The organism is Klebsiella sp. BIGb0138 (genome assembly GCF_004342285.1).
Taxonomy (GTDB): domain Bacteria; phylum Pseudomonadota; class Gammaproteobacteria; order Enterobacterales; family Enterobacteriaceae; genus Klebsiella.
Genome location: NZ_SMCV01000011.1, coordinates 111,520 through 169,190, shown reverse-complemented (window position 1 = coordinate 169,190; position 57,671 = coordinate 111,520). Strand labels below are relative to the sequence as shown.

General features: G+C 53.5%; 53 protein-coding genes and 1 pseudogene (2 of these 54 only partly in view). 29 read left to right on the top strand and 25 right to left on the bottom strand.

Going from position 1 to position 57,671, the window contains the following annotated elements; genetic code table 11:
* Together speG and EDF73_RS21950 are read right to left on the bottom strand one after the other, a co-directional pair.
* Positions 1–360: the 5' portion of a spermidine N1-acetyltransferase gene (gene speG, locus EDF73_RS21955; protein WP_132731155.1), read on the bottom strand. The gene continues 201 nt to the left of window position 1, outside the view; 360 of the gene's 561 nt are visible here — the first part of the coding sequence; it begins with the start codon at positions 358–360; the stop codon falls past the left edge of the window.
* A 61-nt stretch (positions 361–421) separates the two neighbouring features.
* On the bottom strand, positions 422–763 hold the full coding sequence (locus tag EDF73_RS21950) for a DUF1283 family protein (RefSeq protein WP_132731154.1): 342 nt from the start codon (positions 761–763) through the stop codon (positions 422–424).
* Positions 764–919: 156 nt separating this feature from the next.
* Here EDF73_RS21950 and EDF73_RS21945 point away from each other — a divergent pair, with 156 nt between their 5' ends.
* The 10 genes and pseudogenes from EDF73_RS21945 (at position 920) to EDF73_RS21900 (ending at position 13,857) form a co-directional block, all read left to right on the top strand.
* Positions 920–1,246 (top strand): YnfA family protein, encoded by a 327-nt coding sequence (locus EDF73_RS21945; protein WP_132731153.1) that lies wholly within the window; start codon positions 920–922, stop codon positions 1,244–1,246.
* A gap of 110 nt (positions 1,247–1,356) precedes the next feature.
* On the top strand, positions 1,357–2,640 hold the full coding sequence (locus EDF73_RS21940) for an MFS transporter (RefSeq protein ID WP_132731152.1): 1,284 nt from the start codon (positions 1,357–1,359) through the stop codon (positions 2,638–2,640).
* A gap of 142 nt (positions 2,641–2,782) precedes the next feature.
* Positions 2,783–3,997, top strand: a complete 1,215-nt coding sequence (gene rspA, locus EDF73_RS21935; RefSeq protein WP_132731151.1) for a starvation-sensing protein RspA — start codon at positions 2,783–2,785, stop codon at positions 3,995–3,997.
* A 10-nt stretch (positions 3,998–4,007) separates the two neighbouring features.
* A complete protein-coding gene (locus EDF73_RS21930; RefSeq protein ID WP_132731150.1) occupies positions 4,008–5,021 on the top strand; it encodes a Zn-dependent oxidoreductase in 1,014 nt (337 codons plus the stop codon).
* Positions 5,022–5,068: 47 nt separating this feature from the next.
* A pseudogene (locus tag EDF73_RS21925) lies at positions 5,069–6,384 on the top strand (MFS transporter).
* 190 nt (positions 6,385–6,574) lie between these two features.
* Entirely contained in the window at positions 6,575–7,981 is a 1,407-nt protein-coding gene (gene uxaC, locus EDF73_RS21920; protein ID WP_132731149.1) for a glucuronate isomerase, read from the top strand.
* A gap of 26 nt (positions 7,982–8,007) precedes the next feature.
* The gene (locus EDF73_RS21915; protein ID WP_132731148.1) at positions 8,008–9,552 is read left to right on the top strand and encodes an MFS transporter; all 1,545 of its coding nucleotides are present in this window, start codon (positions 8,008–8,010) and stop codon (positions 9,550–9,552) included.
* Between the two features lie 181 nt (positions 9,553–9,733).
* Positions 9,734–11,197 carry a mannitol dehydrogenase family protein gene (locus tag EDF73_RS21910; protein WP_132731147.1) on the top strand — a complete coding sequence of 488 codons (1,464 nt, stop codon included), beginning with the start codon at positions 9,734–9,736 and terminating at the stop codon, positions 11,195–11,197.
* 590 nt (positions 11,198–11,787) lie between these two features.
* Entirely contained in the window at positions 11,788–13,122 is a 1,335-nt protein-coding gene (locus tag EDF73_RS21905) for an MFS transporter (protein WP_132731146.1), read from the top strand.
* Positions 13,123–13,425: 303 nt separating this feature from the next.
* Positions 13,426–13,857 (top strand): universal stress protein, encoded by a 432-nt coding sequence (locus tag EDF73_RS21900; protein WP_132731197.1) that lies wholly within the window; start codon positions 13,426–13,428, stop codon positions 13,855–13,857.
* A 62-nt stretch (positions 13,858–13,919) separates the two neighbouring features.
* Here the strand turns inward: EDF73_RS21900 and EDF73_RS21895 are convergent, their stop codons facing one another.
* On the bottom strand, positions 13,920–14,606 hold the full coding sequence (locus tag EDF73_RS21895; RefSeq protein WP_132731145.1) for a GntR family transcriptional regulator: 687 nt from the start codon (positions 14,604–14,606) through the stop codon (positions 13,920–13,922).
* Between the two features lie 92 nt (positions 14,607–14,698).
* Positions 14,699–15,448: a bifunctional NADP-dependent 3-hydroxy acid dehydrogenase/3-hydroxypropionate dehydrogenase YdfG gene (ydfG, locus tag EDF73_RS21890; protein WP_132731196.1), complete on the bottom strand. Its 750-nt coding sequence runs from the start codon at positions 15,446–15,448 to the stop codon at positions 14,699–14,701.
* 498 nt (positions 15,449–15,946) lie between these two features.
* Between ydfG and dcp the strand changes: the two genes are divergently transcribed.
* Entirely contained in the window at positions 15,947–17,992 is a 2,046-nt protein-coding gene (gene dcp, locus EDF73_RS21885; protein ID WP_132731195.1) for a peptidyl-dipeptidase Dcp, read from the top strand.
* A gap of 282 nt (positions 17,993–18,274) precedes the next feature.
* A complete protein-coding gene (mdcG, locus tag EDF73_RS21880; protein WP_132731144.1) occupies positions 18,275–18,928 on the top strand; it encodes a malonate decarboxylase holo-[acyl-carrier-protein] synthase in 654 nt (217 codons plus the stop codon).
* 22 nt (positions 18,929–18,950) lie between these two features.
* On the opposite strand, the gene EDF73_RS21875 is transcribed toward mdcG, so the two are convergent.
* The 3 genes from EDF73_RS21875 to EDF73_RS21865 form a co-directional block, all read right to left on the bottom strand.
* Positions 18,951–20,051: a porin gene (locus EDF73_RS21875; protein WP_132731143.1), complete on the bottom strand. Its 1,101-nt coding sequence runs from the start codon at positions 20,049–20,051 to the stop codon at positions 18,951–18,953.
* A 127-nt stretch (positions 20,052–20,178) separates the two neighbouring features.
* Positions 20,179–20,847, bottom strand: a complete 669-nt coding sequence (locus tag EDF73_RS21870; protein ID WP_132731142.1) for a hypothetical protein — start codon at positions 20,845–20,847, stop codon at positions 20,179–20,181.
* Between the two features lie 15 nt (positions 20,848–20,862).
* The gene (locus EDF73_RS21865; RefSeq protein WP_132731141.1) at positions 20,863–21,570 is read right to left on the bottom strand and encodes a DUF5058 family protein; all 708 of its coding nucleotides are present in this window, start codon (positions 21,568–21,570) and stop codon (positions 20,863–20,865) included.
* Between the two features lie 496 nt (positions 21,571–22,066).
* Between EDF73_RS21865 and EDF73_RS21860 the strand changes: the two genes are divergently transcribed.
* Positions 22,067–23,404 (top strand): amidase, encoded by a 1,338-nt coding sequence (locus EDF73_RS21860; protein WP_207896669.1) that lies wholly within the window; start codon positions 22,067–22,069, stop codon positions 23,402–23,404.
* Positions 23,405–23,588: 184 nt separating this feature from the next.
* Here EDF73_RS21860 and EDF73_RS21855 read toward each other — a convergent pair whose 3' ends face one another.
* From EDF73_RS21855 to EDF73_RS21820, 9 genes are all read right to left on the bottom strand, one after another.
* The gene (locus tag EDF73_RS21855; protein WP_132731140.1) at positions 23,589–23,804 is read right to left on the bottom strand and encodes an acetyl-CoA carboxylase biotin carboxyl carrier protein subunit; all 216 of its coding nucleotides are present in this window, start codon (positions 23,802–23,804) and stop codon (positions 23,589–23,591) included.
* A gap of 219 nt (positions 23,805–24,023) precedes the next feature.
* Positions 24,024–25,127 carry an acyl carrier protein gene (locus EDF73_RS21850; RefSeq protein WP_132731139.1) on the bottom strand — a complete coding sequence of 368 codons (1,104 nt, stop codon included), beginning with the start codon at positions 25,125–25,127 and terminating at the stop codon, positions 24,024–24,026.
* Positions 25,128–25,247: 120 nt separating this feature from the next.
* Positions 25,248–26,117: a biotin-independent malonate decarboxylase subunit gamma gene (gene mdcE, locus EDF73_RS21845; RefSeq protein ID WP_243655248.1), complete on the bottom strand. Its 870-nt coding sequence runs from the start codon at positions 26,115–26,117 to the stop codon at positions 25,248–25,250.
* Positions 26,118–26,139: 22 nt separating this feature from the next.
* Entirely contained in the window at positions 26,140–27,417 is a 1,278-nt protein-coding gene (locus EDF73_RS21840) for a biotin-independent malonate decarboxylase subunit beta (protein WP_132731137.1), read from the bottom strand.
* Between the two features lie 16 nt (positions 27,418–27,433).
* On the bottom strand, positions 27,434–29,101 hold the full coding sequence (gene mdcA, locus EDF73_RS21835; protein WP_132731136.1) for a malonate decarboxylase subunit alpha: 1,668 nt from the start codon (positions 29,099–29,101) through the stop codon (positions 27,434–27,436).
* A gap of 65 nt (positions 29,102–29,166) precedes the next feature.
* A complete protein-coding gene (gene madB / locus EDF73_RS21830) occupies positions 29,167–30,393 on the bottom strand; it encodes a Na+-transporting malonate decarboxylase, carboxybiotin decarboxylase subunit (protein ID WP_132731135.1) in 1,227 nt (408 codons plus the stop codon).
* A 21-nt stretch (positions 30,394–30,414) separates the two neighbouring features.
* Complete coding sequence (locus tag EDF73_RS27965; RefSeq protein ID WP_258441289.1) at positions 30,415–30,540, bottom strand: hypothetical protein; 126 nt, start codon at positions 30,538–30,540, stop codon at positions 30,415–30,417.
* Positions 30,537–31,508, bottom strand: coding sequence for a triphosphoribosyl-dephospho-CoA synthase (locus EDF73_RS21825; protein WP_243655247.1), 972 nt, complete (start codon positions 31,506–31,508; stop codon positions 30,537–30,539). The genes EDF73_RS27965 and EDF73_RS21825 overlap by 4 nt, the downstream gene beginning before the upstream one ends.
* Before the next feature lie 270 nt (positions 31,509–31,778).
* Complete coding sequence (locus EDF73_RS21820) at positions 31,779–32,696, bottom strand: LysR family transcriptional regulator (protein ID WP_132731134.1); 918 nt, start codon at positions 32,694–32,696, stop codon at positions 31,779–31,781.
* Positions 32,697–33,413: 717 nt separating this feature from the next.
* On the opposite strand from EDF73_RS21820, the gene EDF73_RS21815 reads away from it, so the two are divergent.
* The 3 genes from EDF73_RS21815 to EDF73_RS21805 all read left to right on the top strand — a co-directional run bounded on the left by EDF73_RS21815 (position 33,414) and on the right by EDF73_RS21805 (position 34,770).
* The gene (locus tag EDF73_RS21815) at positions 33,414–33,644 is read left to right on the top strand and encodes a hypothetical protein (protein WP_132731133.1); all 231 of its coding nucleotides are present in this window, start codon (positions 33,414–33,416) and stop codon (positions 33,642–33,644) included.
* 261 nt (positions 33,645–33,905) lie between these two features.
* Positions 33,906–34,208: a cupin domain-containing protein gene (locus EDF73_RS21810; RefSeq protein ID WP_243655246.1), complete on the top strand. Its 303-nt coding sequence runs from the start codon at positions 33,906–33,908 to the stop codon at positions 34,206–34,208.
* A gap of 151 nt (positions 34,209–34,359) precedes the next feature.
* On the top strand, positions 34,360–34,770 hold the full coding sequence (locus tag EDF73_RS21805) for a DUF4354 family protein (protein ID WP_132731132.1): 411 nt from the start codon (positions 34,360–34,362) through the stop codon (positions 34,768–34,770).
* A gap of 398 nt (positions 34,771–35,168) precedes the next feature.
* On the opposite strand, the gene bla is transcribed toward EDF73_RS21805, so the two are convergent.
* Complete coding sequence (gene bla, locus EDF73_RS21800; RefSeq protein WP_132731131.1) at positions 35,169–36,023, bottom strand: PLA/ORN/TER family class A beta-lactamase; 855 nt, start codon at positions 36,021–36,023, stop codon at positions 35,169–35,171.
* A 288-nt stretch (positions 36,024–36,311) separates the two neighbouring features.
* Here bla and EDF73_RS21795 point away from each other — a divergent pair, with 288 nt between their 5' ends.
* Complete coding sequence (locus EDF73_RS21795) at positions 36,312–36,572, top strand: hypothetical protein (protein WP_165905772.1); 261 nt, start codon at positions 36,312–36,314, stop codon at positions 36,570–36,572.
* 82 nt (positions 36,573–36,654) lie between these two features.
* Positions 36,655–37,755, top strand: a complete 1,101-nt coding sequence (locus EDF73_RS21790) for an AAA family ATPase (RefSeq protein ID WP_132731129.1) — start codon at positions 36,655–36,657, stop codon at positions 37,753–37,755.
* Between the two features lie 41 nt (positions 37,756–37,796).
* On the opposite strand, the gene EDF73_RS21785 is transcribed toward EDF73_RS21790, so the two are convergent.
* Together EDF73_RS21785 and EDF73_RS21780 are read right to left on the bottom strand one after the other, a co-directional pair.
* Positions 37,797–39,062, bottom strand: coding sequence for an MFS transporter (locus EDF73_RS21785; protein WP_132731128.1), 1,266 nt, complete (start codon positions 39,060–39,062; stop codon positions 37,797–37,799).
* Between the two features lie 183 nt (positions 39,063–39,245).
* Positions 39,246–42,353 (bottom strand): beta-galactosidase, encoded by a 3,108-nt coding sequence (locus EDF73_RS21780; RefSeq protein ID WP_132731127.1) that lies wholly within the window; start codon positions 42,351–42,353, stop codon positions 39,246–39,248.
* A gap of 220 nt (positions 42,354–42,573) precedes the next feature.
* Here EDF73_RS21780 and EDF73_RS21775 point away from each other — a divergent pair, with 220 nt between their 5' ends.
* The 3 genes from EDF73_RS21775 (at position 42,574) to EDF73_RS21765 (ending at position 45,299) form a co-directional block, all read left to right on the top strand.
* On the top strand, positions 42,574–43,638 hold the full coding sequence (locus EDF73_RS21775) for a LacI family DNA-binding transcriptional regulator (protein ID WP_132731126.1): 1,065 nt from the start codon (positions 42,574–42,576) through the stop codon (positions 43,636–43,638).
* Positions 43,639–44,007: 369 nt separating this feature from the next.
* The gene (locus EDF73_RS21770; protein ID WP_132731192.1) at positions 44,008–44,442 is read left to right on the top strand and encodes a GNAT family N-acetyltransferase; all 435 of its coding nucleotides are present in this window, start codon (positions 44,008–44,010) and stop codon (positions 44,440–44,442) included.
* A gap of 293 nt (positions 44,443–44,735) precedes the next feature.
* On the top strand, positions 44,736–45,299 hold the full coding sequence (locus tag EDF73_RS21765; protein WP_132731125.1) for a DUF1440 domain-containing protein: 564 nt from the start codon (positions 44,736–44,738) through the stop codon (positions 45,297–45,299).
* Positions 45,300–45,415: 116 nt separating this feature from the next.
* Here the strand turns inward: EDF73_RS21765 and EDF73_RS21760 are convergent, their stop codons facing one another.
* From EDF73_RS21760 to EDF73_RS21750, 3 genes are all read right to left on the bottom strand, one after another.
* Positions 45,416–45,607, bottom strand: coding sequence for a hypothetical protein (locus tag EDF73_RS21760; RefSeq protein ID WP_132731191.1), 192 nt, complete (start codon positions 45,605–45,607; stop codon positions 45,416–45,418).
* Positions 45,608–45,842: 235 nt separating this feature from the next.
* Entirely contained in the window at positions 45,843–46,802 is a 960-nt protein-coding gene (locus tag EDF73_RS21755) for a DUF523 and DUF1722 domain-containing protein (RefSeq protein WP_132731124.1), read from the bottom strand.
* A gap of 259 nt (positions 46,803–47,061) precedes the next feature.
* Positions 47,062–47,790 carry a MerR family transcriptional regulator gene (locus EDF73_RS21750; RefSeq protein ID WP_132731123.1) on the bottom strand — a complete coding sequence of 243 codons (729 nt, stop codon included), beginning with the start codon at positions 47,788–47,790 and terminating at the stop codon, positions 47,062–47,064.
* A 118-nt stretch (positions 47,791–47,908) separates the two neighbouring features.
* Here EDF73_RS21750 and blc point away from each other — a divergent pair, with 118 nt between their 5' ends.
* On the top strand, positions 47,909–48,433 hold the full coding sequence (blc, locus tag EDF73_RS21745; protein WP_132731122.1) for an outer membrane lipoprotein Blc: 525 nt from the start codon (positions 47,909–47,911) through the stop codon (positions 48,431–48,433).
* A 236-nt stretch (positions 48,434–48,669) separates the two neighbouring features.
* Here blc and EDF73_RS21740 read toward each other — a convergent pair whose 3' ends face one another.
* On the bottom strand, positions 48,670–48,912 hold the full coding sequence (locus EDF73_RS21740; RefSeq protein ID WP_132731121.1) for a DinI family protein: 243 nt from the start codon (positions 48,910–48,912) through the stop codon (positions 48,670–48,672).
* A gap of 339 nt (positions 48,913–49,251) precedes the next feature.
* Between EDF73_RS21740 and EDF73_RS21735 the strand changes: the two genes are divergently transcribed.
* Both EDF73_RS21735 and EDF73_RS21730 read left to right on the top strand, forming a co-directional pair.
* Positions 49,252–50,190, top strand: coding sequence for an omptin family outer membrane protease (locus EDF73_RS21735; protein WP_132731190.1), 939 nt, complete (start codon positions 49,252–49,254; stop codon positions 50,188–50,190).
* A 399-nt stretch (positions 50,191–50,589) separates the two neighbouring features.
* Positions 50,590–51,057, top strand: coding sequence for an Hsp20 family protein (locus EDF73_RS21730; protein ID WP_132731120.1), 468 nt, complete (start codon positions 50,590–50,592; stop codon positions 51,055–51,057).
* A gap of 318 nt (positions 51,058–51,375) precedes the next feature.
* Here EDF73_RS21730 and mgtS read toward each other — a convergent pair whose 3' ends face one another.
* Together mgtS and ftrA are read right to left on the bottom strand one after the other, a co-directional pair.
* Positions 51,376–51,471: a protein MgtS gene (mgtS, locus tag EDF73_RS21725; protein WP_004102377.1), complete on the bottom strand. Its 96-nt coding sequence runs from the start codon at positions 51,469–51,471 to the stop codon at positions 51,376–51,378.
* A 219-nt stretch (positions 51,472–51,690) separates the two neighbouring features.
* On the bottom strand, positions 51,691–52,725 hold the full coding sequence (gene ftrA / locus EDF73_RS21720; protein ID WP_132731189.1) for a transcriptional regulator FtrA: 1,035 nt from the start codon (positions 52,723–52,725) through the stop codon (positions 51,691–51,693).
* Between the two features lie 68 nt (positions 52,726–52,793).
* Here ftrA and EDF73_RS21715 point away from each other — a divergent pair, with 68 nt between their 5' ends.
* The 5 genes from EDF73_RS21715 to urtC all read left to right on the top strand — a co-directional run.
* Positions 52,794–53,186 (top strand): rhodanese-like domain-containing protein, encoded by a 393-nt coding sequence (locus EDF73_RS21715; protein ID WP_132731119.1) that lies wholly within the window; start codon positions 52,794–52,796, stop codon positions 53,184–53,186.
* 195 nt (positions 53,187–53,381) lie between these two features.
* A complete protein-coding gene (locus EDF73_RS21710; protein ID WP_132731118.1) occupies positions 53,382–54,485 on the top strand; it encodes a cobalamin-independent methionine synthase II family protein in 1,104 nt (367 codons plus the stop codon).
* 175 nt (positions 54,486–54,660) lie between these two features.
* The gene (gene urtA, locus EDF73_RS21705; protein ID WP_132731117.1) at positions 54,661–55,932 is read left to right on the top strand and encodes an urea ABC transporter substrate-binding protein; all 1,272 of its coding nucleotides are present in this window, start codon (positions 54,661–54,663) and stop codon (positions 55,930–55,932) included.
* 142 nt (positions 55,933–56,074) lie between these two features.
* The gene (gene urtB, locus EDF73_RS21700) at positions 56,075–57,640 is read left to right on the top strand and encodes an urea ABC transporter permease subunit UrtB (RefSeq protein WP_132731116.1); all 1,566 of its coding nucleotides are present in this window, start codon (positions 56,075–56,077) and stop codon (positions 57,638–57,640) included.
* Positions 57,640–57,671, top strand: the beginning of a protein-coding gene (urtC, locus tag EDF73_RS21695; RefSeq protein WP_132731115.1) for an urea ABC transporter permease subunit UrtC. 1,042 nt of this gene lie beyond the right edge of the window; only the first 32 of its 1,074 coding nucleotides appear in the window; the start codon lies at positions 57,640–57,642; its stop codon lies off the right edge, out of view. The genes urtB and urtC overlap by 1 nt, the downstream gene beginning before the upstream one ends.

The window sequence follows — 57,671 nt, the reverse complement described above, 5'->3', positions numbered from 1 at the left end:
CAGCTTGTACAGGTTGAGTACGGTAAACCCGTAGTCCATCGCCAGCTTAGCGGCGCGCGTCGCCAGGCCTTTGCCCTGGTAATCGGGTGAGATGATGATCTGAAACTCGGCGCGGCGATGAACGTGGTTAATTTCAACCAGTTCGACCAGCCCGGCTTTTTCACCATTGCATTCAACAACAAAGCGGCGTTCGCTCTGATCGTGAATGTGTTTATCGTAGAGGTCGGAAAGCTCGACGAAGGCTTCATAGGGCTCTTCAAACCAGTAGCGCATGACGCTGGCATTGTTATCGAGCTGGTGGACAAAGCGTAGGTCTTCGCGCTCCAGAGGGCGGAGTTTGATGGTATAGGCGTCAGTCATGGATATTCCTGTGGATCAAAGCGCAATGCGGCGCCCGTGGGCGCCGTAGGTGAACGACGGATTAGGGCGTAATCGCCCGGCCGGTGCGACGGTCGAGGCAGCGCAGGGTGTTGGGTTCCCAGTAAGCGTTAACGTTGGCGCTTTTCTGGCAGTTATCCCGGGCATCAAAAGCGACGTCGGCTTTGTCCCATTCCTTCTCGGTACGCGTGTTCACCTTATGGCGTAAAGAACGGGTGTCATTCCACTGTTCTTTTTCCATTGCCGCCTGCTGGCGGCTCTGCGCGCTATCGCCGGATTCAATCACCAGCGTGTCGGTTTTGGCGAAAGACGACGCGGTAAAGACCGCGGCGCTCAGCGCCAGCATGGCGGTCAGGCACCAGCGTGTGTTCAGTGTCATTTTCATCACGATTTCCTTTAAGTGATAAAAAGGGGTTAGCCCTTTGAGTCTGGTATAAGTTTACTCTATCTCTGGGGGATGGCATACCCGACAAAAGAGTATGAGAGTGGAGTGATTATCGCGTAAAATGGGCCAATAACCCGATCTCTTTACCTGTCTTTAATGTTTAAAACAACGCTGCTTTTCTTCGCGACCGCCATTTGTGAAATCCTCGGCTGCTATTTACCCTGGCTGTGGCTTAAACGCGGCGCCACGCCGCTGCTGCTGATTCCTGCCGGCCTGGCGCTGGCGATGTTCGTCTGGCTGCTGACACTGCATCCGGCGGCAAGCGGGCGCGTTTACGCCGCTTACGGCGGGGTATATGTCTGCACCGCGCTGCTGTGGTTACGCATCGTCGATGGCGTCAAACTCAGCCATTACGACTGGGCAGGGGCGCTGATTGCTCTGTGCGGGATGCTGATTATTGTTGCCGGCTGGGGACGCGCGTAAGGCGCGTTCTTCTGTGATCGTCCACGCTAATTTTAACCCTGATTCTTGTATGGTAGTCGGCTTATTGCCTTACTGTTTAACGCATATCGCCATTTACAGTAAGGAGCAATATGGCTATCCAGACTCTCGCCAGCCAGACTGGCGCCAAACCCACCCGCATCCGTCGGGTGCAAAATGTGACGCTGGCGCTGCTGTTTATCGCCGGTATTGTCAACTTCCTCGACCGTTCCTCGTTAAGCGTGGCAGGAGAGGCCATTCGCGGTGATTTGGGACTGAACGCGACCGAGTTCGGCGTGCTGCTGTCGGCCTTCTCACTCTCGTACGGCTTTGCGCAGCTACCTTCCGGTATGCTGCTGGACCGCTTTGGTCCTCGTATCGTCCTTGGCGGCGGGCTGATCTTCTGGTCGTTGATGCAGGCGCTGACCGGGATGGTGAACTCGTTCAGCCATTTTATTCTGTTGCGGATTGGTCTCGGGATCGGCGAAGCGCCGTTTATGCCCGCCGGCGTCAAATCGATCAATGACTGGTACGTACAAAAAGAGCGCGGCACCGCGGTGGGAATTTTTAACTCATCGACGGTATTAGGTCAGGCCATTGCGCCACCGGCGCTGGTGCTGATGCAGATCGCCTGGGGCTGGCGGACGATGTTCGTGGTCATTGGTCTGGCGGGTATTGTGGTGGGGCTGTGCTGGTACGTCTGGTATCGCAATCGCGCACAGTTCGATCTGCAGCAGGATGAACGCCTCTATCTCGCCGCGCCGGAGAAGGCGCGGCCGACGCTGAATTTTAGTCAGTGGCTGGGGCTGTTTAAACGGCGCACGACCTGGGGCATGATTCTGGGATTTTCCGGTGTCAACTACACCGGCTGGCTATATATTGCCTGGCTGCCGGGGTATCTGCAGGCGCAGCAGGGGCTAAGCCTTGGCAAAACCGGCTGGGTGGCGGCGATTCCGTTTCTGGCGGCGGCCGTTGGCATGTGGGCGAATGGGCTGGTCGTCGACGCGTTGGCCCGCCGGGGTTATGACCTCGCGAAGACGCGTAAAACGGCGATTGTCGTAGGGCTGGTGCTTTCCGCGCTGGGTACTCTGCTGGTGGTGCAGTCCTCATCGCCTGCACAGGCTGTCGCTTATATCTCGATGGCGCTGTTCTGCGTCCATTTTGCCGGCACGTCGGCATGGGGGCTGGTACAGGTGATGGTCAGCGAGAATAAAGTCGCTTCCGTCGCGGCTATCCAGAACTTCGGCAGTTTCGTATTCGCCTCTTTTGCCCCGGTGGTGACCGGCTGGGTGGTCGACACCACTCACTCATTTAATCTTGCGCTGGTCATTGCTGCCTGCGTCACTTTTACCGGGGCGCTTTGCTATTTCTTCATCGTAAAAGATCGCATTGACTAAGCGAAAAGGTGGCGTGCTGCGTCACCTCCCCTGGTGGGGATAATGTGATCGGCGGCATCTTTTTCAAAACTCATACTTGTATGGTAGTAGGGTTGATGTTTTAATTTTGCTCACTAACCGCAGAGATGTAAGGAAAAAAAAGATGAAGATCGTTGCCGCTGAAGTTTTCGTCACCTGCCCTGGACGTAACTTTGTCACGCTTAAAATCACCACCGACGAGGGGATTGTCGGGTTAGGGGATGCGACGCTTAACGGGCGTGAGCTCTCCGTGGCGTCATACCTGCAGGACCACCTCTGCCCGCAGCTGGTCGGCCGCGATGCGCATCGCATCGAAGATATCTGGCAGTTTTTCTACAAAGGGGCTTACTGGCGCCGCGGCCCGGTGACCATGTCAGCGATTTCCGCCGTCGATATGGCGCTGTGGGATATCAAAGCCAGGGCGGCGGGGATGCCGTTGTACCAGCTGTTGGGTGGCGCATCGCGCGAAGGCGTTATGGTCTACTGCCACACCACCGGCCACTCTATTGATGAAGTGCTGGATGATTACGCTCGTCACCAGGAGATGGGCTTCAAGGCGATTCGCGTTCAGTGCGGTATTCCGGGGATGAAGACCACTTACGGCATGGCGAAAGGCAAGGGGCAGGCCTATGAACCGGCAACCAAAGGGCTGTGGCCGGAAGAGCAATTGTGGTCGACGGAGAAGTACCTTGATTTCACCCCGCAGCTGTTTGCCGCCGTGCGCGAACGCTTTGGTTTTAACGAACATCTTTTACACGACATGCATCACCGTCTGACGCCAATTGAAGCGGCGCGTTTTGGTAAAAGCATCGAAGACTATCGTCTGTTCTGGATGGAAGATCCGACTCCCGCAGAGAACCAGGCGTGCTTCCGCCTGATTCGCCAGCATACCGTGACGCCGATTGCCGTTGGTGAAGTGTTTAACAGCATCTGGGATTGCAAGCAGTTGATTGAAGAACAGCTGATTGACTACATCCGTACCACCATTACCCATGCTGGCGGTATTACCGGCATGCGCCGCATTGCCGATTTTGCGTCGCTTTACCAGGTGCGTACCGGTTCTCATGGCCCGTCCGATCTGTCGCCGGTGTGCATGGCTGCGGCGCTGCACTTTGACCTGTGGGTACCAAACTTCGGCGTGCAGGAGTACATGGGGTATTCCGAACAGATGCTGGAAGTCTTCCCGCACAGCTGGACTTTTGATAACGGCTATATGCACCCGGGAGAAAAACCGGGACTGGGCATCGAGTTTGATGAAAAACTAGCGGCGAAATACCCCTACGAACCTGCCTGTCTGCCGGTGGCCCGTCTGGAAGACGGCACGTTGTGGAACTGGTGAGGAGGACAAAATGAAGAGTATCGTCATTCGTCAGCCCAATGAGCTGGTCGTCGAAGAGAGGGCGCTTCCCACGCCTGGGGCGGGAGAAGTCCGGGTTAAAGTGAAACTTGCGGGAATATGTGGTTCCGATAGCCATATCTATCGGGGGCATAATCCGTTTGCGAAGTATCCCCGCGTTATCGGCCATGAATTCTTCGGCGTGATCGACGCCGTCGGGGCCGGAGTGACGGACCGGGCGGTGGGCCAGAGGGTTAGCGTCGATCCGGTTATTAGCTGTGGTCACTGTTACCCTTGCTCTGTGGGCAAACCAAACGTCTGCACCTCGCTGGTGGTGCTCGGCGTCCATCGGGACGGCGGTTTTAGCGAGTACGCCGTGGTCCCCGCCAAAAATGCCTGGCAGGTTCCGGACAGCATCCCGGACCGGCATGCCGTGATGGTGGAGCCTTTTACCATCGCCGCCAACGTGACCGGGCAGGTAACGCCGACGCCTGAGGATATTGCTCTGGTGTATGGCGCCGGGCCGATGGGGTTAACCACCATCCAGGTGCTGAAAAGAGTCTATAACGTTCGCCAGGTGATCGTTGTCGATCGGATTGATGAACGTCTGCGGATGGCGGAAAGAAATGGCGCCGACTGGGTTATCAACAATGGCGAGTCCTCATTATCCGACGCCTTGCTGGATAAGGGCATCAGGCCCACGCTGATTATTGATGCCGCTTGCCACCCCGCTATTTTACAGGAGGCCATTACACTCGCTTCGCCGGCGGCCAGGATCGTCCTGATGGGATTCTCAACCGAGCCGTCACAGGTTGCTCAGCAGGGAATCACCGGTAAAGAGCTGGCAATATTTTCATCGCGGCTTAATGCTAATAAATTTCCTGTTGTGCTGACATGGCTGGAACAGAAATTAATTGACCCGGAAACATTAATTACCCACGAATTTGCGTATCAGAATGTTGTCGATGCCATCGAGTTATTTGAAAGCGACAGAAAGAGTTGTTGTAAGGTGTTATTAACCTTCTGACAATAAAGCATGAGCGACTCTATATCCTACAATTAGAGATAATAACGATGACTACAGTGAAAAATGAGAGAACAACTTCCGATCTCATACGCGCGGCCGTATCCGGTTGGTTAGGCACCGCGCTGGAGTTTATGGACTTTCAGCTTTATTCATTAGGTGCAGCGCTGGTCTTCCATGAAATATTTTTCCCCGAGCAGTCAGCGGCGATGGCGCTCATTTTAGCAATGGGTACCTATGGCGCGGGATATATTGCGCGCATAGTCGGAGCCTTTATTTTTGGGCGTATGGGCGACAGGATTGGGCGTAAAAAAGTGCTGTTTATTACCATTACGATGATGGGGATCTGTACCACGCTTATTGGGGTGTTGCCAACCTATGCGCAGGTCGGTATTTTTGCGCCGGTACTGCTGGTCACTCTGCGTATTATTCAGGGGTTAGGCGCTGGCGCTGAAATTTCAGGCGCGGGTACCATGCTGGCGGAGTATGCGCCAAAGGGACAGCGCGGCATTATCTCATCGCTGGTGGCGATGGGCACTAACTGCGGGACGTTGAGCGCAACGGCTATCTGGGCAGTGATGTTTTTCCTTCTCGATCGTGAACAGCTGGTGGCATGGGGATGGCGCGTTCCGTTCCTGGCCAGCGTAGTGGTGATGGTCTTCGCCATCTGGCTGCGTCTGAATCTGAAAGAGAGTCCGGTGTTTGAAAAAGTCAGTGAAGGCAGCGCGGTTCAACAGAAAATAGCTGCCGGGGAAAATACTTTCGGCGCGATGTTGAAAAGTAAATCTTCCTGGCCGGTTATCTGGTGCAAACGTTATTATTTGATAAAGCAATTCCCACCGATGCGTTAATGATTAGCTCTGTTATTGGGTTTATCACCATTCCTTTCCTGGGATGGCTATCAGACAAAGTGGGGCGGCGTTTGCCTTATATTATCGTCAATATCTCGGCGATTATCCTCGCTTATCCGATGATGGCGATTATTGTTGATAAGAGCTACAGCGCGAGCACGATTATGGCGTCATTGATTGTTATTCATAATGTGGCCGTTCTCGGACTGTTCGCACTTGAAAACATCACCATGGCGGAACTTTTCGGCTCGCGTAACCGTTTTACCCGTATGGCGATTTCAAAAGAGGCGGGTGGCTTAGTTGCCGTAGGCTTTGGTCCGGTACTGGCAGGGATCTTCTGTAATATCACCGGTTCATGGTGGCCAATTGTTGCCATGCTGGTTTGTTATTCCGTTATTGGCTTAGTTTCCGCTGTGCTTATGCCGGAAGTTCGGGACCGTGACCTGAGCCTGCTTAACGATGCCGCGGATTTAGAGACGCGCCAGAAGGAAATTAAATCCGGCCAGTATATCTGATTTATATTTATTACATTCGTCCCGGCCTCGCTCCCTGTATAAGAGATGCCAGTACAAGTTATGTTTTCTGTCAGGCACTATATTTATAGCCGTGCCGGGACTCTGATGCGCTATTTTTTATTTTCATGTGGGTGCACGACGCTTTTTTACTGGGGTTGTTGAGTGGTTGTTTTTTACTTAGAGGGTTATCATGACATTAATAAATAAGAACTTTATGATTAACAACGAATATGGCGTCAGACTGTATAACGACATAGCAAAAGATTTACCGATTATTGACTATCACTGCCATCTGGATGCAAAGGAAATTTATGAAAATCGTTCTTTTGCTAATATGAGTGAGCTTTGGTTAGCCGGGGACCATTACAAATGGCGAGCCATGCGGGCTAATGGTATCGATGAGCGTTGTATTACCGGCGAGGCGACGGCAGAAGAAAAATTTCAGGCCTGGGCTGAAACGGTGGAAGCCTGTTTCGGTAATCCGCTGTATCACTGGACTCATCTGGAACTGCAGGCCTATTTTGACTGCGAAGAGGCGTTGAATAGTCGCAACTGGCGCGAGATTATGCAGCACTGCAACGCGCAGCTGCAGAAACAGGCGTTTACGCCGCGTCAGCTAATTCTCCGGTCAAATGTTGAAGTGATCTGTACCACCGATTCTCCCCTTGATGATCTGCATTATCACCAGCTGTTAAATGAGGATGAGACTTTTCCGGTTAAGGTTTTACCGACGTTCCGTCCCGATGGCTTTTTCGAAGAGGAACCCCGCGCGTTTTCTCTCTTTATGGACCGCTTAGCCGCGACGACCCATCTCTCTATCGAAACCCTGGATGACTTCGACAAGGCGCTGGCGGCGCGCATTGCCTATTTTCACGACGCCGGGTGCCGGATTTCCGATCACGGGCTGTTGGCTATTCTCTGGCACGACGTTGCGCAAGAGGAGGCGGAACGACTGTTCAGGCTTAAGCGCCGCGGCGCAGCGTTAACCGCGGGCGAGCAGAACGCGTTGAACAGCACTCTCTTTAAAATGCTGGCACGCCATTACAAACAGCATGAGTGGGCGATGCAGATCCATTTTGGCGCCATTCGTAATAATAACAGCCGGATGTTCGCGCAGCTTGGCATCAATACCGGTTTTGATTCCATCGCCGACCAGCCCGAACTGGCGGCAAACCTGAATCAGTTTCTTGACGGTCTGGCCCGCGATAATGCTTTACCTAAAACCATTATTTACAACCTCAATGCCAGTTATAACGATGTGGTCGCATCCACCATCGCGAACTTTCAGAGTGCGGCGCTGGGGGTGAAATCACCGATCCAGTTTGGTTCCGGATGGTGGTTTAACGATACCCGTCGGGGAATGGAAAATCAGCTAAATGCGTTGGCCGATCAGGGATTATTGATGAATTTCGTCGGCATGCTTACCGATTCTCGCAGCCTGGTTTCATATCCTCGCCATGATTATTTTCGACGGATTGTTTGTAATTTAATTGGCGGGTGGGTGAGCCGTGGAGAAGTTCCTGACGATCAAATCATCCTGAGCCGAATGGTAAAAAATATATGTCACGATAATGCACAAGCATATTTCAAATTTTAATATTCGCCATTGTGTGAGGATTAACCATGGCTCGGACTAATAAGAAAATTACCATTCCGGTAAGTATTGGATATGGTATGACAGATATCATGGGCGGCGGCGCGTTTACCGTTATTGGCGCATGGCTACTCTTTTTTTACACCACTTTTGTTGGTCTCTCTCCGGTTGAAGCAGCATCGATTGTGGCGATTGCCCGAATTGTCGATGCGGTGGTCAGTTTATTCATGGGGAGCTTCACCGATCATTTTTATAAGAACTATTTAGGTAAAAAATTTGGCCGTCGCCGTTTCTTTCTGTTGATTGGCGCACCGTTGATGCTGGTGTACATGCTGCTGTGGCTCGACGGGATGAGCTACGCTTTCTATCTGGCGGTCTACCTGGCATTTGAGGTGATTGCCGCGATGGTGCTGATCCCCTGGGAAACGCTGCCTTCGGAAATGACAAAGGATTTTAACTCGCGGACCAAACTCTCCACCTGCCGCATGTTCCTGTCCGCGTCCGGGACCTTCCTCGCGACCTTTATTCCCGGACTGCTGATTAATCATTTTGGCGAGCACGATGCGAACGCCTATTTTATTAACGGCGTTGTCTTTGCGGTGCTGTTTATGGTCTGCGTATTTATCTCCTGGAAAGTGACCTGGGAGCGCGAACTGACGCCGGAGATGCTGGCGGAATTAGAAAACAAGGCGGTCAGGAAAAGCTTTACCGAGAAACTGGCGGCGTTTGGTAATTTATTCAAGGAGTATGCCTCAACCCTCAAGGTCCGGGCGTTTCGTAAGCATCTGGCGATTTATTTATTCTCGTTCACCGCTAAGGATGTCTATAACACCGTCTTCGTCTTTTTCTGCGTCTATTGCCTGAATGTTTCCTCATCGCTGGCGGGAACCCTGCTGTCGATGAGCATCGTCGGGCTACCGGTGACTCTGGCCGCTGGGGTGGCGATCATCAAATATGGCCCCTCACGACTCTACGTCTTTGCCTATTGCCTGATGATGCTGTGCCTGGGCGGACTCTTCCTGGTGTATCAGTTCCCGACGGACAATAAAGTATTGTTGCTGGTGGTGCTGGCAGGCGTGTATCAGGTAGGGCGCTGCGTGCTGGAATTCACGCCGTGGAACGTGTTCCCGTTTATTCCCGATATTGATGAAATGATCACCCGCCAGCGCCGCGAAGGCCTGTTTGCCGCCGTGATGACCTTTTCCCGTAAAACGACGGTGGCGATTGCGACCTTTGTCGTTGGCCTGTTGCTGCAAAGCGGTGGCTTTGTGAAAGGCAGCGCCGTCCAACCGCAAGAGGCGATTAATACCATTGCGCTGTTGCTATTTGTCGGCACGGCGGGGCTGCTGCTGATTGCGCTATGGCAGGCGCTGACTTTCCGTCTCAATAAACAGACGCATAAGGTTTTTGTCGATGAAGTCGATCGTCTGAAAGCCAACGGCCTGAAGCAGAACGTCACGCCAGAGGCGCGCCGGATCGTGGAAGATCTGACTGGCTACAGCTACGACAAGCTATGGTGCGATTCATCTGCGCAAAGCCGGGGGGCGGCCACGCCTTCCTCAACGCTAAGTTAAGCCAACGTGTGTGATAGCTTTGCGCTATTTAGCAGTAGAAGTGCGACAGCTATCACACAACATTTTATTCTTGTCGTACCAATTAACCGTTAATTAATGCAAATCAAAACTTAAGCGGAAAGTAACGGTAATCTGGTATGGCAGTTAACTTTCATACCGTTTCTACACAGCGAGTCAAAAGATGCAAAACACGCTTTTAACAGCCAGGGCAACACTTCCTTCTTACGATCGCAGCACGCTGGTTTCACGGATTGTGCACCTGGGCTTTGGCGCATTTCATCGTGCGCACCAGGCGGTCTATGCCGATATTCTGGCGGCAGAACAGGGCAGTGACTGGGGCTACACCGAAGTTAACCTGATCGGCGGCGAACAGCAGATTGCCGATCTGCAAAACCAGGATCTGCTGTACACCGTCGCCGAAATGTCGGCGGATGCCTGGACCGCGCGGGTGGTTGGCGTGGTGAAGCAGGCGATGCACGCGGAAGTCGATGGTCTGGAGAGCGTGCTGGCAAAAATGTGTGAGCCGCAGGTGGCGATTGTGTCGTTGACCATCACCGAGAAGGGCTATTGCCACTCACCGGCAACCGGCCAACTGCAGCTGGAACATCCGCTGATCGTCGCCGATATCAGCAATCCCCAGCGGCCGAAATCGGCGCCCGGTGTCATCGTGGAAGCGTTAGCACGGCGCAAAGCCGCGGGTTTGCCGGCATTCAGCGTCATGTCCTGCGATAACATGCCGGAGAATGGCCATGTTATGCGTAATGTGGTTTGTGCGCTTGCCCGGGCTATTGACGGCGAACTCGCGGACTGGATTGAGCAAAACGTCACCTTCCCGTCAACGATGGTCGATCGCATCGTGCCGGCGGTGACGGCGGACACGCTGGATAAAATTGAACAGCTGACCGGCGTGCGCGATCCGGCAGGCGTCGCCTGCGAACCGTTCCGCCAGTGGGTAATTGAAGATAACTTTGTTGCCGGCCGCCCGGAGTGGCAAAACGCGGGCGCTGAGCTGGTCGCTGACGTCATTCCTTTTGAAGAGATGAAGCTGCGTATGCTGAATGGCAGCCACTCTTTCCTGGCCTATCTGGGCTATCTGGCGGGCTATCAGCATATTAATGACTGTATGCAGGACGCAAACTATCGTCTGGCGGCACGGACCTTGATGCTGGAAGAGCAGGCCCCAACGTTGAAAGTACAGGGCGTTGATCTGCAACGCTATGCCGGGCTTCTGATTGACCGCTACAGCAACCCGGCGCTTAAGCATCGTACCTGGCAGATCGCGATGGATGGCAGCCAGAAACTTCCGCAGCGGATGCTCGACTCGGTTCGCTGGCACCTGGCGCAGCACAGTGATTTCAGCCTGCTGGCGCTGGGCGTAGCGGGCTGGATGCGTTACGTCAGCGGTGTGGATGACCAGGGGCAGGCGATTGAGGTCAGCGACCCGTTATTCCCGGTGATCCAGCAGGCGGTACAGAGCAGCGTCGACGGTGAAGCGCGGGTGCAGGCGCTGCTGAGTATCGAGGCTATCTTTGGCCACGCGCTGCCGCAGGAAGCGCGATTTGTCGATGCGCTGACCCAGGCCTATCTGTCGTTACAAAGCCGGGGCGCGAAAGCGACCGTCGCAGCCTGGGCAGAGGGACGCTAGCTGTCGCCATCGGTACTGACACTACGCGTTTCTGCCACTCTTTAAGGCACCCTTTCAGGGTGTCTTATCTTTTGTATTCTGTGCTACTGCGTTATTAATTAATTTAGCTCATTCATTTTAACTGGATGAAAAGGTTTCATTTATATACCGCGGCGCAATGTGTTTACCGCCGCAGGTTGCGCTGAGTCAACGCAAGGCCTGACCCTTATCCCCCTCATTCATGGCTATACGGTAACGCCATTTGTGCTCCTTTTCCTTTTTGCTTCTTGTTTACCAGTAAGGCGAGAGGGCCTGGTGGCGGGAGGTGCGCGCCTGATTATCCCCGCCGTGCGCTCGTTTTGATTATGTGATCGATGACACCCTTTCGTTTTAATATACTTGTATGGCAGTTGCACAAATGTTTTAATTTCGAACGTGTTAAACAGGAGTAAAAAAATAAGAGGTGATGTTAGTTGGTGCTGATACCTTTGCGGCGGGTTGCGAACGGAAATGGCATTCCCCGTTTGAGAAACGGCCTATTGTGGAGCAGTTGAGAGCTATTTAAATCCCCAAAATTTAATTTTCACTATATCTTACAAAGGTACAAGCCTATGGTTGGTTCAGTTGATGTTAAAAAAGATGTAGATAACAAACCTATTATTCGTCGAGTGGCTTCAGCCTCGGCAATCGGAACGGCCGCTGAATATTATGATTTCTTTGCATATGGCACAGCGGCAGTTTTATTTTTTGGGCATCTTTTTTTCCCCAGTGATGATCCGTTAGTGAGTACACTTGCCGCATTCGCGACGTATGCCGTTGGTTTCTTAGCAAGACCGCTAGGGGGCATTGTATTTGGCCATATTGGCGACAAAGTCGGGCGTAAAAAAGCGCTGGTCATTACAATATTAATTGTCGGCCTGGGGACATTCTGCATCGGGCTTTTACCTACGTATGAGAAGATCGGCATCTGGGCACCGGTATTACTTATTTTTATTCGTGTACTGCAAGGGTTTGGCGTCGGTGGCGAGCAGGCCGGTGCGGTGCTGATGACCGCGGAATATTCCGAACCAAAACATCGCGGCTTCTTTGCCAGCTGGGTGCAGATTGGCGCACCGGTCGGTTTTCTTTTGCCATTAGCGCTCTTTGCTTTATTAAATGCAAGCCTGACTCCGGAAGCGATGATGGATTACGGGTGGCGTATTCCGTTCTTATTAAGTTTGCTATTGGTCATTGTTGGCTTATTTATTCGCCTTAAAATTGACGAGTCGCCGGTATTCGCTCAAATCCGTGAAACCAAGGCTGAGGAGTCGCGTCCGTTAGTTGAAGTCATTCGCGACTTCCCGGGGATCGTGTTTAAAGGCGTGTGCGCAAAGTTAATTGAAGCATGTACCTTTGCGATGTTTACGGTCATTATACTGGCGTACGGTAAGGCCAATAATCTTGACGCGAATATCCTGATGGAAACGATGATCGTGGCGGTGATACTGGAGATTATTGCGATACCGCTGATGGGCTCGCTTTGCGACAGGATTGGGCGCAAACCGGTCTATATCATGGGGGCGCTGCTGCAGGTCATTATGATTGTCCCATTCTTCCTCGCCATCAATCAGGACAGTTTCTGGCTCACGCAGCTGGTCATGATTTTGGTTCTGAGTCTGGGACACAGTATGTGCTATGCCCCTCAGGCATCGTACTTCCCGGAGCTGTTCCCGACTCATATTCGCTGCAGCGGTATTGCCTTAATCTGGCAGGTGGGGTCGCTCGTCGGCAGCGGTATTCTGGGCCTGGTCGCGGTGAAAATCCTGCAGGTCACGGGAGGGCACTATTACGGACTGGCTATCTATGTGATTGTTCTGGGTGTGATTTCTGTTATCGGGTTAGCGATGATGCCGGAAACGGCTCCGCAGCGACTCAAACGGGAATATCATCAGTGGCATAAACACTGATCTATCCGCTTTGCGCATGCGGTGACAAGGATGTCGCCGCCATGCGCCTCACCCTGAGCCGAATTTCACGCCAGGCTTATCGCTGACGTTGGCTGAACATGTTTTTAGGCTGTAGTTTATCAAAAACCAGACCGCCGGCACTGAATATACATATCTTTAATTATCCAGAGGCAACTATATATAATTGATGTTTATTTTAACGCATATGCGGGATAGCCGGGGTGTTGTTTATATCTGATTTAAAATAAATCTGTCATGATGAGCGCAGTAAAAATAAGTAACCCGGGAAAAGGAGAACCGAATATGTACAAGAGAATTTTATTGCCCGTCGATGTTTTTGAAATGGATTTAAGTGACAAAGCGGTACGCCATGCGGAGTTTTTAGCATCGGCAGAAGAGGGCGAAATTACGTTGTTGAACGTGTTGCCAAACAGCAGTCGCTCAATATTGCGGGGCTTTGCCGCAGATATTCAGAAGTTCGAAGCATTTATGCAAGCGGAGTCGGAGAAAAAAATGCAGACGCTGTCCCGACTGTTCTCCATTCCGGCCTCGCGGATGCATTCACGGGTGGTATTTGGTAACGTCCGCGATGAAATTCTGGCCATCAGCAGCGCCGGTGAGTTTGATGTTATCGTTATCGGCTCGCGCAAGCCGGGAATTTCAACGCATCTTCTTGGTTCGAATGCGGAGTCAATTTTGCGTCACGCCAAAATACCGGTGCTGGTTGTCAGATAATCTACTACCTTTTTAACGTGAGCACGGCAGGGCGGGATTAGCCTGCGCTGCCGTGAACGCAGTTACTCTTCGCTAAACCAGTCGCGGTTTTCCTGGCGAATTAATAACACCGACTCGCTAATTTCATGCAGATGTACATTCATGGCTTCTCCCACCGCATCGGCGTCGCGATTTTCCAGCGCCTGAAAAATTTGCAGATGCTGGCGCAACAGCATCTCCGGAGAGCTTATGTGATCGAGGCTCATATAGCGCACCCGGTCGATAGTGGCTTTAATGTTTTCCACCGTATCCCAGGCTAACTGGCAGTCGGCAATGAGGGACAGTTTCTGGTGAAACTCATCATCAAGCTGAAAAAAATCATTTAATTGCTGACGTTCAACGGCAATACGCTGCTGATTAAGATTTTGCTCAAGCTGATAAATTTGCTCACTGTTGACCATCCCCGCCGCCCGGCGAACGACGGCGCATTCGATGGCCTGGCGAACAAAGCAGCCGTTGCGCACGTGGGAAAGGGAGATCTTGTTCACGTAGCTCCCGCGCTGCGGGCGGATCTGGATCAGACCGTTCTCAGCCAGTTTAATAAAAGCTTCCCGCACCGGTTGTCGGGAGACGTCAAAGCGCACGGACACTTCTTTCTCAGACAATGGGGTGCCGGGTGGGATCAGACAATGGACGATATCTCGGCGGAGGATACGGTAAATTTGCTGGTTTACGGGCTGTGTCGGATTAAGTTGCGATTCTGCGGCCATTGATGGTTACTTTTATTGGATTATATGCGTTATTTTACGCGTTATTTGCCTGTTAGCCCATACCCGGCCCTCAACGGGCCGGGTATGGCGACTTAGCCCTCGCGATGCACGCTCAGACCGGCAAAGCTTTGGCTGACAGGCATCATTTCCAGAGTGTTGATATTGACGTGCGCAGGCAGCGTCGCCACCCACCATACCGCCTCGGTGACATCTTCCGGCGTCAGCGCCTGGGTATTTTCGTAAGCTTTCCCGGCTTTGGCATCATCGCCTTTAAAGCGCACGTTGGAGAACTCAGTACCACCCACCAGACCCGGCTCAACATCGGTCACGCGGATCGCGGTGCCGTGCAGGTCGGTGCGAAGGTTCAGGCTGAACTGGCGGACGAATGCCTTGGTCGCTCCGTAAACATTCCCGCCGGCATAAGGCCAACTGCCGGCAGTCGAGCCGATATTAATAATATGGCCGCGGTTGCGTTCAACCATCCCGGGCAGTACCGCGCGGGTCATGTAGACCAGGCCTTTGTTATTGGTGTCGATCATATCTTCCCAGTCTTCAACGCTGGCCTTGTGCGCCGGTTCCAGACCCAGCGCCAGACCGGCGTTATTGACCAGAACGTCAATGGCCTGCCAGTCGGCCGGCAGCCCGGCAATCATTTCCTCGATAGCGGCTCGATTGCGCACGTCCAGCTGCGCGGTATAAAGATTATCGCCGAGTTCATCTTTTAATGTTTGCAGACGTTCTTCACGACGCCCGGTGGCGATCACTTTGTGACCATTAGCGATAAAACGACGCGTAATGCTTTCACCAAACCCTGCTGTTGCACCGGTAACCAGAATAATCATCATCGCTCCTGTCAATTTTCTCATTTAGCCCTGAATAAAGCATAGGCAGGGCCTGTCAATCCCGTCTTACTTAATGTTTTTCTTCCATTTCAACACGCTGGGCCACTCAGCAGCCGACAAGGGCCCGCAACCCGGAGAAAAAAATTAAGCAACAACGGAACAGCGCGCTATCTAAGCACTGTAGCTATAAAAGAAAACGGAGTCTACCTCCGCTGAGCGTGCAATACGTTTCCAAAACAGGCAATTGCGAAGGTATGAGGTACAAATGTTGCCGTAAGCGGGGCAATTCGTCGCCGGGGAGGTGATGTTTGTCTGTGGGGCCTGTTTGTGCCGTGGTGGTAAGCAAACCGGCGTCTGAACCCTGCCTGTCACGCCGCCGCGCAATGCCGTCCAGTCACCGCCGGCAGATCGGTTTTCAAGGCCACAGTAAGCGGAAATCATTGCGGTCAATCAATGAGTTGCCTAATCTTAGAGGATAACCAGGTCCAGGAGATAATGATGGCGGAAAACAACCCTTTGCTGAGCGTCAGCCTGTTGCCTTACCAGGCGCCGCGTTTTGATCTGATTAAGGATACGCATTACCGTCCGGCTTTTGATGAAGGGGTCCGACGCCAGCGCGAAGAGATTGCGGCGATTGTGAATAACCCGGCGCCGGCCGATTTTGCCAATACCCTGGTGGCGCTGGAACAGAGCGGGCAGCTGCTGGCGCGCGTCACCCGGATATTTTTCGCCATGGCCGGGGCGCATACCAATCCGACCCTCCAGACGCTCGATGAGCAGTTCTCCGCTGAACTGGCGGAGCTGGGGAACGATATCTGGCTTAACGAGGCGCTGTTTCAGCGCGTGAAGCAGGTGTGGCTACAACGTGAAACGCTCTCCCTGGATGACGAATCCCGGCGGCTGCTGGAGGTCAGCTGGCAGCGTTTCATTCTGGCGGGCGCCACGCTGGGCGCAGAGCAAAAATCGGTGCTGCGCACGTTGAATAAGCAAGCGGCGGCGTTACAGAGCCAGTTCCAGCAGCGGCTGCTGGCGGCGGTGAAATCCGGCGGCCTGGTGCTGGATTACCCGCATCAGCTGGACGGGCTCAGCGCGGAAGAGATCGCCGAGGCTGCGGAGGCGGCACGGGAAAAAGGGCTGCACGACCGCTGGCTGCTACCGTTGCTTAACACCACTCAGCAACCGGCGCTGCTGTCGTTACGTCAGCGTCAGACGCGTGAAAATCTGTTCGCCGCGGGCTGGCAGCGCAACCAAAAGGGCGATGCGAACGATACCCGCGATCTGGTGCTGCGTCTGGCGGCGATTCGCGCGCGCAAAGCGGAACTGCTGGGCGTCGCGGACTATGCCAGCTGGTCTATGGCCGATCAGATGGCGGGTACTCCCGAGGCCGCTTTTGCCTTCATGCGGCGGATCGTCCCGGCGGCGCGGGCCCGCGCGGAGCAGGAGCTGGCGGATATCCAGCAGGTTATTGACGATGAGGGCGGCGGTTTTGCCGCCGCGGCCTGGGACTGGCTGTACTACGGGGAGCAGGTGCGCCGGGCGAAGTTTGCTATCGATGAATCGCAGCTCAAACCCTATTTTGCCCTCGACCGGGTTCTGAAGGACGGCGTGTTCTGGACGGCCTCACAGCTGTTTGGTTTACGCTTTGTCGAGCGGTTCGATATTCCTGTTTATCATCCGGATGTCCGGGTATGGGAAATTTTTGACGCGAACGGCGCAGGTATCGCGCTGTTTTACGGCGACTTCTTCGCGCGGGATTCCAAAAGCGGCGGGGCGTGGATGGATGTCTTCGTCGAGCAATCGACGCTGCTCGCCCAGCAGCCGGTGATCTACAACGTGTGTAACTATCAGAAACCGAAGCCAGGGCAGAGCGCGCTGCTTTCCTGGGATGAGGTGATCACGTTATTCCACGAGTTTGGTCATGCCCTGCACGGGCTCTTCGCCAGCCAGCGTTACGCCAGCCTGTCGGGGACCAATACGCCCCGCGATTTTGTTGAATTTCCCTCGCAGATCTATGAGCACTGGGCCAGCGAGGCGCAGGTATTTGCCCACTACGCGCGGCATTATCAAACGGGTGAAGCGATGCCGGACGCGCTGCGTGAAAAGATGCTGCGCGCGGCGAAGTTTAACAAAGGTTACGACATGAGCGAGCTGCTGGCGGCGGCGCTGCTGGATATGCACTGGCATAGCGTGTCGCCGGCGGAAATTCCGCCCGATGTTGATGCCTTCGAAGCGGCGGCTTTAGGTCAAGAAAAGATGGATCTGCCGGCCGTTCCACCGCGCTATCGCAGCAGCTATTTTTCGCATATTTTCGGCGGCGGCTATGCCGCGGGCTATTACGCCTATCTGTGGACGCAAATGCTGGCCGACGATGGCTATCAGTGGTTTGTTGAGCACGGCGGCCTGACCCGCGAAAACGGTCAGCGCTTCCGCGAAGCGATTTTGTCACGTGGCAACAGCACTGATTTAGCTGAACTTTATCGCCAATGGCGCGGCCACGATCCAAAGATTGAGCTGATGCTGGAATACCGCGGACTGAGCGAGTAGCGCGCTTTGTCGAGTAAAAGAGGACCGGGCGTATAGTCAATGGCAATCATCCGGGATCGGTTGACCGATCCGGTGGTTGCTATAAAAAAGGTTCATGTTTCTGCATGGATCCTTTTTAAATGAAGACTTCTCAGGTTCCTGAAGTTATCAATATCGCTTATCCAGAGTACGCCTGGTTACGCCAATAACGTGTAAGGTAATGAAGGTTCACATCTCGTTATTGACGATTTCAGACATGGGGAGGATGCTCGGCATATCCAGGAAAAAGCCAGAGGTATATCCATGTTCCAGCGTCACGATTTACTACAAATTAGTGCTCCGGTGGCTCAACGAATTTTTACTCAATGGCAAACATCTACAAGGGGGAGCTGGCAACAAGCGCTTGTTGCAGGAGAGTTGCCTGGAATTGTTCGTCGTCATTTAGAAGGGGAATCGCAGAGCGAAATTGCGCTGGGTTTTAGTTTCCCGGAGCGAATTAACGGCCAGCGTCAACGTGTTGCGATTACTGTCCTGCCAGAGGATGTGGTCTGTCTCCTGACGCCATTTGAAATAGCGCAGAGGGAGTTTTCCCTCAGAACACCCGCACTTCAGACGCTGGCTGATCTTCGCGATCGTTTTCATCTCCTGAACTGTACACCCGGCGTATGGGGGTCGACGGCATTAGAAATAGTCAGTGGTTTCCACTATACGGATTGTCAATCCGATCTGGATATTGTGATTGATATTCACCCTGTCGAGCAGTTGCGCGACGTGTATCAGTGCCTGCTGCAACTGGAGCAAACACATCACACACGCATTGACGTTGAGGTACGATGGCCGACGGGATACGGCATTAATTTGAAAGAGTTCATGACGACGCAGGGACAAATACTGGGGAAGAGCCTGAACGACGTCAGGCTCTTCGATAAGCAGGCTTTGTTTGCAGCGGCGATTTGACGTTAATAGTGCAAGAAAGGGATTAGAGCTGGTAAACAAAGCCGAATACGATGGTATCGTCGGTGTTCAGCTTCGTCGCCATCGTAAAGTCATCCCGGTCCAGTAAATTGATTTTATAGTTTGCGTAGGCGGCAAGCGTATCATTGAAATAATACATTGCGCCCAGGTTGATAAACTGCAGAAGATCGTGATCCCCGCGATAGCCGCTCAGATCTTTTCCTTTACTCTGCAGGTAACCGATAGAGGGTTCGAATCCGTTACGGAAGCGGTATTTGGCGACCAGCTCTGTGGCATGCACCTTATTCGCGATATTTACCCCGCTTCCAAAAGAGGTCATATTCGAGGTTTCACCGTACAGCGCGGCCAGATAAAGCCCATCTAAACGGTATTTTGCGCTGACCACAAACGATTCGGCATAAGGGCCGGTCGCAACATGGTTGCCATAATGTCGTTGTTCCCCGGTTCTGTTTGCATGAGTATAGACGCCGCCCAGCGACAAACCGAAATCAAAATCATAGGTCATCGACATCCCGTAACCATCGCCGTTTTGTTTCTGGAGAATACGGCTATTATTGGTCGTGTTTTCACCTTTGGTACCGCTATTTTTACCCTGATATTGCAGGGCAACATTGAGCCCATCAGCCAGACCGAAGAAATCCCGGTTACGCCATGTTGCCAGGTTCGTGGCGCGTTGTGCCATATAGGTATCGGTATGGAAAATAGTGGCGGCGCCAAATTCAGGTAAAACATCGGTCCAGGCACCGAGGTCGTACATAATCCCCCAGTTGCGACCATAGTCGAAAGAACCTAATGACGAATAATTAAGACCGGCAAAGGCCAGGCGTGTCCAGGAATGTTTATCTTCTCCTTCATATTTATTGGCCTGGAACTGCATCTGGAAATTTCCATACCCGGTGAGCTGCTGAGAAATTTGAGTTTCGCCACGCAAACCGAATCGGACATAGGTATTATCCCCATTTTCGTTCGCATAATCAGAAATCAGATGCGAAGCCTGGATTTTCCCATAAACCCCCAGTCTGTTACCGTCTTTGTTATATATCTCAACGGCGCTGGCCGGTACTATCATCAAGGATGAAAGAAGGAGTGCAAGTTTTTTAAACATAGAGAGTCCCTCGCGAAATAATGCGACAAATAATGTGTTGTGATTGTTTCGTTTCTGTAATTTAAAAATGGGTTGCTATTATAATAGTGCGCTAATAATTATCAGGCACATATTTTACGGCGCGGCATTACTTAACAATATTTTTCTTATAGAGCACTCGGGTTAACAACATGTTGCCGAAGATAGCTACAATAATGTAAACATAGGCCGGCAGGGTCGGGAATAAGATATAGACGATCGCTGTGACCGGTAACGCATACAGCGCGATCCTTGGTTTCATCACGGTAAACTGCCCGTACAGACAACCGAAAATAGTTGGCAGAATATAGTTTTTAACCGCAGCAATCAGCGCTGGCGGCGAAACCGACAATATCCAGTCCCCCATTAAAACGGCAAGGGTCAGAAAGAACAGGTTGGTAAAAATCGAGCCGGCGATACCCAGCGTGGAGATAATTTCCGCCTGCTTAGAACCATTTTCTACACCGACGGCCATTTGGGCTGCTGCCGAGGCCGGGAGTCGAACGTTAGAGATATTACCCGACAGAATCCCCAGATAACTGCCTGTCAATCCCAGGATGGGATAATAGGAAAAAGGTTCCACAAAATAGAATGCGCCGAATACCATCGCAATCGACAGCCAGGAGGTTAAAGCGACCTCCAGAGGGGGATAAACGTCATACACGATGTAAAAGTAAAAGAGCGGCGCAAAGCTGGTTATTGTTGCCAGAAGGAAGCAGATCCGTCCTATCCTTATCGATGTTGCCGTCCAGTTGAGACCATCATTAGTCTGTTGCATCGTTTATTTCCTTCGTTATGAATAAAGGCTGGCCGCGACCATGCCAATGATAAGTGCAATTCCTAAGGCATACTCTTTTAGCCAGCTTATCTTTTTACCGAGGATCGCCAGCCCGCCCATCGCGAAGAAACCGGCAAGGCATGCCACCGTTTTATCGTTCATGGCGAGGATGAAAGGGGTTGAGAGGAAGCCGAAAAGTCCCAGCATCGCCGTGACGGAGATGAGCCCCAGCCAGACTTTGTCTCCTCCGCCCATTTTTTCTCTGACCTTTTCCATCCGGTGGATGAAGAAGTATCCAACGACAATCCAGCCGCAGCTGTTGATGATTGCGGTGTAAAGCCCGGAGACCATAGCGGTTAAGTTATAATTTTCTGAACCGACCGGCGCGCCATAGGTTTCTGCTCCCAGATTGATGGCTGCCAGCTCCACCGGGGCCGCGCCAATCCCGACGAAGCGCATCCAGGTTAAAGGGCCACCGATAATTGCGGTCATACTGAACACGACTACGAAAACCGAGATAGAAGGGCCAATGGAACTGAAAATTCCGCTTCTGAGACCCCTGGTACATTGGGCCTGTGTTAAGCCTACGTTTGGTGCGTTTTTATAAGACAATCTGATATATAACGATGCCATTACCAGGATAATGGCGCCCAGGGGCATTGCGATCCACCAAAGTATCGGATCATTAACGATAGCAATGATGTCGGCTTCATCGATCTTCATTCACGAACACTCCTTTATTAACATCACCTATGAAATAATTCACGAGTGAGAAAAATACAATGAATGTATATAGAACGTTAAATACATTCAGCTTTGTCAGGGGCTGGCATTTTTTCTAAAAGTGTCATTTAATGTATATCGAAACGAACTTACCTAAAATGTTATGAGAATCACAAATATTACAACGTTGCTTTTAAGGTAATGGCGTTACATTTAAAGTAACGTGATTGAAAATATCATGATGCTAATGTTGAGATCAGTCACAATACGTCATGAGATTAATTTGATAATAAATATTGTCCTGCAACTTATCCTGCTGCAATGAATGGAGTTGTATGGATATTCTTAAATAAACGCGAATGCGTTTGCAGGAAAAATCAATTTCAGAGGGCAACATGAATAAAATCAATAATCCGATTACGGAAATGAGCGCCCTGGCGCTTTCCGACAGCATCAAATCCAGGGAGGTATCATGTGTTGAAGTCATGCATGCTATTTGGATAAAATTGAAATCCTTAACCCAAAAGTCAATGCCATTGTCTCCTTACAGGACAGGGATGATTTAGTGGAACAGGCCAGAAATAAGGATAAACAACTGGCTAATGGTCAGTATATGGGGTGGATGCACGGATTTCCTCACGCCGTTAAGGATTTATCTGCGGTAAAAGGGATTACTCTGACAAACGGTTCTCCTATTTTTAAAGATTTCATCGCGCCTAACGATTCGGTTATGGTTGAACGCATCAGAAACAAAGGTGCCATTTTTATCGGTAAAACGAACACGCCGGAGTTTGGGCTGGGTTCGAACACGATAAATAACGTTTTTGGCACGACCTGGAACGCCTGGGATCAGACGAAATCTTCGGGAGGCAGCAGTGGCGGCGCGGCGGTTGCGCTGGCATTACAGATGCTACCGGTGGCGGACGGTAGTGACATGATGGGTTCGCTGCGTAATCCTGCGGCCTGGAACAACATCATTGGTTTCAGACCGAGTCAGGGACGCGTACCCTTTGGGCCGGCCCCCGAGGTTTTTGTGAGCCAGTTGGGGCTTGAAGGGCCAATGGGGCGTAACATCGCTGATACGGCTCGTTTGCTGCAAACCCAGTCGGGCTATGATGCGCGAGTTCCACTATCCCTGGGTCAACCCCTGGCACCATTCACCCCGCCTGAGCGTAAACTGCGCATTGGCTGGCTTGCCGATTTAAACGGCGCGCTGCCAATGGAAGAGGGCGTCCTGAACCTTTGCGAAAACGCCTTAAAAGTCTTTGAGAAACTTGGCCACAGTGTCGAACCTGTAAAACTGGATGTCACGGCTGAACAGATGTGGGAGACCTGGCTGGTCTGGCGTCACTGGATTGTCTCTAACGGTTTACGTCCATTGTATGACAAACCTGAAACCCGTGCGTTGCTGAAACCGCAGGCGGTCTGGGAAGTTGAAGGTGGGCTGAAGTTGACGGCTCGTGATGTCTACCTCGCCTCCGTGCAGCGGAGCGTTATCTACCAGGCGTTCAATAAGCTGTTCGCGGAATATGACATTGTTGTTCTGCCGACGGCGCAAATCTTCCCCTTCGATCCTTCTCAACACTCACCGCAGGAAGTGGCAGGAAAGCCGATGGATACGTATCACCGCTATATGGAAGTGGTGGTTCCTGCAACCCTGATTGGCAGTCCATCCCTTAGCGTTCCAGTAGGCTTCAATGCTCAGGGATTACCGATGGGGATGCAACTGATTGGGCCGCATGCCCACGATATGGAAGTGTTGAGTATTGGTCAGATCTACGAACAAGAAACACGCTGGAATCTGGATTATCGGCCGAAGCTGCTGCAGCCATAATTATTGATAATTAACCATTTGCCTTTTACCGGGATGCTTATCCCGGTTTTTTCGCGCTGGATAAAGTCATGAATATCACAACCAGAAATAAAGGCCAGCAGAGGAAGCAGACAGGGCATTACGAAATAAAAAAGTTACGCCACTGACAACAGTGGCGTGTGAGAAAAGTGGCGTGGCTTAAATTTTAGGATTCAATCTCAAATAATGGCGAGCCTGGGTTAACACGGTCACCCACGTTCACCGAAATAGTTTTAATGGTACCGGCTTCATGTGCAGGGATGGGCATTTTCATTTTCATGGCTTCCATTACCAGAACCTGTTGACCTTTGGCAACGCTATCACCCACAGCACACAGGATTTCTTCAACAATGCCAGGTACTTTTGATTTCATTTCAGACATAACGACATCCTTTTTTTATGAGAAATAATTAAATGATTTACGAGGCAAAAAACCTGATATCCTGAAAACGATTTATTATTATCGTTACGATGATAATTACCTGTTCAAAGAATAATTTCAATGACAGACGGCCTGGTTTTCGCCAACATAAATGATGTTTAGTTACCTAAAAGGTAACGATATTGCGACCTGCATTTATTAACACTGGCAACAGAATTGCTAGCGGCGTTTTAACCACGCCGGATCGCTCTTGGATTGCCTCTCATAAGTGAGTTGCGCCTGTACCAGCGTATCAAACAGTCCGGTAGCAACTGGACCACGAATCGTCGCCACGCACGCGGGAGCCGGTGTTTCATCGGGTGGCTGGCCGGGAAGCAGTTTTAATTCGGTGGCATCAGCGGTGAGCACCAGATTTGTGGCGACTTTGACAATACTTCCCTTAATGCGAAGCAGCGTGCGAGCGGTTCTTTCCATCAGTTCGCGAGAATGGTACGGGGTGGCTGCGATCACTATTTCGTAATTTGGCTGCGTACGCTGTCTTTTATAAGTCAGTAATTTTCCCAGCGTGTTGCAGATATGCCCCTGAGGGCTGACCGGGAAGCTGTCGCCAGTCGGTAATCCCCCCACGATCATCTCGACATAATCCTGACCATACGGAGACGCCACCAGACTCAGATCATCGCGCAGAAACTGGCCATCCAGCGTCAGCCAACCGAATTCCTGGCTGCCATAGAGATCGTGGACGGTAAAATTAAACTCGCTGGCGAGTTCCAGTAATTCCGGATCCAGAGGCGTTCCGGCAGCAAGCAGACACAGTTTTTCAGGCAATAACCCGGCGAGATCCATCGTTTTTGCCTGCTTTAGCGTAGCGCGCAGAAACGAAGACTCTCCCAGTACGACCTGGTAATTTTCTTTGATCAGCGCCAGCAGCAGGGCATCCTGGCAGGAACGCAACAAAAAGCCGTGGCTAACGCCTGCTTCAACCAGCGAATCCGGCGTAAAGACGTTGATCAGCGGGGCATAGGTCACCAGCATCCGATCGCCAGGCATAATGCCAGCAAGCTGAAAGGCTTTACGGCCCGCCGCAATCCGCTGTGGCAGCTCCTCATGCGTGATGCCGACAATGTTCTGAAATGCGCTGGAGCCCGTGGTAAAGGTCACGCAGGCCAGGTTCAACGGCGTATGGATCTGTTCAATCACATGCGCGCTGGTGGGGCCGTCGATGCCTTTGCTACCTAAGGTTCGCTGAGGCATCTGCGCAAGTGTGGGTACGGTACTGATCTCCTGTACCATCATTTCCAGCATCCTGAGTCTATCCTGCATCCGCAACCTCCCTACGGTGTGAACCGACAGCCCGTGAATCATGCGTTACCTCGGGGGAACGCGGCTGACACATTCCCCCGGAGACCTTGCTCACTTCTCGCGGAGCGAAACCGTCAGGCTTTACGCCTGGATATAACGCTCCGCGACATCCTCGAACTGCTGCTGCATCAAAGCTTGTACCGCAGTACGAATCTTACGTCCCCCGCGATGGAAACCGAGTCTTCCGCGACCTTCAGGGCCAAGCAGATGTTGCTGCCCTTCGCATTTTAAAGCCCGAATTTCTGTCATGTGCTGAAGCAGCGCATCGCGCATCTGGTCGAGCCCATCGATCTGCTGTTCTATACCGCCGAGATGGTAAAAGAACTGCGGACCTGCGGCAAAAACCGGATTACTGGTCGCCAACTCGCTCAGCCGCTCAAGACTTTGCCGGGTGATGCGCGCAATACTGGTAAGCGGCATAACGTGGATCATCGTGTTGAATTTGCTGCTAAGGCTCAGAATGCGATCCGCCTGTAAGCCGTGGCACAGGAATGCACCACTGATAGCACGACCGATCACCAGCGCAATGACGGGATGTCCTGCCTTACGGGCCTCAGCCAGCGCCAGTTGATATGCCCCCGTTGCTTTATTCATACCAATAATTTCTTCGACTTTTCCCGGCCCATTCCCTGGGGTATCGACGATCAGCAGCAATGTCCGTTTGTCAGCGATAGGCTTGTTGGCGTCGGCGGCAATCGAGCAATACACGGCGCGGGCCATTTTGTACGCCTCTTCCAGGCCGATAATGCCGGCATAGACCACCGGAAAGCGCGGATTGAAAGCCATTGCGTCATTGGCTATGACCGTGCAGGTGCGTCCCCCCAGTTGCGCGGAACCCACCACCGCACCAGGACCGTAGTCTGCGCAAGGGAGGGCAAACGCCGGTAACTGATTTTCCTGAAAACTGTCGGGATCGACCAGCATGTCGATAGCTGCGCGTCCCTGACCCATTAAAGTCTCCATTGTTTTCTCCTTAGCGATCGGATGTAGAAGGGGTGAAACGTCGGGTCGTGGCTAAAAACGCTTCCAGCGACATATCCACCAGTGCCAGCGGAGGTTCATTGCCTGCCGCCCGCCAGACATCTACTGAATCCATTGGCTGGAGTTCACTGACCGCCGCGACCGTGGCCATCTGCCTGGAAACCAGTTCAGGGCTGCCGATCCGCCTTAATGCTTCGATCTCCGCCATGGTCATCCTGGCAATCTTCTGCACCTGGGTGCGGAAAGCGTCAATACTGTCTTCAACAAGGAAATTACAGTCGCCCATGATGTATTTATGTTTCCCACCGGTAGTGCGGAACACCAGGGCTCGATCTGAGGCGTCAAATTCGTCACGCCCCATTTCCTGCTCAATGACTTCCGGGCCGGTTAGCCCAATACGGCTGAACTGGCTCATGACGATGACATCGGTGGCGGCGGCAACGAAGCCCATGCCGCCGAAACATCCCAGCTTACTGCCCACCAGTGCTACGACCGGAATTTTGTGGCGAAGATCCTGAAGCAAGTCCATCACCTCGGCGTGGGCCAGCAAACCCGCGTTCGCCTCATGCAACCGCACGCCGCCGGTTTCAAAAGAGATCAGCACCAGGGGGCATTTTTCAGCTTGCGGTGGCGCATCGTTGAGACTTAACCGCTGGTACAGCTCAAGCGCCAGCTTCAACGCTCCGGCCATTTTGGCACCGCCCACTTCGCCAATCGAACCACCGATAAAGCGGCCTTCCTGGGAGATAACGATGGTCGGGCGGCGACCCAGCAGTCCAATTCCGGTTACGATCCCGTCATCAAATTCGACAGCTTCGCCCAGCACCGGAAGATGCGGACTGGTACATCTGTCAGCCGGCCCGGCTAACTCGGTAAAGGTTCCCTCATCGACTAAACCGTAAGCCCGGGTGCGGGCGTTAGCCTCGAGATAGCTTTTCGCAGCGGAGGATTCATTCGCGGGCTCCAGTTCAGCCAGCGCCTGCTGTAAACGCAGGGCAACGACGGCGGGCGGTGCGTTATTGTCATTAATGCTGATGAGCACATCGCCCAGTTGGCTCTCGTCGATAAAACGTGTCATGACCCGGCGCCAGATATCATCGAATCCGGTGATGGGGGTATTGATGCAGATGTTCGCTTTGCCATTCAGGTTCTGGCTCTCAATCAGTACCTCCAGATCGCCAGAACCCACGACGCCAAAATGCACCATTGGCCGGGATAACGGGCGCGGAGTCGCCGCACTACACCAAATATTCAGTTGGTTTAACGCCATTTCTTCTTCTCCTGAATTACCAGTTACGGAACCGTGATGGTGGGTTGTACAAGCCACCTGACCAGTCCATCAATTCCTTGATATTTTTGGCTGCCAGCAGCGAACGGTTCGCGCGTCGACGGTCGATACCCAGATCTTCCGGGGTTTTAACCAGCCCAAGTTCGCGCAACCGTGCCGTTTCGGCCGGATCTGCCTGCAGACCGAGTTCTGTGTAACCAGCAACGGCGCGAATTGCCGCCATCCGCTGCTCCTGACCGACACAGCGATGCAGATAGGCAATACCTTCTTCGCTGAGGATATGTGTGACATCATCGGCGTAAACCATCACCGGCGGTAACGGCAGGTTGGCATTTTCTGCCAGCTGCCAGGCATCGAGGCGATCGACAAACGCCGGCGCTCTTTTTTCACGGAAGGTTTCCTGGATCTGTACGACCAGGCGCTTGCCACGCGGCATATCACCCAGCAACTCCTGCTGAGTAGCAGAGAACTCCTCACCGCACTTCAGCCAGGCCTCTGTGGTGTGACGGCGTCCTTTGGCATCGCATCCCATATTAGGCGCGCCGCCAAACCCAGCGACCCTGTCAGCCGTCGCGGTGCTGCTGTTGCCGTATTTGTCGATTTGCAGCGTGCCGCCGATGAACATGTCGAGGGCGTAGTGTCCAGCCGTCTGGGCAAAGGCCCGGTTAGAACGCAGCGAGCCATCGGGGCCGATGGTGAAAATGTCCGGGCGCTGGCTCACGTAATTTTCCATTCCCAGTTCGCCGCCGAAGCAATGGATTGCCTCAAGCCAACCGCTTTCTATCGCCGGGATCAGCGTCGGATGAGGGTTCAGCACCATGTGGGTACAGACTTTTCCCTTCAGACCCAACTCCTCGCCATAGGTGGGGAGTAAAAGCTCAATGGCGGCGGTGAAAAAACCAATGCCGTGATTGATGCGTTTGACGCCATATTCGGCATAGATCCCCTTCAGCGCCATCATTGCCATCAGGACATGTGTGTCTGTAATTAATGCCGGGTCGCGCGTAAACAGTGGCTCGATATAAAAAGGACGCGGCGACTCAATCACCACATCGACCCAGTCGCCGGGAATATCCACGCGCGGGACTTTATCGACGATCTTATTCGCCTGAGCGATGACGATGCCCTGGCGGAATTTCGTCGCTTCAACGATGGCGGGGGTATCTTCCGTATTAAAACCGGTGTACAGGTTGCCTTCGCGGTCAGCTTCATACGCCGTGACCAGCGAGACGCGCGGGTACAAATCAATAAAGTAGCGGGCAAACAGCTCCAGATACGTATGAATAGCGCCGAGCTTGATTTTGCCTTCCCGGATGGCGGTGGCGAGGTGCTCTGATTGCGGTCCCGCGTAAGCAAAGTCGAGTTTTTCGGCGATCCCTCGTTCAAAGAGTTCCAGATGTGCGGCCAGAGGAACGGCTGATTGCACCATATGCAGATGATTTATTTTTTCTTTATCAACCTTGCATAAGGATTCGGCCAGAAAATCGGCCTGTTTCTGGTTGTTCCCTTCAATGTTAATTCTGTCGCCTGCACGGATAACGCCTTCCAGTAATGTAACGGTGTCCGCTGCAGCAATTTCTTTGCCTTGTCTGAATAGCGACTGTATCTGCGCCATACGCTGCCGGGTGTCTTCCTGTAATTTATTCCATTTTTTTACTTCAGACATACCAATATCTCCAGTTTATAAATAGTCTCATTGGTGAATCAGGTCATTGGATATTGATAAAAACATTACGGTAAAATAGTGACCACAGAGAATGTGGTCATGAATATCCCGGCGGCGACGGCGGAGACAATAATTCCGCTGATCGTTGTGCCTATGGCAACCGGTAAAATAACGCTATAGGGGTTTTCCGCTGTGACTTCATACTGCGCAATTTTGGCACAGGTCGGCATACAAGAGACGCCGGAAATACCGACCACCGGGTTATAGCTGTAATTTTTCCGCCGTGACAGGAAATAAATAAACCAGCCGCCGGCTAATGCGCCAATACCCGAAATAACCAATGCGCCGATGCCCAACACCAGAATAATGCCAACCTTCGGATCCAGCAGTGTCTGCGCGCTGCACAATGTTCCCAGCAGAAGGCTCAGGAAGAAGGTAGAACTGTAGGTAATAGTGCTTTCCAGCAGTTTATGATAAGGAAGAATGTCAGCTTCTTTAATCGCCATCCCCACGAAAAACGACAACAGTAATGGTGCTGCGGCAGGCAACAACAAGCACAGCAGGGTACACATGGAGACGATAAAAATAAATTTCGCTTTTTTAGACACCTGCGGGTATTCCATTTCCGTGTCAACGCCGCGGAATTTTTTCGGCACCATCAGGCGTACCAGATAAGGGAAACCTGCGTAGGCCAGCGTCAGGTACAAATAGGCGATAATCGCAATCGGAACAAACAGATTCGGCGACATAATCAGTGCCGAGAACATCACTAACGGACCATCTGCACCGCCGATAGTGGCAATAGCGGCGGCTTCATTAAGCGGCAGACCAAAGAACTGATAGCCGATAACCAACATGACAAACGTACCGAGTTCGGCAAACAGTGCGACGATAATGCTGGCCCAGGGTCTGGCAAGCAGAAAACTGACATCACTCATGGTGCCGATACCAAGATAGATTAAACAGCCGATCAGACCATTACTGAACGTCAGGGCGTAAATCGGTTGCAGGAAGTTCACCTGCATCAACGACATTAATTCGTTGGTTTCACTCACCATGGGATCCAGCATGATGGTGCCGATGGTGCCATTATTCAGAAACAATACGCCGGCGTTAATGGCGATCATTCCCAGGCCCATAGGTACCATGATTAACGGATCCAGTTTCCGTTTAAAGCCGAGGTAGGCGAGGGCGAAGCCACAGACAATGAGCAGGAAACGGACCAGGGCGATCAGCGGATCTTCAGTAAAAAAAGTCCCGATACCCGAGAAGAGGCGTAATAATATCTCCATGATTAATTCCTTATTTTATTATTAGTCGTCATCACGAATATTTAATTTATTCATGGCTTTATTTAATCCAACGACGATCCCCATAACGGCAAATGAAATGGCGATAGTGATGCAATAACAAATAAACGCATATTGATAGATGCTCATATTCTCTCCTGGGTAACGTCGTTGGGAAAATGTGAATGGCATAGCAGATACACTGCGATGCTCAGGGCTAAGAGATCCGCTGAACCGCCTGGGCTAATTCTGTGCTGACAGCACCATTCGTTAAGCTGGTGAACACGCGCCTCACCTCCCGGAGCACTAATCCCGCCGCGATGAACAATTTCTGACGCGTGGAGTTTCAGTTCAGCCAGTTGTTGCGGCCCTGTCCGCCACAACACGTTCGTGTCTTCACACTGCGTCATCAGCATCAGGAGACAATCGACTAATGCATGACGTAAAGGCAGCCTCTTGTTGAATGCAGCGATTAACGCCGGGTAGCCAATTTGAGCGATCGTGGGGAAGCCCTGTTCAGCCTCGCCTCGGATCCCGGTGACGCCGTATTTCGTAAACAATAATTCGCCTGCAGTTCGAGGCGCTCGGGTCTTTAAGGCGGCAAAATCAGATTTGCACAACCCTTTGCAGAGTTGTTGGACGCAATGCATAAGTGAAATGCAATCAACAGGCTGATTTTGTCCATGTAAATAACCTGCAGCGCTGGCCAGTACCGAGCCGGAAAATAGGATCCCACGCTGTGTGTTGACCCCCTGAGTCACCGTCAGCAGGCGATGTTCATAATCAATGCCAATAGGCCTGATCTTTTTTAGCAGTAACGGCAGAGGGTTGCGATGAGTGAATCCGGCCCCTGCGCACAGAGTAAAACAGGGGGCAATAGCTGAAGAACTGAGCAGGAAAGTCTGCAGGTTCATATCGCGGTGTGCGCCAGTTGAGATCGGGGTGATCAGTCCAGGTTTAGGGGAGCAGCACACTTCCAGCAGAATAGCTTGCAGCAATACTTCACCAATAATAGCAGTCTGGAAATGGCGATAATTAACGGTTCTGTCTTCTAATGGTTCTGTCATCAGACGGTGATGGGGGGATTTTATCTGGGTAATGGTCGCTAGTGTATGCATTATTTTCTTCCATCAAGAATGTGAAATATGATTTTTTAATAATGTAAAAACACCATAAATGGGATTCATCAATAATAAGTAAAGAAAGAAAATATTGTATGGAATGCTTTGTGGTGACTAAAATTAGTATAAATCTATAAGTGATACTGTCAATTACATACTAGGTTATATGGTTACGTAAAATGTAATGAATGAAAAGGTGAAAGTTGAGACACGGACTGGAATGATCGTCATTCTATGAGGATGAAATGATTTGTGTGGAAAAACAAACTAATTCTTATTTTTGTTTAAGCTGAGAGAGTACATTCGACATTCAGCTATTAATGGTAATAGATTATGCTCGCTATTACGCGGGAAAATCAAAGCGATATGCTGTTGCATCTGAAAACGATTTTCCAGTGGTAAAAACTTGACTTTATCAGAGAATAAACCTTTCATTCTCCCGGGAAGAAGACCACATCCCATATTTGAACTGATTAGACTCATTAGCGAGAAGATATCCTGGACCTGTACAATTACATCGGGTTTGAACCCGGCAATTTTAAATGCTTCCTGAAAACCATTATATGTGGCAAAGCCCTCGGTGAGACTGATAAATTTTTGATTATGATACTGAGTTAAATCTACAGGAATATGGTGTGGTGCAGGAACATTCACTGGAGTAGCAAGAAATATCTCATCATCAAAAATTGGTAATGTTTCGAATCTCGTCGTATCGTAGTGTTCCGGAATGGAGATTAAAATAGCATCTACCATTTGAGTGTTTAGTAATCCTAATAATTTTTGGTTTGAAGCCATCAATAATTCGACATCAAGATGTGGTCTTCGTTGTTTCAATCCCAGGATTAATTTAGGTATCGTTTCAAGGGATAATGAATACAGCATGCCAAGTTTTAATTTACTGGCCTTTTCATGGGATGCTGCTTGTGTAAGGTGAATACAGCGTTGGAACTGTTCTAATAAAAGGGTGGATTGTTCCTCAAGTACGTTAGCGCTGTCGAGAGGAAACAGCGATCTGCCCTGATGAATGAAAAGTGCACAACGAAGATCTTCCTCCAGTGCGTGGAGGGTCCGGTGAACGCTGACTTTGCTGATATTGAGTGCTTCAGCGGTTTGTGCAATATTTCTGTTTTGCATGTATGAAAGAAAAATCTCTAATTTTCTTAAGGTGATTCCCTTAAACATAATTGATTTCCTTCTTATGATTTATCCGTCTACTACGTAGAGCTTACGCCCATGTATATCATATCACGTTGGAATTTAGACTGGATATGTGATTCTGTGAGCTGTTGTACGTTAGTTATTTATAACTAAATGAACTTTCATTATGTACTGGATAGAATAGTTCAGCATATTTGAAGGAGATGACTTGATTTATAATTTCACTGCTGATAATGCCAACAAATTTGATTTGCCGAGTATAGCAAAAAAGTAAACTACAAATACAGACTTGACAGAGCTTGCCTATAACATTTTATGTTACTTCATTACCTTACAGGTAATAAATATCCTGCATCCCTCAACATAGCCGCGCCTAATACGGCCACATCTGCCGTTTACTGACGGGTGGCATGTTGCGTAAGAGCAACACATCTCAAGCCTGATGCAGCGCGGTCAGGTAAAGGAAACAGCCCTGATGCCTTGCCCCGGAAGGGGGCCAAAAATGGAACACTATTCCGCGCAGCTATTTAGCGCTGATATTCTCTTGTGAAGTGATAACTTCATAGTCTGTGCGGATGGTCAATGATTAAACACGCACCAGGGGTCGATTGTCTTTTCTGGAAAAGGTCGCTGCCGAGTTCAAAATTAACACAATGATATTAAAATCCTGGCTGACCATTGAATTTACCCCGCTGTGACCAAATATCAGTTACCCGGCAACCAGATGGTCGAAAAGGAATCAGCATGTTAGAAAAATACTTTGATTTTGATGATGATAGCGGTGAAGACGCGGTCGAGAGACACAAGCGTCTTCTTGCCGTACAGGCAGCATTAGAAATTTCGAAAGCCGCTGTCTCTTCATCAACCGCGAATTCCGGTATTCGTAGTCAGATGGATTTGCGTAACGTCGCCCAGGAGGTCTCCTCTTTAGCTGATGCTATTCAGGATGCCCTTGAAGGTCGCGAAGAGGACTAGCTTAGGCCAGCCTGCGCTTTTTATATCAGCCGGAGCCTCGCATACGCGGGGCTTTTTTATGGGAGAAACGGCTGGAGCATCGCCGCCGGCGGGGACGACGCGAATATTTCGCTGGCGCCGCGCGTGAGCGGTGGAAAATAACCGGTCATGACGACCTAAAAACCGTTCGCGCTAAGTCAGCATTTCTTATCATGATTATTGATTTGGGCGGTGGGTGAAATATGGTACAGCTATAACTTCGCATGTCACGAGGGAAGCGCAGTGAACACAGGCTCTTTAGCAAAAATAGCGTTGGAGTTACCCGAGGTCTGGCAATCGCTGATCCTCGGCAAGGTCGGGGGCGCCAACATTAAACTCATAAAGATGGGCGGTCCGGGTATCCCGGATGAGTCTCATGCCGACTTTGATGAACTGCTGGTGGTGATTGAAGGGGAGATGGCGCTCATTGTTGATGGCCAGGCGGTCATACTCAAAGCGGGGGATTTTTATCTTATCCCCAAAGGCGCAAGCCATCGCGTTCCCCCGGGAAGTCACGGGACATTATTGTTAATCGACAGGGCGTAACATCCCGTCATCATCTGCTTTGTTGCCATGGCGCGGCGAATTTTTCTATATTTGAATTGTTTCTTGTTGGTTTACGCTAAGTTTACCCTGGGATTTGGGATAAGCCTCTTTCTGCGGTATAACCTTCGGGTGTTTATCAAGGAGGTTATTAATGAAAATGGTCAAAGCTCTATTTGTTTCCTCATTTATTCTCGTCTCATTTTCTTCTGTAGCAGCGGAAGATTTACACAATAAACTTGTCATTGAGGCTATTCCTGCTTCTGAAGGTACCGTTGTTATTGCCGGAGAGCCTAAATATGAAAAAACATTTAACCTGGTGGTGACCAGTAAAACCAATGACCCTATCGAACTGACGGGGTTTGTGGGGTGTTATCGGGCTTTCGACGAGAAAGGTAAAGAGTTCGACGAGCGCACGGTCCAGCTGGATCTTTTGGGGACCCTGAAAGACGGTGCCGCCAAAACAGGTCATGTCTCTTTTATCAGCGATGATGACGCGGTTTACAATGCGAAATTTGTAAAATGGTCCACGCAGTGCCCTCATCTGGCTAAACGCGCAAAATAGCGCCGGCAGTTGTCTCTCTTGCCGTGACGTATGCACGTCAGGCGGAGCCGTTAATGGCCGACCGTTTAGCTCGCGTTGAATGCCAGGCCATTAGCATCATTATTGTGATGAATCCCACTCTGCGTAGGGGCGAAACAGCGGGCCAAAGGACGCATGCTGGTTGAGATGCGGCTTTATATATATTTACTCGCGAGTCACGGTGGCTGACCAAAGGCTCACCTGGAGGCACCAGGCATCACAATCATCAAAATAACTAGCAGTGGCAGGCCCGCTTCGGCGGGCCTTTTCTGTGTCGGCAGGATGCGGATTAACAATCCCTCAAATCTGAGAGCGATAAGCGGAGCGCGCCCGAGAGGGACGCCAGCTCCGTACATTTTTCCATGACGGTGGCCAGGATATTACCAGCGCTGCACCAGGGTTTCGCCGATGGCGGCAATCTGCTTGTTTCTCTCGTCCATAGAGGCTTTGGTTTCGGTTAAATAAATCACCACGATACGCGAGGCTTTACCGTCCGGGCCAAGTGCGGCCACGATCCCCCGTGAGCCACGGTTGCCGGCGCCGGTTTTGTCGGCGATAAACCAGCCTGCGGGTAGCGCCGAGCGCAGCAGCGGTCCCGCCACTTTGTCGTCCACCATCCAGCGCTGCAGCTGCCGCTGCGAAGCGGCCGAAAGGACGTTGCCGGTCAACAGCTGACGCAGCGTCTGCGCCATGGCTTCTGGCGTGGTGGTGTCGCGCGCGTCGCCCGGCAGCGCTTCATTGAGGGCCGTTTCCCAACGATCGAGACGTGACGTCCGATCGCCGCTGCGACGGAGAAAAGCGGTTAATCCCTGCGGGCCGCCGAGGGTGGCCAGCAGCAGGTTGGCCGCCGTGTTATCACTCAGGGTAATGGCGGCGGCGCACAGCTCCGCCACGGTCAGCCCATCGCTGAGGTGCTTTTCCGTCACCGGCGAGTACTCAACCAGATCCTGCTGGCGGTAATCAATACGCCGATCGAGCTTTTCTTCTCCGGTGTCAACGCGCGACAAAACGGCGCCGCATAGCAGCACCTTAAAGGTACTCATCATCGGGAAACGTTCGGCTGAGCGGTAGCCGGTCAGCAGCCGGCCGGAGGATAGATCCAGCTCGGCGTAGCCGACCCGGGCCTGGAGCTGGCTTTCAGCCTCTTTAACCTTGCTTACCGTCGCTTCATGCGCCCAGCCGGGCAAAGACAGGGCGGCGAATAACGGGAGCAGAGCGAAACGATTATGACGCATTCAGGGTTCTTCCTTGGATTTGCTTCTGGACAAGCGGACTATGCGGACTCTGGCGAGACGGTTCAATGGAAAATAATCATAAATAAGCGCTATGAAGATTCACAATTCCTCTTTTTTCCTTCATCATCTGCCAGCTTTTACCAGCAATAATCGATGCTTAGCTCAGTATAAGAAAGAGTTTTTTTATTTAAGGCCGTGATGAACTATAAGAATGTACAGAGGGCTGCGTTAATGCGGCCCGCTGTCGGCGACCAAACATTAATCATTGACCGCTCCGGGAGGAACATGGTGGACCCGCTAATTAAGGTCATGCTGGTGGGGGGAAAGGCGGACGGCCTGCTGGTCAGCGTCGCCGATACCGCGACGGAGCTCTCCGTCACCGCTGCGCAGTATGGCGCGAAATCCGGGCCGCCGCTGAGCTATCGGATTGTGTCGCAAACGATCGATGATGAGCGCTACTTTTTTGGCGTCTTCAATGAGTCACATGAGGACTCTGACAAGCTCAAACGAGTCGCCCTGACCCGGGGCATGAAGAAGTCTCTGTGCTGAACCACCGGCGCCGGACGATTCGCCGGCGTCCGGCCTGTCCGCCGCTGCGGCCCCGCGCGGTTTTATTCTCTTCGGGAGCGCCATGATTCGCCATATCCGCATACAAAATTTCAGATCGGTCAGGGATATCGAGCTGGAACTGGGCGCGCTCAATATCGTTTTTGGGCCGAACGGCTGCGGTAAATCCAATATCTATAAAGCCATCCAGCTGTTAACGGCCTGCGCTGACGGCAGGTTCTCCAGTTATATCAGTGATGAAGGCGGCCTCGAGAATATCATGTGGTCGGGGAAAAGCGCGCCCACCGCCCGCTATCCGCGGCGGTTGCAGATAGCCTGTCTCACGGATCAATTCGATTATGAGCTGCAGGTCGGCTTCCCGGAAAAGCTGCCTTATCCCACCCAGTTTATGCTCGATCCGCTAGTTAAAGAGGAGTCTATCTGGCTGGCGGGGTTCTCCCGGCGCCCGTCAGCACGGGTGTTGCAGCGCAAGAATCAGGCCGCATTTCTGCTTGATGTCAACGGCGAGAAAAATACCTTCACCGACACCATTTATGAAAATGAGTCCATTTTCGGTCAACTGGGTGAGCCGCACCGCTTCCCGGAAGTCTCGCGGGTCAGAGAAACTCTGCGCCAGTGGCGCTTCTATCACGAATTTAGTATCGGCAGGCACTCGGCGCTGCGGCATCCGACGGTCGGCTACCGTTCGCCGGTGCTCGATAGCGATGGGCACAATCTCGCCGCCGCCTTTCAGACGATTGTCGAAATTGGCGCCGAAGAGTTACTTCATGAGATCCTTGGCGTCGCCTTCCCGCAGTGCACGTTTTTCTGTGAAAACGAAAACTCGCGTTTCGCAATGAAGATGCGGCGAAACGGGATATACCGACCGCTGCTGGCGGCGGAAATGTCCGATGGCACGTTACGGTTCCTGTGCCTGGCGGTCGCACTATTAAGCCCGCGTCCGCCGGCGTTTCTGGCGATTAACGAGCCGGAAAACAGCCTGCATCGGCAGATGTTTCCGGCGCTGGCCCGGCTGATTGTTGCAGCCTCCCGCGATAGCCAAATCTGGTTAACCAGCCACTCGTCGGAACTCGTGGCGCTTATCGCCTCGCTGGCGGAGAGCCGGATCTATGAGCTGGAAAACAGCGACGGAGAAACGCGAATCAAAGCCGCCGAGGGCAGTTAAAGTCATCGGCCCGTGATGTTCAACGAGCCGATGCTGGCCATTCAGGCGGCGGGGTTCACCCCGGCGGCGGGCAGCAGCGTTTTGCTGCCTTTCAGGGTGAACAGCGAGATGAGCGTAAATCCCAGCGTAATGGACCCCAGTATCAGGTAGGCCTGATGGAAGCCGACGGTGTCGTACATCCGGCCCACCCATGCCGACAGCACCACGCCGGAGAGCTGTTTCGAGAGGTTAAAACCTATCAGGAACAGCGTGGCGGATAATTTGGGGTTAAATGCCGACGAAATATATTTAAAGGTACCCACCAGCAGGAACGGCACTTCAAACATATGCAGCATTTTTAACATCACCACTTCGAACGCCGAGGTGGCAAAAGAGGAGCCGAGAATCCGCAGCGACATAATCATCCCGGCGGTCAACAAGGCATTTTTCGCGCCAATACGGTTAACGATGGCCGGGGCGCAGAACATAATCAGCGCATTCAGCAATTCGCCGCCGGTGGTGACAAAGCCAAAGACTTCGGTGCCGCGCTGCGGATCGGCAAAAAAACCTTTAAAAAAGTTAGCAAACTGCTGGTCGAAAACGTCATACACGCTGGCGACGCCGACCACGTAGATAATAAATCCCCAGAAGCGCGGCATCCGCAGCAGCTCCGCGGCGACGCGCAGCGAAAATGCCTGCCGGTTGGCGCCTAAGGCGTCCATCACCTGGGCGCTGTTGCTGCTTTCCGGACGGGAGAACCACAGCAGCACGCCGAGCACCAGCGCAAAACCGGAGGCGATCCAGAAGGTGATATTGGGGTCAATACCGAACAAAATGCCGGTGATGGACGCGCAGAGCGCCCAGCCGATGCATCCCGCCACGCGAACCTTGCCGTATTCAAAGCGGTTGGCGCGACTGACGCGTTCAATATAGGCCTCGACCGCGCCGGAACCGCTGGAAAATACGATTCCGAGATAGAGCCCGCCCACCAGCGCCCCGACGAAAATATTCAGCTGCAACAGCGGCGAGAAGACAAATATAAAGAACGGGGCGAAGAGCATTAATAAGACGGTAATGACCCACAGCAGATGTTTGCGCAGACCTAGCTTATCGGAAAGCAGGCCGAATATCGGCTGGCAGATAATAGCGAACAGTGAGATAGCAGAAAAAACAATCCCGGTTTCCGTTTTGCTTAAATGGTTAACGTCCGCCAGCCAGACCGGGAAAAAGGGGAAATAGGCTGACATAATGAAGTAGTAGAAGAAAAAGAACAGCAGGAAATAGACAAAATTATGCCGTTCGCGTGGCGCAAGTTCAGAGAATTTCATAGAGATGTTCCATTGTTATTATACTCGCCATTATTCCCGCCGCTTTGCAGCGGGCGACCTGTCGCTTCCCTGCGTGACGCCATCCGTGTGGCGGGACGGTACCCGTTGCCGCCGCGATGTATCCCGGATAAGCGCTAAGCGGGGAACGCCGTTTGGGATGGGGGACATCCGCCCCCCGATTATTTATTGCAGATGAAGGGATATCTGATACTGCCATTGCGTATCGAGCAGCAGCCATTGCGGCAATACGCTTGGCGTCCAGGAATCATCGCCGCCGACGCCCATATGCTGGCTATCAAGGGTTATCCAGACGCCGTTTTCTGGTTTCATCCGGTGCCAGTGATCGGTCTCCATCAGCTGGGCGGTACCGTAGGGTTGTACCGAGAAGTGGAAATGGCCGGTTACATGCCAGCGGCCCCAGTCCAGCGCGGTGTTATCGCAACGCAGGCCGTTTTCGGTGGGGAAAATGTACGGCGTACTCATCTCGGCCAGCGGCAGCTGCCAGCGGGCGAAACAGGCGCTGCTCCTGCGATCGGGATAGTTTTCATGCGGACCCAAACCAAGCCAGGCAACGTCGGCATGCTGATCGGGAACCTGGAAATGGAGGCCCACTCGCGGCAGCGGCGGCAGGGTGCTCGCCCGCTCGCCGTTTACCGCCAGATGCAGACGGCCTGCGCTATCAAAGGTCATCCGCCAGCGGCTGACGATCATCACCTCGTCGCCGCGCAGGTAGTGCCAGTGGCTGTCGACGATCGTCTCATGGGCCAGGCGTTGCGCCACGCAGTGAACGCAGCGCGCTTCGAGCGTATAGAGCCCGGCGCTCTTCCAGCGCTCAACCCAGGCGTTGGGATCGATACGTTCGACTTCGCTGACCCCGATATCGTTATCCAGCGGGGCGCGGATGAACTGGTCGCGCAGCGGGGTCAGCAGCTGTTCCACGCCGTCCACCCGCCACTGGCTTAATAAACCGCTGCGCCGATCGATCGTCCACTCCTGCGGCCCCAGGCTGATACTGTAGGTTCGTTCGTCGCTGGTCAACGCTGGCGCCGGGCCGGGGGCGCTGTACGCCGGTAAGGCCAGGGGGGCGGAGAGGGCGAACTGTTCCCAGGCCACGCGGTGCCCGGCGTCTGACCACGCCGTGGCCTGCGGCTGGATAACCTCCAGCGTCAGCCAGACCTCGTTCGCGCCGGCAGGTAACGCCAGGCGATCGCAAAGCGTCAGTTCAGCGTGGCCTTGCGCCGCGAGGTTCAGCGCGACGCTCCCGCTGGCACAAGTTTCGCCGCCGGATTGCACCTGCCAGTTCAGCACTTCGTTGTCAGTGGCGCGGAACAGGTATTCGCTGCTGATGTGGATGCACAGCGGAGATTGCTCCAGCAGGGAGAACTGAAAATATTGCTGGGCATGTTTGGCTTCGAATAGCGAAGGGTGCGGGCGGCGATCCGGGAACACCAGCCCGTTCATGCAGAACTGGCGATCGTTAGGTTTATCGCCGAAATCTCCGCCGTAGGCCCAGCCCGTGCTGCCGTCAGCAAACGTCTTTTCGAGGGCCTGATCGGCCCAGTCCCAGATAAAGCCGCCCTGTAGTCGGGGATATTCACGGAATGCCTGCCAGTAATCGGCAAAGTTGCCGAGGCTGTTGCCCATGGCGTGCGCATATTCACAGAGGATCAGCGGACGCTGTTCACCGGGCATGCCGATCCATTTTTTAATTCCCCATTTCGGCACGGCAGGAATGCGTTGATCGCGCTCGACGCGAGCGTACATCGGGCAGATGATATCGGTGGCGGTTGTATCGGCGCCGCCGCCTTCGTACTGGACCGGGCGCGAAGGATCCTGACGCTTCAGCCAGTGATACAGGGCTTCATGGTTGGCGCCGCCGCCGGACTCATTGCCCAGCGACCAGATAATTATCGACGGATGATTGCGGTTGGTTTGCACCATCCGCGTCACGCGGGCGCTGAACGCCGGGAGCCATGCCGGATCGTCGGAGAGGCGGTTCATCGGCACCATACCGTGGGTTTCGATGTTGGCTTCATCGACCACGTACAGGCCATAGCGGTTGCAGAGCTCATACCAGCGCGACGCGTTCGGATAGTGCGAGCAGCGCACGGCGTTGAAGTTATTCTGCTTCATCAGCAGAATGTCCTGCAGCATATCCTCTTCGGTCACCACCTGACCGCGCTGATGATGGTGCTCGTGGCGGTTCACTCCGCGGATCAGCAGCGGCTTACCGTTGAGCAGCAGCAGACCGTTGCCGATCTCGACCCGGCGGAAGCCAATATCCCAGGCTTCAGCTTCCAGCAGCGTATCCCCGCGCCACAACGCGACCACCGCCCGGTAGCAGTGCGGCGTTTCCGCGCTCCACTGCGCGGGCCGCTCCACCGGCAGGGTGATGCTGGCGCGTTCGGCGTAGTTGCCGCGCTCATCGATCGCCGGCGAGCCTGGGCGCTGACGCTGGCGGGCTATCTCCCGCTCGCCGTCCCACAGGCTGACTTCGGCCGTCAGCTCAGCCAGGCCGTCGGCGGGGGCGGCAAGGGTCAGGTTGACCTGGAGCTCACCATCGCGATACAGCGTGTCCAGCTGCGGGGTGAGCTGGACATCGCTCAGGTGTTGCGCCGGTTTATTCAGCAGCCACACCGAGCGGAAAATACCGCTCATGCGCCACATATCCTGGTCCTCAAGCCAGCTGCCCGCGCTCCAGCGCATGACCATCACGCACAGGCGGTTGTCGCCAGCCCGCAGGTGCGGAGTGAGATCGAATGCGGCGGGCAGACGGCTATCCTGGGAGTAACCCACCCACACGCCGTTGCACCATAGGTGGAAGGCGGAATTGACGCCGTCGAAAATAATCCGCGTCTGGCCTTCGGTGAGCCAGCAGCGATCGACGGAAAAGTTCAGCGAGTAGCAGCCGGTCGGGTTCTCTTCCGGCACCCGCGGCGGCGTGGTTTCGATCGGATAACGGACGTTGGTGTAAATCGGGGCGTCGTAGCCCTCCATCTGCCAGTTCGAGGGAACGGGCGTGCCGCGGCTGTCGGCAAGATCGTGGTCGAGCCAGCGGGCGTCTACCGCGAACGGACTGTGGGCATACGAGAACTGCCATTGCCCGTCCAGCGTGCGGCGCCGGTCGGAGGCGCGGTTATCCCGGGCATCGGCCAGCTTGCGCCAGCTGGCAAACGTCGGGTGCGCAGCCAGGCGATTGACGTGGGTAATGCTCTGATTTTGCCAGTCTTCGCGGGCCAGGACGTCGTGAAACGTTAACGCGCGGGCTGAGGATGAGTGAGATTGTTGCATTCGCATACCTGACGGATAAGTGAGAGAAATGTCATTCGCTAGACAAGAATGATTTCGTTATCAGATATTTTTATCCGTCCCGCAATATCGGTGAAAATGAAACCGACCCACGATCACGAAACGCCGCAATCCGAGCAGATTTTTGTCGTGAATTAGACATAAAATGTTAGCGAACGACATTTAACGGCCAGGGCTCAGTTTTAGCCGACAGGAGATAAGCATGCAGCGCCATTCGGCAACATTAGATGATGTGGCCCGTGAGGCCGGGGTTTCTCAGCAGACGGTTTCCCGGGTGCTTAATCGTCCTGAGGTGGTGTCGGCGCGAACCCGTGAGAAAGTGATTCGCGCCATGCAGGCGCTGCATTATGTCCCCAACCGCTCGGCGCAGCTGCTGGCGGGCAAAGCGGCGCCCTCGATAGGGCTGATTACCGCCTCGTTGACGCTGCATGCGCCTTCGCAAATCGCCGCGGCGGTGAAAAGTCATGCCGCTCGCCATCAGCTGGAAGTGTCTATCGCGATGCCGGAGCGTACCGACTACGCCGCCTTGCAGGCGCGGCTGGATGAGTTTCGCGCTCAGCATATTCGTGGCGCGATTGTTGGCCTGCCGCTGGAGAGCGACATCGCGGAACGCCTGGTCAGGGAAAACCCCGATATCGCCTGTCTGTTTCTTGATGTTTCGCCGGAGACGGATGTCTCCTGCGTCCGGTTCGACCATCGCGACGGCTGCGGGGCCTGCGTGCGGCATCTTTGGCAGCTGGGACACCGGGAGTTTGGCCTGCTGGCCGGCCCGGAAAGCTCCGTTTCCGCCCGCATGCGGCTGGGTAGCTGGCGAGAGGCGCTGCACAGCCTGGGGGTCAGTAATGGGGTGACGGTTTTTGGCGACTGGAGCGCCGCCAGCGGCTGGCGTAAAACCTTCGAGCTGCTGCATCTCCAGCCGCGGATCAGCGCCATCGTAGTGGCTAACGACCAGATGGCCTTAGGGGTACTCAGCGCCCTGGCGCAGCTCAACCGCAGCGGCAGCCGCGCGATCTCGGTGACCGGCTACGACGATACGGCGGATAGCCTCTACTTCCAGCCCCCGTTGACCACCGTTGCGCAAAACTTCGATCTGCTGGGCAAAAGGGCGGTGGAACGGCTGGCTCAGCAGATGGCGGCGCCGCAGGTACGTATCCGCGAACTGTTGCCCACCGAACTGATCGTCCGTCAGTCAACCTGGCCGCATGAGGGCGAAGACACCCGTGGCCCCTTGATTGCCGAGCTAAAAGCGCTGGTCGATAAGCTGTAAGCCGGTTTCGGTTTAGCTTTCATTGAAGAAGAGTGTGCTAGCGTAGGAAAAGACGTAGAGGAGGCTGGAAGCCGTCTTTATGTACAATGCAAAACACAATCTATCCATGCAAGCATTTGTTCACCGCCAGCTATCTGGCGGTTTTTTTTTGCCTGCGGTGCGCAAAAAAATCGAAAATTTATTTAATTCTTTAGTATGGGGGAATTTTAACCCTTATTAAGAATAAACGATCTGTTTTCAGCGCTTATGGTGTCGCCGTCCTCGGGGTTATCGTTTATTAACCAGCATAATATGCTGGAAGACCTTCAGGGGAGGGAGTCCTGTTCCGGCTATGCTGAAAGCGACAATGCGGGAGTCAAAGGTAACGTGATAATGCGGCTGGAAGGTAGAGAGAGTCTGGATAAAGTGAACTGGCAAGCTGTGGCAGATCTCATCGCCGCCGCGGGCCTCAATCAACGTGAGATTGGCCTGGTTGAGCGAGCTTTTCGTCATAGCGCCTTCTGTTGGTTTGGCTATGAAAAAGATCGGCTGATTGCGGTCGCCCGGGCCATCAGCGATCTTACCTGGTGCAGCTACCTTGCCGATGTTGCAGTGCTCCCACATCAGCAGGGTAAGGGCTATGGCCAGCAGCTGATGCAGGCGGTACAGAATGAACTGCTGCCGTTTGGCAAAATTTTTATCTATGCGGTTGCGGATAAAATGGATTTTTACCGCCGGTTTGGTTTTGAAACGTTGGCGACCGGAATGGTTTACGCCAGCGATGAAAGCTTATTACGCATGCGAGAGCAGGGGTATATCCGTTAATCTGGCGCGAGAAAACGCCATCCCTTCGTGCCGGAGCTCAGCGCCGCCAGAACTCTCTTTTGTCAGGAGAGGCGCGCATCCCTCTTTAGCCGCCATATGAAGCGCCGGCGACTGTCAGAGGCACTACGCAGGAACAACGCCTTGCATTGCCAAACGTCGTCCACTGGCCATAATTACAGTCTATTTATAGTAGCGGCTATGGCCAAAAAGTGTGATCTTGATCAACATGGGCGGCGCCATCTTTATGAAATATGAACATGCGAAATGAATATTAATATATTGGTGGTGTTTTTATGGCAATTAAGGATTTTTTTATCCGGACAGATCCGGCAAGGAGACGTTACGGCGTTGCATTATTTGTAGGGGCCATTGCCGGAATTATGTCGGCATTTGTGAAGTGGGGGGCTGAAGTACCTTTACCGCCGCGCACATTTTCAGGCGGCAGGGATGAGTTCAATCCGCCATATCTTTTTCTACGCGACTATCTTGGGATCGATCCAACCCATACCGTATATACTTTTTCAGAGCACGTCATTAATCCGGTGATGGTCACTCATATCATATTCTCACTGGTGTTTGCGATTGGCTATTGCGTCGTCGCGGAGGTTTTTCCGAAAGTAAAATTATGGCAGGGAGTATGGGCGGGGATCGTGGCGACAATTGCCGTCCACTGGATTTCATTTCCTTTGCTGGGTCTCACGCCCTCATTATTTCATATTCCGGCCGATGAATATATTTCTGAGCTGGTCGGGCATATATTCTGGTTCTGGGCAATTGAGATGATCCGTCGCGACCTCAGAAACCGGCTGACGCGGCAACCTGATGCCGAAATCCCTCTTAGTTCTCCGTTCAGATAACGTCGGGAGTGAATAAACCGCCGATCGGCGGTTTATTCATGCATCAGACGGCAGCGAACGATAGCCTAAATCGGCCAAAGACCTTTCTCGAGGGGATACCAGCGGTTGCTGGACGCTCACTTCTTTTTGCGGGAAATGACGAAATGGTCCTCATTTCGGGTTAATTTTGAGCCGTTCGTGCAGTATTCAATCGCAAAGTTGAAAAACTCGTCGGAGTCGAGTTCGAAAGCCAGCTCGACTTTATTGGCTTCGCCGGAGTCAAGAAGCTGTTTAGCTTGCGCTAAGTTGTTAGCTTTTATTGTACCCATCACGATATCTCCTGACAGAATGATGTGGTTGTGAGTGACCGAACACAGAATATCTACCGACATATGTCAACAGCATGACAAACTAAAAAAAGGGCGGATTAACGCGGTTTCGTCATTGCGCGGGCAAACCGCGGGCATGGTCAAAGCGGTATTTGATGATTTCCAGGCGCAGCTGGCCGCCACCTCAGCGATAAGGCGTGACGGCCGGGGTGTGGACGCTTGTCAGCATATGCATTCAGCTGACGGCCAGGCGCAGGCCTAAAGACTCCGGATAAGGGTTAAGATAGTTTTGCGTTTGCAGGTAGCGATCCGGGTGTTCAGCCAGATAGTGTTTCAGCAGCGTGAGGGGGGCGAGTATCGGCAGCAGGCCGGCGCGATAATGCAGAATAACGTCGCGAAGCTCGCCGCGCTGACGGGGGGTCAGCTGGTGGCGGAAGTAGCCCTGAATGTGCATCAGCACGTTGGTATGATTTTTCCGCGAGGCGGGTTGCTTCAGAATGGCCATCAGTTTTTCGCGGTAAGCCACGAAGAAAGCCTCAAGGTCTTGCCATTTGTGCAGCGAAGCCACGAACGGGCCGATTTCCCGATAGCCCGCCTGGTGGTGCGCCAGCAGTTGCAGTTTGTACTGGCTGTGGAAATTCAGCAGCGCGCGGCGGGTGAGACCTTGCGCCCGCACGGTGTTCAAGGCGTGCAGGGCGAAGACGCGCTCGATAAAGCTTTCCCGCAGCAGCGGATCGTGCAGACGACCATCCTCTTCAACGGGCAGCCAGGGATATTTTTCCAGCAACGCCCGCGTAAAGAGGCCACTTCCTTCTTTGCGCCCGCGGTTACCGTTTTCATCGTACAGCCGCACCCGCTCCATACCGCAGCTCGGTGATTTGGCGCAGACGATAAAACCTGACAGATTGCTCAACCCGGGGAGAGACGACGCGGTGAATTCGGTCATTTTTTCCGTTATATCGTCGTGCGGCATCTGACTAAAGCGCAGCCGTGTATGGCCATCGGTGGTCTGAACCAGGCGCAGGGCCGGGCGGGGAACGGGCAGGCCGATGGCCATCTCCGGGCAGACGGGCTTAAAGGTCACCCACTGCGCCAGCGCATCCATGACGAAGCCCATGCGTTTATGCCCGCCGTCAAAGCGCACTGCCGAACCGGTTAAACATCCACTGATCCCGATCGTTGGTTGAGTCTTCATGATGCGAGCCTCTTTGCTGTTAAGAAGAATGCGACCTGCCGCCGCCAGGCGCAGATCGAGGTGGTATCTTCGTCTAATTAAAACTTACACAAGTATTGAAGTTTGTCCATGTATGGGCGAGTATGTTTTTTATTAGTGCTGTGATTCAGCAGGTTACGTTTTTTGTTCTGTACAGACTATTTTGTGTTTTTTGCAAGGGGATGAAAAAGCGGCCGCCAAAACATTAGCGGCTGGCGGCCCGGTGGGGACATTGACGGGGTTATAAAGTGATGACCTCGAGGGAAACAACCTGCTGCTGCCAACGTGCGATCTGCTTTTTGCGCGCGACGGTGAGTTTGCCGCTGCTGACCAGCAGCCAGTTGCGATCCGGGAAGATTTCCGGCGCCAGGGTGGCGGGCGGCATCGCAAGGACGTCGATACGATGCCCCTGACCGGTGCGCTTGAGCGCTTCAAGCCAGATTTCACAAGGGTCGCTGAGGTGCCAGCCCGTAAGCAGAGAGTTATCGCCCGGCGCTTTTTTATCGCCTTCAAGGCAAAATGCGGTATAGGCGATGATAACGCCGTCGAGAATTTCACGCAGGGTCATCATTGCCGGAATATTTGCCGACACCTGGCTGCGCAGCGGGCGCAACACCTCCGTAACCAGTTCAGCACGAGGATATTCGCGGCCGGAGTCGTAAATCAGCTGGCGCAGGGCGGTGATTTTTCCCTCTTTCAGCCGCTGGAGCATGTTCTCCTGCAGGGTGAACCAGTTGTCGTTGCGACGCGCGCCGGGGCGAGCCAGCAGGGTCTTAACCTGGCTGATGGCGACCCCTTTTTTCACCCAGTCGAGAATTTTGAGCGCCTGTTGCACATCGTCGTCACTGTACAGGCGGTGCCCGCCATCGGTACGCTTCGGTTGGAGCAGGCCGTAACGCCGCTGCCAGGCGCGAAGCGTGGTCGCGTTTATCCCGCACAGCCGGGAAAATTCACCGATGGAGTAAGACATGGGGTACACCTGATGACAAAAGAGATACCCAATATACTACGAATAATTGTGGGTTGAATGAAGTGCTGGATCGCTGCACGACACGTTATTCCCTGCTGCGCAGATAGAAGGAGTTTTCATGAAAGTATGGCCCGTGGTAACCGGTGTGGCCGTCGCGTTGGCCCTGGTTGCCTGTAAGTCCCCCACGCCGCCGAAGGGCGTGCAGCCGATCGCAGGCTTTGATGGCCGCCGCTATCTGGGCAAATGGTACGAAATCGCCCGCCTGGAAAACCGCTTCGAACGCGGGCTTGAGCAGGTGACCGCCACCTACAGCACGCGTAGCGACGGGGGCATCGGGGTACTCAATCGTGGTTATGATCCGCTGAAAAATCAGTGGCAAGAGAGCCAGGGGAAAGCGTACTTCACCGGCGCGCCCAGCATCGCGGCGCTGAAGGTCTCGTTCTTTGGCCCATTTTATGGTGGCTATAACGTGATCAAGCTTGATGAGGACTATCAGTACGCGCTGGTCAGCGGCCCTGACCGCGACTATCTGTGGCTCCTCGCGCGTACGCCCACCATTCCAGAAACGGTGAAACAGGATTACCTTCAAGCCGCCCGCGCGCTGGGCTTCCGGGTCGATCGGCTGGTGTGGATAAAACAGTAACATCCTGCCGGGGAGGTCCAGGCGCTGGCAACCCGGTTACCGAATACCCGCTGCCCGGCCATTCCAACGTTCAGGGGGCGATAAATGAAGCGCTTCCTGCAACCTCAGGAAGCCGAGTCTGGTTTCAGCGCGCCGGCTGCGCATGGGCACTCTGCCGTCATCCTATTTTGTTCGCCTCTGTTTTGCCCGATGGCGGAGGGAACCGCACACCAGCGACATCGCCGCGGCAATTTCCCTCACTCCGCCGCCAACCACATATCCGCCTCTTCGAACATCTCCTGGACCGTGCGGCTGATCTGTTCTTTTTCGTGCTTGCTGGCATCCGTATTGATGGCGGGGAGGGTCATCATGGGTTTCACGCGCACATCGGCATCAGGAAAGATCCGCTGAATGCGTTTTGTTAATTCCGCCGCAATCGTCTCTTTCGCCCCGGTCAGCCCCTCAAAATTGCGCTTGTCATAAATCAGTTCTACAAACATCCGTCATCTCCTTAAGATAATCGCTGGAGGTACTTATACTGTATCCATGTACAGTGTCAAGCGATGTCCTGAGTGTGTGCATAGATGGGATGCTGTGATGCTCGCCTTTGCTGATCTCCGGGAGGCTATATGGACGGCAGGGCAAGAAAAAACAAAATTCTGGCTTAGCGCGAACCGAACCGCTCTTTTAACTTTGGTCTTCATTCTACTGTTGGGCGAATCCACCAGGATCTAAATTCTGAAAAAAATAATTACAAAAATTGACAGTTGCCTCACATTTGCATGAGATTTAAACTTCAGTTGCAACTTATGGATGATCTTTTGATTATGGGAAGAAAAATGAAAAAAAGTACTGTTGCAGTAATGATGATGGCCGCTCTTTCCGGAACGGTTTATGCGGAGTCAACGCAGTTTGTCCCGAATTTCTCTGCGGAAAGTTTTACTGTATCGACCTCCGCAGGGGTGCTCAGTGGGAAATCTCATGAGATGGTTTATGACGCGGATACAGGTAGAAAAATCAGTCAGCTAGACTGGAAAATAAAGAATGTTGCCATTCTGAAAGGCGACATCTCCTGGGATGCGTACTCCTTTCTGACGCTGAACGCTCGCGGCTGGACCTCTCTGGCTTCAGGATCCGGTCATATGGATGATTACGACTGGATGAATGACAACCAGTCGGGATGGACAGACCACTCATCCCACCCCAGCACGAATGTCAATTATGCCAATGAATACGATCTCAATGTCAAAGGCTGGATATTCCAGGACCAACGCTATAAAGCGGGTGTAATCGCAGGTTATCAGGAAACACGTTTCAGCTGGACGGCGACCGGTGGTTCTTACAACTATGATAACGGTGCTTCCACTGGCAATTTCCCAACCGGTGAGCGGGGGATTGGTTACAGTCAGCGGTTCTCGATGCCATACATCGGTCTTGCGGGTCAGTATCGTATTAATGATTTTGAATTTAATGCCTTGTTCAAATTCAGTGATTGGGTCCGGGCACATGATAACGATGAACACTATATGCGGGATCTGACCTTCCGTGAGAAAGCAACTAATTCGCGTTATTACGGTACGTCGATTGATGCCGGATATTACGTCACGCCTGATGCCAAAGTTTTTGCCGAATTCACATACAGCAAATATGAAGAAGGCAAGGGCGGCACTCAGATTATTGATACCAACAGTGGCGAGTCGGGCTCAATTGGTGGCGACGCTGCTGGCATTTCAAATAAAAACTATACCATTACAGCTGGTCTGCAATATCGATTCTAAGTCGTTATCGCTCGTCGGGATACCTGCTGTTGAACATAAAGCCCCTTATGGGGCTTTATGTTTTGTATGTCGGTGTAAACAACATTACCTGACGGACGTCCCAGGACGTGATATCAGTTCGACGCCAGCTACCCGCGATGAAAAGACGTTGAGGTGTTCAGCGCGCCTGGTGTCACTGAAACCACCTGACGTGGAAACTGCAAATCGTTTTTTGAGCGGCTGATGGCGTTTTCCTTGCTACGTGCAGGTTAACGTGCTCCCGGATACCCCGGCATTGTTGGCAGTAGAAAATTTTCAATGCAGACCTTGAAAATTTTCGCGAAGGTATTATTTTATTTTACGGACAAGCAATGCTTGCCTCTATGTTGAGCTTTTGAATTGAAATTCAGGAGGTTAATTATGGCACTCAGAACCTTGTCAGCACTCCCTGTATTTGCTGATTCAATTTTTTCAGACCGCTTTAATCGTATCGACAGGTTGTTTAGTCAGTTAACGGGTGATTCGCCAGTTGGGACTCTTCCTGCTTATGACCTGAAAAGAGTGGACGAGAGCAACTATCTTTTGAGTGTAAGTGTGGCTGGCTGGAAAGATGATGAGCTCGAAATAGAGACCGTCGGTGGTAACCTGCATATATCGGGTAAACGTTCTGAGAATGAGTCGCAGAATAACCAGGACTGGATATATAAAGGAATACACCGTGCGGATTTTAATCTGAGCTTCTCACTGCCTGAGCACGCTAAAATCAAAAGCGCGAAGCTGGAGAATGGACTCTTACAAATCTCGATTCATCAGGAGATACCGGAGAGCGAAAAACCACATAAAATCGCCATTGAAAATAATCACAGAGTGATAGAGCATAAAGTTTGATCTATACGCTGTGAGTTGATCTGCACCAGGCCCGCCTTTGCGGGCCTTTTTCGTAGAGGGCTCATGACCTGACTGGCGACATATAACTGTAAGTACCCCGCAAAAACGCAGCATTCTTTTTTAGTGATTTTTCGGGATATTGTTTATGTCCCTGAGAGGGTGCAGAAGATCTTCGTTGAAATCGGGACGGCAGGCCGAACGGTGGGCTATTGTATCTACACGCGAGACATAACGGCACGATCAGGAAGCCAAAAGCAGAACGCCCCCTGGTGCAATCAGCAGCAGGGGGCGCTTACGGGTGGGGATTATCGTCGTTCATCAGTCATCCCATTTATGGCTTAGATACGCGGCAAGAAAACCAAAGAACAGAATCGTTCCCAGTACTGCCATGAATACATGCATATTTCCCAGCATGATTAACCTCCATGAGTTTTTTGGTGTGCGCTAAGTCGTCCTTATTGAACAGGGTTTACGGTTGTTGAATGAATCATAACCAGGTCAATCTAAACAATTAATTAACAAGGTAAACTTTTTCATCTGTAAATAAAGAATCACCAGGGACCGTACGGCAACCGACGGGCATGGTGCGGCCAGACGACCAGAATCGCGGCATGGGTTTTTCGGCCAGCAACGCTACCGCGCGGTTGGCGATGTTTTTTCAACCGCGGTGCTGGAAAACTGCTTCCGGTACTGCGACGGGCTGAGGGCGAACTGCTGGCGAAAGTGGTGCCGCAGGGTGCTGGCATCGGCAAAACCGCTGAGTTCGGCGATTTTCTCCACGCTGATGCGGCTGTGGGTAAGATGCTGTCTCGCGCGCTGCAGGCGTTCATCCAGCAGCCAGCGGGCAGGGGTTTTGCCGGTAGCGGCCTGAAAGCGGCGTAAAAAGGTGCGCGGACTCATTCCCGCCCGCTGGGCCAGAGACGCCACGGTATGGCTGGCGGCAAGGTGCTGGTGCAGAAAATCGAACACCAGCCCCAGCCGCTGGCTTTCCCGCGCCTGAGCGACGGGGCGGACAACCTGCTGCGCCTGCGCGCCATCGCGGTGAGGGGAAACCACCAGGCGTCGGGCTACCGTATTCGCGGCCTCAATGCCATAATCTTCGCGTACCAGATGCAGGCATAAATCGATCCCGGCGGCGCTGCCTGCGGAGGTCATCACTCCGTCTGCGCCGACATACAGTACATCGGCGACCACCTCGACCCCTGGAAAGCGCTGGCGCAGCTGGTCGGTATAGCGCCAGTGGGTTGTCGCCCGGCGGCCATTGAGTAACCCCGCCGCCGCCAGCACAAATACGCCGGAGCAGATGGAAATAATCCGGCAGCCGCGGGCATGGGCCGCGATTAACGCGGCGCACAGGGCGGCGGGAACCGGGGAGTCAATCCCGCGCCAGCCGGGCACCACAATGGTGTCTGCTTCACTAAGCAAATCCATACCGCCATCGGTCACCAGGCTGATCCCGCCGGTGGCCCGCAGCTCGCCCCCATCCACCGCGGCTACCGCGAACCGATACCAGCGCTCGCCCATCTCCGGGCGGGGCAGGCCGAAGACCTCCACCGCAATACCAAACTCAAAAGTACATAAGCCGTCATAGGCCAGGGCAACGACGCGGTGGCCTTTTTGTGACACCGTCACGGAGTGGTTTGTCAGGATTTCAGCGTTTTCTGTCATGGTTGTCGGCAGATGAGAGGTCAGCGGATTCAGTAAATTAGTGGTACCACAGACAAGGAGAATACGCCATGAGTGTTGTAACCGCATTTGCCCCCGCCGCTGCAAATCAAGCCGCCGCGTGGTTTCGGCAAAAACTGAGTTTTGAAACCGACTGCGCGGATGTCTATAGCGCAATGCGCGACGGCGAGGTCGATTTTGTTCTGCTGCACGTTGTCGGTAGCGCGGAAACCTTTGCCCGACGCCATCTCCCCGGGGCGCTGCATCTGCCCCATCGCCAGATCGATGCCGCCAGATTGGCGCACTGGCCGCAAGAAACGCTGTTCGTGGTTTACTGCGCGGGGCCGCATTGCAACGGCGCGGACATCGCCGCTTTAAAACTGGCCGGGCTGGGGCGACCGGTGAAAATAATGCTGGGCGGTCTGACCGGCTGGCAGGATGAGGGGCTGCCGTTCGCCGAATAAGCCGACAAGCGATCGGTTTGCCGCGGGCGAGCCGATCGCTACATGAATTTATTTCACATCCCATGAATTATTCTCGTTTGCTGACCGCGCCGCCGCATGCCAGTATCTGGACATATAGACATCCAGAAGTCCAAATATTCAAATAATGAACTATCACGGTAGGCAACTAACCCTGCTTCCCGCTAAGGAGACCCCATGCAACGTCAACAGGCCCCGTTCCGCGCGGATATCGTCGGCAGTTTTTTACGTCCGGATGCGATCAAACTCGCGCGCCAGCAGCTGGCCGAAGGCGCCATCGATGCGCAGCAGCTGCGGCAGATCGAAAATGAGGCGATCCGCCAGTTGGTACAGCAGCAGTGCGACTGCGGCCTGCACGTGGTCACCGATGGCGAGTTTCGCCGCGCGTGGTGGCACTTTGATTTCTTTGATGGTTTACAGGGCGTAGAGCGCTACGATTCCGATAAAGGCATCCAGTTCAACGGCGTGCAGACGAAAGCCCACGGCATTCGCGTCACCGGGAGGCTGGCCTTTGGCGATCACCCGATGCTGGAAGATTTCCGCTACCTGAAAAGCATCAGCGGCGACGCCCAGCCGAAAATGACCATCCCGAGCCCAAGCGTGCTGCACTTCCGCGGCGGGCGCAAAGATATTGACGCCACGGTTTACCCGGATCTGACGGACTATTTCGACGATCTGGCGACCACCTGGCGCGATGCGATCCGCGCCTTCTACGATGCCGGTTGCCGCTACCTGCAGCTGGACGATACCGTCTGGGCCTATCTGTGTTCCGATGAGCAGCGCCAGCAGGTACGCGAACGCGGCGACGACCCGGACGAGCTGGCGCGGACCTATGCCCGGGTGCTGAATAAGGCTCTGGAAGGGAAGCCGGATGATTTAACCATCGGCCTGCACGTCTGTCGCGGTAACTTCCGCTCCACCTGGATCTCGGAAGGGGGTTACGAGCCGGTGGCGGAAGTCTTGTTCGGCGGCGTTAACGTCGATGCCTTCTTCCTGGAATATGATAACGACCGCTCCGGCGACTTCGCGCCGCTGCGCTTTATCCGCCCGGGCAAGCAGCAGGTGGTGCTGGGACTGATCACCACTAAAAACGGCGAACTGGAAAACCCGCAGGGGGTGAAAGCGCGTCTGCAGGAGGCGGCGCAATATGTCTCGCTGCAGCAGATCTGCCTCAGCCCGCAGTGCGGCTTTGCCTCGACGGAAGAAGGTAACGCCCTGACCGAAGCCCAGCAGTGGGATAAAGTCCGCCTGGTCACCGGGATCGCCGCCCAGGTCTGGTAACCGCTCTTCATAGCGCAGCGTTGCACCTTTTTGAGGCAACGCTGCCTGCCGGTATTTTCTCTCCTGCGCCACGCCGCGCCTTCCCGCCGCCAGACAACCTGGCACCGTTTTTGCCTTATCACTTCCGGCTAGTCGTTAATTCATTTTTTGTTTTTGCGATATTCAGGAGTGAATCATGCAGCGTCGAACATTATTAAAAGCTTTCGCACTCTCCGCCTCTGTCATCAGCATGGGCTACTCGTTCCAGGTTTACGCCGCCGACACCATTAAGGTCGGCATTATGCATTCGCTCTCCGGGACGATGGCGATCTCCGAAACGCCGTTGAAAGACGTTGCGCTGATGGCGATTGACGACATTAACGCCAGCGGCGGCGTGCTGGGGAAAAAACTCGAACCGGTGGTGGTCGACCCGGCGTCAAACTGGCCGCTGTTCGCGGAAAAGGCGCGTCAGCTGCTGACCCAGGACAAAGTGGCGGCGGTTTTTGGCTGCTGGACGTCGGTCTCGCGCAAGTCGGTCCTGCCGGTATTTGAAGAGCTCAACGGCCTGCTGTTCTATCCGGTGCAGTATGAAGGCGAAGAGATGTCGCCGAACGTCTTTTACACCGGCGCGGCACCCAACCAGCAGGCGATCCCGGCGGTGGAATATCTGCTGAGCGAAGATGGCGGCGGGGCGAAGCGTTTCTTCCTGCTGGGCACCGACTATGTCTATCCGCGTACCACCAATAAGATCCTGCGCGCTTTCCTGCATGCGAAAGGGATTCAGGATAAAGATATCGAAGAGGTGTACACCCCCTTCGGCTACAGCGACTACCAGACTATCGTCGCCAATATTAAGAAATTCTCGGCCGGCGGCAAAACCGCGGTGGTCTCCACCATCAACGGCGATTCCAACGTGCCGTTCTATAAAGAGCTGGCAAACCAGGGCCTGAAGGCGACCGATGTGCCGGTCGTGGCCTTCTCGGTGGGCGAAGAGGAGCTGCGCGGTATCGATACCAAACCGCTGGTAGGCAACCTTGCGGCGTGGAACTACTTTGAATCGGTTGATAACCCGACGAATAAACAGTTCGTTGCCGACTATCGCGCCTATGCCAAAGCCCATAAGCTGCCGAACGCCGACACCGTGGTGACCAACGATCCGATGGAAGCGACCTGGGTGGGGCTGCATATGTGGGCCCAGGCGGTGACCAAAGCCGGTACCACGGATGTTGATAAGGTGCGGGATGCGATGGCCGGGCAAACCTTCAACGCGCCGTCAGGTTTCACCCTGACGATGGACGCCACCAACCACCATCTGCATAAGCCGGTGATGATTGGTGAAATTGAAGGCAACGGCCAGTTTAACGTCGTCTGGCAGACCGATGAGCCGGTACGTGCCCAGCCGTGGAGTCCGTGGATCGCCGGTAACGATAAGAAGCCCGATCATCCGGTGAAAACCGCCGCCAATTAAGCGCATCTCTCCCGGGCGCGGCGTGAGCGCCTTGCCCGGGCTGCATCACCGTAGCCCCGGTCAGCGCGACCGGGGATGTCCCGGATCCCCGCGCTATCTTCGTCAGCGTTAACGGGGAGATGACACACACAAGGAGAGACTCATGAGCACATGGCGCATGTTGGGTTATTACCTCGCGCTACTGGTGTTGATAGTGCCGTGGCGGGCGCAGGCAGCGGACGCGGATGATTTTGTGGCGGCCAACCGCACTCAGCAGGCGCGCCTGCTGGAGCAGTGGGCCGCCGCGCCGGACGCGCAGCGGCTGCCGCTGCTGCGGGCGCTGAAAGCGGAAACCCTGGTGGCGGACGAAGGCGGCCACGCCTTCAGCCAGCAGCAGGCGCTGGGGGCCGCCCCGGCGCCACAGGGCAGCACAAAACCGGTGCGTCTCACCAACCGCTTGCGTAATCTGGTCGCCGGCGCGCTGGCGACGCATCTGCTGGTCAGTGACAGTGTCACTGAAAGGGCGGCGGCGGCGAAAACATTGCAGCGGGAAGCCACCCCGGAAATGGACGGACTATTGCAGCAACGGCTGACGGTAGAAACCGACGAGGGGGTCAAAAGCCAGCTGGAAATTGCGCTGGCCCGTCTGCAGCTTGCCAGTCCGGACAGCGCCCGGCGGCTGGCCGCCGTTGAACGACTCGGGCACTCGGTGGACCCGGAAACCCAGGCTCTGCTGATCCCCTATACCGATCTGCACCATGAGCCCGATGCCCGGGTGCGCGAGGCGGCGGCGAAAAGTCTGAGCCAGATTAAACAGCGCCTGCTGCTCGGCGATATTCTCGGTCAGGCTTTTATGGGGCTATCGCTGGGTTCGGTGCTGCTGCTGGCGGCGCTGGGGCTGGCCATTACCTACGGGCTGCTGGGGGTGATCAATATGGCGCATGGCGAAATGCTGATGATCGGCGCCTACAGCTGCTGGCTGGTGCAGCAGGCGCTCGCCCAGCTGGCGCCGCAGTGGCTGGCTTTTTATCCGCTGATTGCGCTGCCGGTGGCATTTTTGGTTACCGGCGGTATCGGCATGGCGCTCGAGCGCACCATTATCCGCCACCTTTATGGTCGTCCGCTCGAGACCTTGCTGGCGACATGGGGCATCAGCCTGATGCTGATCCAGCTGGTGCGCATGCTGTTCGGCGCTCAGAACCTTGAAGTGGCGAACCCGGCGTGGCTCTCCGGCGGCCTGCAGGTTCTGCCGAACCTGATCCTGCCGTGGAACCGCCTGGCGGTACTGGGATTCGTGCTGCTGGTGCTGTTCTTTACCTGGCTGATTCTGAATAAAACCCGACTGGGGATGAACGTGCGGGCGGTGACGCAGAACCGGGCGATGGCGGCCTGCTGCGGCGTGCCGACCGGGCGCGTGGATATGCTGGCGTTTGGCCTCGGTTCCGGGATCGCCGGGCTGGGGGGCGTGGCGCTGTCGCAGCTTGGCAACGTCGGGCCGGAACTCGGCCAGGGCTATATTATCGACTCCTTCCTGGTGGTGGTGCTCGGCGGCGTTGGCCAGCTGGCGGGGAGCGTGGTGGCCGCCTTTGGCCTCGGCATCTTCAATAAAATCCTCGAACCGCAGCTGGGAGCGGTATTGGGCAAGATCCTGATCCTGGTGCTGATCATCCTGTTTATTCAGAAACGTCCGCAGGGCCTGTTTGCCTTAAAAGGGAGGGTTATTGACTGATGAGCCAACCAATTACCTTAACATTGGCGCG

Bases quoted from the DNA above. Each gene is read 5' to 3' on its own strand.
- EDF73_RS21740 (WP_132731121.1), bottom strand. From the start codon at position 48,912: ATGTTTGTAGAACTGATTTATGACAAGCGCAATTTTGAGGGGCTGACC.
- EDF73_RS21715 (WP_132731119.1), top strand. From the start codon at position 52,794: ATGAGTGTTGTAACCGCATTTGCCCCCGCCGCTGCAAATCAAGCCGCC.
- EDF73_RS21900 (WP_132731197.1), top strand. From the start codon at position 13,426: ATGTACAAGAGAATTTTATTGCCCGTCGATGTTTTTGAAATGGATTTA.
- mgtS (WP_004102377.1), bottom strand. From the start codon at position 51,471: ATGCTGGGAAATATGCATGTATTCATGGCAGTACTGGGAACGATTCTG.
- rspA (WP_132731151.1), top strand. From the start codon at position 2,783: ATGAAGATCGTTGCCGCTGAAGTTTTCGTCACCTGCCCTGGACGTAAC.
- EDF73_RS21750 (WP_132731123.1), bottom strand. From the start codon at position 47,790: ATGTCTTACTCCATCGGTGAATTTTCCCGGCTGTGCGGGATAAACGCG.
- ydfG (WP_132731196.1), bottom strand. From the start codon at position 15,448: ATGATTATTCTGGTTACCGGTGCAACAGCAGGGTTTGGTGAAAGCATT.
- EDF73_RS21865 (WP_132731141.1), bottom strand. From the start codon at position 21,570: ATGAAGATCGATGAAGCCGACATCATTGCTATCGTTAATGATCCGATA.
- EDF73_RS21875 (WP_132731143.1), bottom strand. From the start codon at position 20,051: ATGTTTAAAAAACTTGCACTCCTTCTTTCATCCTTGATGATAGTACCG.
- EDF73_RS21780 (WP_132731127.1), bottom strand. From the start codon at position 42,353: ATGCAACAATCTCACTCATCCTCAGCCCGCGCGTTAACGTTTCACGAC.
- blc (WP_132731122.1), top strand. From the start codon at position 47,909: ATGAAAGTATGGCCCGTGGTAACCGGTGTGGCCGTCGCGTTGGCCCTG.
- ftrA (WP_132731189.1), bottom strand. From the start codon at position 52,725: ATGACAGAAAACGCTGAAATCCTGACAAACCACTCCGTGACGGTGTCA.
- EDF73_RS21785 (WP_132731128.1), bottom strand. From the start codon at position 39,062: ATGAAATTCTCTGAACTTGCGCCACGCGAACGGCATAATTTTGTCTAT.
- mdcA (WP_132731136.1), bottom strand. From the start codon at position 29,101: ATGTCTGAAGTAAAAAAATGGAATAAATTACAGGAAGACACCCGGCAG.
- EDF73_RS21825 (WP_243655247.1), bottom strand. From the start codon at position 31,508: ATGCATACACTAGCGACCATTACCCAGATAAAATCCCCCCATCACCGT.
- EDF73_RS21915 (WP_132731148.1), top strand. From the start codon at position 8,008: ATGGCTCGGACTAATAAGAAAATTACCATTCCGGTAAGTATTGGATAT.
- mdcG (WP_132731144.1), top strand. From the start codon at position 18,275: ATGTTCCAGCGTCACGATTTACTACAAATTAGTGCTCCGGTGGCTCAA.
- EDF73_RS21930 (WP_132731150.1), top strand. From the start codon at position 4,008: ATGAAGAGTATCGTCATTCGTCAGCCCAATGAGCTGGTCGTCGAAGAG.
- uxaC (WP_132731149.1), top strand. From the start codon at position 6,575: ATGACATTAATAAATAAGAACTTTATGATTAACAACGAATATGGCGTC.
- EDF73_RS21905 (WP_132731146.1), top strand. From the start codon at position 11,788: ATGGTTGGTTCAGTTGATGTTAAAAAAGATGTAGATAACAAACCTATT.
- EDF73_RS21790 (WP_132731129.1), top strand. From the start codon at position 36,655: ATGATTCGCCATATCCGCATACAAAATTTCAGATCGGTCAGGGATATC.
- EDF73_RS21910 (WP_132731147.1), top strand. From the start codon at position 9,734: ATGCAAAACACGCTTTTAACAGCCAGGGCAACACTTCCTTCTTACGAT.
- EDF73_RS21895 (WP_132731145.1), bottom strand. From the start codon at position 14,606: ATGGCCGCAGAATCGCAACTTAATCCGACACAGCCCGTAAACCAGCAA.
- EDF73_RS21735 (WP_132731190.1), top strand. From the start codon at position 49,252: ATGAAAAAAAGTACTGTTGCAGTAATGATGATGGCCGCTCTTTCCGGA.
- EDF73_RS21950 (WP_132731154.1), bottom strand. From the start codon at position 763: ATGAAAATGACACTGAACACACGCTGGTGCCTGACCGCCATGCTGGCG.
- EDF73_RS21940 (WP_132731152.1), top strand. From the start codon at position 1,357: ATGGCTATCCAGACTCTCGCCAGCCAGACTGGCGCCAAACCCACCCGC.
- EDF73_RS21855 (WP_132731140.1), bottom strand. From the start codon at position 23,804: ATGTCTGAAATGAAATCAAAAGTACCTGGCATTGTTGAAGAAATCCTG.
- EDF73_RS21840 (WP_132731137.1), bottom strand. From the start codon at position 27,417: ATGGCGTTAAACCAACTGAATATTTGGTGTAGTGCGGCGACTCCGCGC.
- urtA (WP_132731117.1), top strand. From the start codon at position 54,661: ATGCAGCGTCGAACATTATTAAAAGCTTTCGCACTCTCCGCCTCTGTC.
- urtB (WP_132731116.1), top strand. From the start codon at position 56,075: ATGAGCACATGGCGCATGTTGGGTTATTACCTCGCGCTACTGGTGTTG.
- bla (WP_132731131.1), bottom strand. From the start codon at position 36,023: ATGCGTCATAATCGTTTCGCTCTGCTCCCGTTATTCGCCGCCCTGTCT.
- dcp (WP_132731195.1), top strand. From the start codon at position 15,947: ATGGCGGAAAACAACCCTTTGCTGAGCGTCAGCCTGTTGCCTTACCAG.
- EDF73_RS21850 (WP_132731139.1), bottom strand. From the start codon at position 25,127: ATGCAGGATAGACTCAGGATGCTGGAAATGATGGTACAGGAGATCAGT.
- EDF73_RS21765 (WP_132731125.1), top strand. From the start codon at position 44,736: ATGGCAATTAAGGATTTTTTTATCCGGACAGATCCGGCAAGGAGACGT.
- madB (WP_132731135.1), bottom strand. From the start codon at position 30,393: ATGGAGATATTATTACGCCTCTTCTCGGGTATCGGGACTTTTTTTACT.
- EDF73_RS21805 (WP_132731132.1), top strand. From the start codon at position 34,360: ATGAAAATGGTCAAAGCTCTATTTGTTTCCTCATTTATTCTCGTCTCA.
- EDF73_RS21775 (WP_132731126.1), top strand. From the start codon at position 42,574: ATGCAGCGCCATTCGGCAACATTAGATGATGTGGCCCGTGAGGCCGGG.
- EDF73_RS27965 (WP_258441289.1), bottom strand. From the start codon at position 30,540: ATGAGCATCTATCAATATGCGTTTATTTGTTATTGCATCACTATCGCC.
- EDF73_RS21870 (WP_132731142.1), bottom strand. From the start codon at position 20,847: ATGCAACAGACTAATGATGGTCTCAACTGGACGGCAACATCGATAAGG.
- EDF73_RS21945 (WP_132731153.1), top strand. From the start codon at position 920: ATGTTTAAAACAACGCTGCTTTTCTTCGCGACCGCCATTTGTGAAATC.
- mdcE (WP_243655248.1), bottom strand. From the start codon at position 26,117: ATGGGTCAGGGACGCGCAGCTATCGACATGCTGGTCGATCCCGACAGT.
- EDF73_RS21815 (WP_132731133.1), top strand. From the start codon at position 33,414: ATGTTAGAAAAATACTTTGATTTTGATGATGATAGCGGTGAAGACGCG.
- EDF73_RS21755 (WP_132731124.1), bottom strand. From the start codon at position 46,802: ATGAAGACTCAACCAACGATCGGGATCAGTGGATGTTTAACCGGTTCG.
- EDF73_RS21710 (WP_132731118.1), top strand. From the start codon at position 53,382: ATGCAACGTCAACAGGCCCCGTTCCGCGCGGATATCGTCGGCAGTTTT.
- EDF73_RS21730 (WP_132731120.1), top strand. From the start codon at position 50,590: ATGGCACTCAGAACCTTGTCAGCACTCCCTGTATTTGCTGATTCAATT.
- EDF73_RS21760 (WP_132731191.1), bottom strand. From the start codon at position 45,607: ATGGGTACAATAAAAGCTAACAACTTAGCGCAAGCTAAACAGCTTCTT.